Genomic DNA, 57,671 nt, shown 5'->3' on the forward strand with positions numbered 1-57,671 from the left:
GCGCTTGAGTTGCTCCGAGTCGGTAAAAAGCTCTTCCAATGAGCGTGTCTTTTTGGTTTTCTTTGCCATAATAATCGTATCTAACTGTAAAGTAATGTAGACACACTTAGATGAACAGTCTCTTAGTAGATAGGAACTTAAAAATAGGGATTAAGAACCAGAGAGCCAGGGGCTAGCGATTGTAAGGTAATTCCTAGTTCCTTTCTAGCTCCTAATTCCTGGTTCCCTTCTAGTTCCTAGTTCCCTAGCTCCTAGCTCCTAATAACTGGCTTCCGGCCGGTCTTTGCTCATCAGCAAGGTGGCCGATCGCTCGGTCCCGTTGTAAATCTTTACGATATTCTTCTGATCGGGGTAGACGCCGGTGATGAGCGTATTCGTGATGGTGACGTCTACTGGTGAAGCATCGGTAGGAGCAGAGAGATAAACCCAGAGGCCATGGAGGTCGTCGGCAAGCTCGTAGCCGATAATTTCCAGGGGGAGTTCTTCGCCGTTCCAGTTGATCCCGAAGTTCTTTTTCAGATAAGAAGTCAGGTAGCGCTCCGCGTCGTCGTGCTGACGCTTAGTGCCGATCTCCATGCTTTCCGGGGCGCCGGAGGCGACCATGTCTTTTTCAATATCGTCGACGAAGACGTGCATTTCAACCTGCACCTGTCCCTTCTCTGCCACGTACCGGACGTTGGTTTTGGAAACGTGGTAATCGTGGGCGGGAACCGGGCTGGTTAGAAGAGAAAGCAGGATGGTTATTAATAGCATAAGAAAGTTGTTGATTGGGTTGAGCGCCTCCGGCGCGATTCTGATCGCGCCGGAGGCGCTCAACTCAATATGGATGGGACAAAGGTAGCAACTAATGAAAAGTGGGATCGTTGAATCTTTAAGACAAACTTAAAAAGGATAACCTTACCCTCATCACCGACAACACCAAATATATGCCCCGCATCGAGGGCATTCAGCTGAAGAACTGGAAGGAAGCCAAAGAAAATGCATACCTCAAATAGCGAAGCCGACCTTCTGGATGGGAAGATCGGCTTCGGTGGTTTTGGAAATCCTTAATGCTACTCTTCAAGAAGAAAGTTGAACCGAACTGGTAGCTTAGTAGGTAAAGTCACATCCAAAATAGTAAGGGGTGCAGGCAATTGAAGACCGTTCAATGTTTTCAGGACTTCTTCAACCAGCAGATCCGAGCCCCCCATTTTTTCAGCGTTGGTTTTTCCAATACCAACTACCGTAATTTCCCCAACAGGATCCTTTTCGTTTCCATCCTTACTGTACGTAGCGCTGGTTATCTTTCCTGTTTCGTCTATATCGACCATGAAATCGAACTTACCTGTTTCACCAACTGAACGGGCAGCAACTGGATAAGTAATTTTTCGATAGACTGTTTCGGAAAACTCCCTGGCTATTTTTTCTAAAGCTTCTTCAGCAGCTTGTTTACCTTCCGCGTACCCTTTTCGATAGCTCTCAGAATCAACTCCCGCAGGCACCGTTACTTCTTCAGATTCAACCAATTCGCCGGGTATTTTCTCGGTAGTGTTATTCTCTTCTTGAGGAACAGCTACGTCTCCACGTATGCTGCTGCAGGTAAGCATTAAGCCCGCCATTAGCAAAGGAAGAATAAGTAAGGGAAGTAGGCGCAACTTCCGCGCCCGGGTTTTATCGGTAATCATGTTAATTCGCTTTTTAATAGGTGAAGAAAAAAGCCCCGGAAACCCCGCCGGGCCCAGCGTGGATTTAAGGAGCTGAAGGCCGTAAGTTCGCACCGGCACCCGTTGGATGACGGCCGCGTCGGCCTCGTATTCATGTACGGCGGCGAGCAGGCGGCAGAGCATCCAGAAAAGCGGATGGAACCAAAGCAACAGGCTGCCGAGGGTGAGTAATAAGGTATCGTAGTGGTGGCGCGCACGCAGGTGCGATGCTTCGTGAATAAGCGCAGTGTTTTCCAGGTCAGCATCGGACATCTCCGCGGGCAGGAAAATCAGCCCGAAGGCGACGAACGGACCGGTGATGCCCCGGTGGCGGATCACCCGGTAACCGTCGTAACGGTCTCTTTCGCCGGAGGAGGCCCAGTGCCGCAAAGCGTTCCATTGCACCAGCGTCCGCGCCGCAAAAAAGCCTACGCCCAAAAGGTACACCCACGGCAAAACAGTGAACCAGGACCAGTTGGAAACCACAGTCTCAGCCTCAGCACCTTCGGTGTAAAAGAAGGGCTCGGCCACGTAGGTTACCGACGGCAAAGCCGCCACCGGCAAGCCGCCGCCCAGCGCCGGCAACAGCGGCACCACCAGCCCGAAAGCCAGCGTACCAAGCAGGTAAAACCGCTGCGCCGCAAAGCTCCCCCGCCGCATGGTAAGGAAGTGGTAAGCGATCAGCACCGCCCAGATGACGGTGAGCCGCAACAGGTATTCCAGAATTTCAGGTGTCATTCTTTCAGGATAAAGTTGAAGTCTACTACCAGCGAAAGCGATGTACTGCTACTTCCCTTTACCAAAGGTGGGCTAAAGTCTTGCAACTCTCCGATAACCCTGCGAACCTCTGCCTTTAGAAGGTCTGTTCTTTTTGCTCCCTTAAGTTCCTTTCCAGGATGCCCCACAATGGTTAACTCTAAAGACCCCGGCCCTGCTTGCATTTGCTTTTCCGTAGGAAAATATAGCGCCTCCAATTTTGTGGAGCCTTCACTTGGTATTTTCACTACTGCCCGTACAACTCCTTCCGTTCCTGATTCGCGGGCAGCGGCGGGGTAACGAACTTCGGTGTAGGCCGCTTCAGTAAATGCAGGGTGCAGGTTTTTGGCGTATTCAGTTATTAACGTTAGTCGCTCATCATTCAGAGTTCCATTGAGTCTAAAGTCTACTGCCCCAGAGGCTTCCGCCTCTATTACCTCCGGCTCCTCCGTGTATTCAAGCGGATCAACCTTTATTTCTGTGGACGGACTTTCGAGAACAAGCGGAACGGCTATATCCTCGTTCAGGTCACTGCAGGCAACAACAAGGCCAGCTAGAAGCAAGCAAAGCGTGAACAAGGGCAACAAACGCAACTTCCGCGTCCGGGTTTTATTAGTAATCATGGTAATACGGTTTTTAATCGGTGAAGAAAAAAGCCCCGGAAACCCCGCCGGGCCCAGCGAAGATTTAAGGAGCTGAAGGCCGTAAGTTCGCACCGGCACCCGTTGGATGACGGCCGCGTCGGCCTCGTATTCGTGTACGGCGGCGAGCAGGCGGCGGAGCATCCAGAAAAGCGGATGGAACCAAAGCAGCAGGCTGCCGAGGGTGAGTAATAAGGTGTCGTAGTGGTGGCGCGCACGCAGGTGCGATGCTTCGTGAATAAGCGCAGTGTTTTCCAGGTCAGCATCGGACATCTCCGCCGGCAGGAAAATCAGCCCGAAGGCAACGAACGGACCGGTGATGCCCCGGTGGCGGATCACCCGGTAACCGTCGTAACGGTCTCTTTCGCCGGAGGAGGCCCAGTGCCGCAAAGCGTTCCATTGCACCAGCATCCGCGCCGCAAAAAAGCCTACGCCCAAAAGGTACACCCACGGCAAAACAGTGAACCAGGACCAGTTGGAAACCACAGTCTCAGCCGCAGCACCTTCGGTGTAAAAGAAGGGCTCGGCCACGTAGGTCACCGACGGCAAAGCCGCCACCGGCAAGCCGCCGCCCAGCGCCGGCAACAGCGGCACCACCAGCCCGAAAGCCAGTGTACCAAGCAGGTAAAACCGCTGCGCCGCAAAGCTCCCCCGCCGCATGGTAAGGAAGTAGTAAGCGATCAGCACCACCCAGATGACGGTGAGCCGCAGGAGGTATTCCAGAATTTCAGGTGTCATTCTTCTTCGAGTTTACGGACGAGCGCGTTGAGTTCCTCCAGGCTTAGATTTTCACTCTTCGCCAGTTGACTGACCGCCACGGCCGCCGATCCCCCGAAGAAGTTTTTGATCAGTTGGCCCAGGCTTTTCCGGCCGTATTCTTCCCGTGTGATTGCCGGAGTGTACACCCAGGTTCGTCCGTACTTCCGGTGCGTGACAAAGCCCCGCTCATCCAGCGCCAGCATGAGCGTGGAGATGGTACTGTGGGCCGGCTTCTTGCCGTCGCGCTTTTCGATCAGCTCCCGCAAATCGCCTACCGTACACTCACCCAGCTCCCAGACGAGGTGCATGATATCTTCTTGTGCTTTGGTTAATTTCTGCATACTAAGTTAATTAACGTAAAGATACGTTACAATTTTCACTTCTGCAAAATTCCTGCTTAGGCCCGATAAATCTGGCGCTGTCCAACACCCTTGGATGTTGACAGAGAAGACGTGGACTCTAAGGAAAACACCTATGCCCCAAATGAAATCTGACCAAAATGCTTCGCGCTTCGCTTGCTAGCCATCGGCTAAAGCCGAGGCTGCTAAAAATCCATCGCCACCCGCAAATTAATCCGTCGCCCGGTCAGCCGGTTAGGCACCGCATATTGCTGCGCCCCGATGGTTTTGATCCAGGTGTTGCCCGCCTGGTTGGCAACCTGCATGAGGTTAAAAACCTCCAGGCTGAGGTTGGTCGCCCGTGTCCAGTTAAATAGTTTGCGCTCCTTCGTTTCACCTTGTTCGTAGAGGCGGAGACTAAAACCGATATCGATACGGTGATAGGTGTCGAAGCGGAGGGTATTGCGGAATACCTCGTTGTCGTCGAGGATGCCGAAGGGCAGCCCGCCGCCGACGGTCAGGTTGACGTGGGTACGGAAGTTTTCGTTGCTGCGCAGGTAATCCTGAAAGAAAAGGCTGAGCCGCCAGTTTTGATCCGTTGGCCGGGGAACGTAGTCAACTTCCTCGCTGAGAACTTCTCCGTCTTCGCCGCGGCCGGTGACGTTGAGGTGCTGGACATCCGTCAGCGTCTCCTTGGCCTGAAGAATGCTGAGGTTGACCCAACTTTCAGCGCCGGGAACGAACTCGCCGTTGAGGCGAAGATCAAGCCCGGCCACGTAGCCGGTTGCATCGTTCTGGCCGGAATAGCTGATGCGAACGTTTTCGATCTCGTAGCTCACCAGATCCCAAAGGCTTTTGTAGTACGCCTCTGCGATGAAGCGGAACTTCTTCGGATTCTTCTTGCCGTAGTAAAAGTCTGACGTGATGCCACCGACGATGTGAGCCGATTTCTGGCTCTTCAGGTCGGTATTCACCTCTCCGTCCGGGCCGCGCATTTCACGGTAGAAGGGCGGCTGGGCGTAAAGGCCACCCGCCAGTTTGTAACTAATGTCGGCCGTTCCGCCGAGTGGTTTGTAAAGAATCTGGGCGCGGGGACTGAGGACAAACTCCTTGTTAAGGTCCCAGTACGTTCCGCGCAGGCCCGCGCTGATGCGTACGTCGGCCACATCTTCTTTGCGCCACGTCCATGTATCCTGCAGGAAGCCGGAGAAGCGGGTACTGTTCAATTCATTTTCTGTTTTCAGCACCTGAAAGAGTTCTACCGCGCCGGATTCCCGGTCGAAGGGCAAGCTGTAGCCCGCCGAGTCAAGCAGTTCCCACTCGTTGATGAAATCGTTGACGATTTCGTGCTGGGCTTTCACGCTCCACTGCAGGAAGTGGGCTTTGTTGACGTCCGCCGTACGGTTGTTGAGCTCAAGGCCTCCCCGCAGTTCGGCGTTGTAAACCTGAATGTCCAGAAAGTTACGAACATATTGTTGCTGCTCACCTGCTCCCAGTTCGTTTATCACCTCACCGAAAGTGCTGGAGCCAAGGTCGCTGTCCAGTTGTCCGAGGCTGTAATTTCCGCCGATAGAGATGGCTTCGTTTTCATCCGAACGGAAGGCCGAAGTCAGGAATTTGAGGAAGAAAGGGTTTTCCTTTTTTTCGGGAATGTAGGTGAGCGATAGCCCTCCCATTTGCGTCAGAAAATCATCGCGTTCTCCTCCGTCGAAGCGGGTGAAGAGCTGAAGGGTCTCGAAGAAACCGCCGAAGGCGGTACTCCGCTCCACCGGGTCGAAGTTGTAGACGCTGCGGTTGTAATCTGCGATCACGCCCAACTGGAGGGCAGGGTTGAAATCGTAGGTGAGATAGGTTTGAACGTCGACGAAGTTGGGCGTGTATTCGCCGCTGGTTTCCAGGCTTCCGAGCAGGTACTGGGTTGTTTTGTAGCGGGCACCGACGAGGTAGCGAAATTTCTTGAGGCCATCTTTATTCACCTTCGAGGAGCCCTCGAGGTAAGCCGACCCGCCGAGGAAGCTGGCCTGGAGGCCAGCCCGGAGACTATCCGGCCGTTTGTATTTAATGTCGAGAACAGAGCTAAGCTTGTCTCCGTACTGTGCTTCGAAACCACCCGAACTGAAGCTCAGGCTACGGACCATATCCATATTAGCGAAGGTGAGTCCTTCCTGCTGGCCGGCGCGGATAAGCTGGGGGCGATAAATCTCGAAGCCGTTGACATAAACGAGGTTTTCGTCGTAGTTGCCACCCCGCACGTTGTACTGGCTGGTGAGTTCGCCACCCGCACCGGAGCTTACCCCAAGTGCGAGGTGAGGCAGAATAGACTCCAGGTTGCCCGTAGTGGAAGGCAAAAGGCGGATCGCCTCGGGCGTCTCGCGGATCATGCCGCCTTCCTCGATCTTGCTCTCCCGGACAACGACCTCGAGGGTACTTTCGGTTGGTGCCAGGGCAACGTCGATCTGCTTGGTACTTCCTTCGGGTAAAACGCCCACGTTCACCTCCGTTTCGCGGTAGCCGAGGCGGCTGAAGACCAGAATGAAGTCTTCGCCTGCTGGCACCGTAGCCAGATAGCGGCCGGTGGTGCCGGACTCTACCGCAGTGGTGCTACCCTTCACGTAAATGGTAGCGTAATCTACCGGCTGATCGGTCAGCAGATCGGTTACTTTTCCGGTGATCGACGCAGTTTCTACCTGAGCGGCCAGGGGAAAAACACACAACAGCAGCAGCAGTACGCCCAGGCTTTTCAGGGCGCGGTCGCGGGTGCAGGGAATGTTGAAGGAAGCAGAGTAGGTAAAGCTTGGTCGCATACTGAAATCTTGGGGGCGGAGGGGATCGGACAAAAGATGGTCCTTGCTCTCCCGGTACGGAACGACAAAGGTAACTTTCGTGGTGTACTCTTACAGGACGGTTTTCCGTGGGCAGCCCGAACTATCCCGCATTCCTGCGTCAGTACTCCTCCCCTGCCCTCTTTGCCCGGAGCCTCCGGAAGACCTTACTGTGCACCTGCGACAGCGCCCTGTTCTTTTTCCTGCACCTCTCGCCCGTATACGACCATTGCCCACATAAATGCACTGTAGGCCAACAGGCCGAGCCCCAGCACCGCCAGCAGTACGGTTCGCAGACCGAAGGTTTTGAGGTATGTCAGTGAGTCTCCCACCCCCTTAAACTTCTCCGGGTCGACCGTCCATGCTGCCCGGTAGAGGAAGTACCCCATGATGAGGTAAACAACGGAGATGGTAATGATGCCGAAGCGGCCCAGATTCCGGTAAAATGCTCCTTCGTAATGACCAAAGCGACCATTCTCCAGTAAATCCATATGAGTCCCCTTTACTGCCAGGTACATCTGAAATAAGCCGACGCCAACAATTATAGCCCCCACGAAAGTAATGAGCAGGTAACCGTATTCCCACATGAGCACCAATCCGATTGCATCTTTGCGCGGATCGTCTCCAAGCCCGACACCAAACAGCAAACTGAAAGCAGTCCACGAAAGCCCTCCGTAAGCAATACCATTGATGAACCAGCCCAGACGATTGGCAATACCGTTTGCGTTGATGCCCTCATTTCTCGTATCCATCAGCCCCGAATAAACCTTGTACACCGAATATGCAGCCAGGCCGGTACCAAGAATGCCCAACAGAAAGTTCCCCAGGTGACTTTTATTCAGCCAGAGCATTATCTCCTCCGGCCCGCCAGGACCGTACGCTACACCGATAACGGTAGCCAGCGCGAAAGCCCCCATCAGGAAATAAACGACTCCCTTGGTACCGTAGCCGAAACGGTAGAGACGTTGCTGGTTAGCTTCGGATAAAGACATAGAGGAAGGTTAGTAATTGGCCGTGCACGCTAAAGCGTTCGTTTTCAGGTTAAAGTTCGCACCTCATAGTTCTTTCCCCGGACGAAAAGCCTCCGCCTGTGAAGGATTTTGTTCAGGTTTTTCGCCTGAAAACACATTTTTCACACATATACAATAAATTATATTCGTTTCCCGTCTACTCAATTAATCAATTAGCCCCCTCAAATAAGCCTCAAGGTGGCACATGACGTAAAAGAGGACTGCACAACTCCTTTTTTTCCGTTACCTTATGGTAGGCAATCAGTCGTAAGACCAGCGCACAAAATGGTATTTGTTTACGTAATGTTGTTCCATACCATTACTGATTCAAAAGTGTTTTCGCCCATCCAAATTAAGAAACAGTTGGCTTGCCCAACGGATCGAGAGAGACTTTGAACAACACTTTTGGGCGGCGCCGGCAATCTTGCCTGCGCCGCGTTTTTGGGGGTATAAGCCCTGCCGGAGCAATTACTCCCGGTGAACGCGGGCTACCCGCGGCGTGTTAAAGACATAAACCCCTTTTATGTCCCGAGGCTTCGTTAAAGAATCAGACCAGGAAGAACTTCCACTTATCCCCGAACGGGCACCGCTGCCTTCCGGAACGACCAATTACGTTACACCGGCAGGCCTTACCGCCCTCGAAAAAGAACGAGCCGAACTGGAAGCTGCGAAAGACACAACTCCCACTGAGAACGAAGATGAACACCGACGTGCCCTAACGGTACTGGACGGCAAACTGGCGCTCCTGCAAAAGCGCATTGCTACCGCCAGGGTCATAAACCCTGACAGCCAACCGGCAAACGAGGTCCGCTTCGGCGCTACCGTAAAAATGAGAATGGGCGGTCCTTCCGGCAGGATTCAGGAGTTCCAGATCGTTGGCGTAGACGAAGCCAACGTCAAAGCGAAGAAGATCGCCTTTACTGCGCCCATCGCCAAAGCGATTACCGGCCTTTGGGTCGGTGAATCCGCCGATTTTCGGTTGGGAGGCGAAAACCGCAAACTTGAAGTTCTGGAAATTCGGTACTAAACCGGTAGGAGACCAGAACGGGTCCATTCGATCGATTCCTTTCTTGTGCGGAACAAAAAAAAGGCCTGCAACCATTCACCGGTTGCAGACCTCACATAATATGAACATAAGCAAATTTCCTACCTGCCCTTGAAGTCGCGGCCATCAAGGCTGGTGTATTTAAAATCGGCGTCGTTGCCGAAGTCTGTACCGTCGAAATTGGCCGGAGAAGAGAACTTGGTGTACTTGAAGTCTGCATCTCTGCGGAAGCGCGTATTGGCGAGGTTTACACCTTGCGGAAATTCCGCGTATTTGAATACAGCGTCGTCTTCAAACACGACATCAGACAAGTCCACTCCCCGGGGGAACTTTGTGTACTTGAAGTCTGCTTCTTCCTTGAAGGTGGCCGCCGCGATGTTTACGTACCGGTCGAACTTGGTATACTTGAAATCGGCGTCTCCCTCAACTTCAATACCGCTGAAATCGGCAGGCTCGTTGAATTCGGTGTATTTAAATCCGACGGCCTCTTCGAAGTCTGCGCCCGGGAAATCCGCTTTCTCGTGGAACCGGGTGTACTTGAAGTTCACGTCTTCCTCGAACTTACAGTTCCTGAACAGCACATCTTCGTGAAAATCCGCAATGTGTACAGGTTCAGATTTCCAGTTCGAGCCTTTCCCCTCTACCCGGTACGCCCAAACGTTGCCCTCAAAGGTGCAGTCTACGAAGGAGAGAGAGTTGCGCACGTGGTACTTCCACTGCTGCTGACTTCCCCAACCTCCTTTCTGGGTTTCCTCCCGATCATCAAGGAGAGTAAAATCCAGATCGCCCGTGATGGTGACGCCCGTTAGTGCTACATCTGTTCCTGCATTGAGCTGAGCAATGATCTTTTCGGCAGAGATGGTTGACTGCGCGGATAAGCACAAGGAAAAACAGGAAAAAACAAGGAAGGAAAAAACGAATCTCATGGCTGTTGTTTTGTGGATGCACCGGTAATGACGAGGTGGAATAAACAGGGTTGCATCATTGTGTAGCATTCGGTGATCTGTCAACAAATGAATCGTTTCAGCAGGCTCCTGGCCTGGTCGTACTTTCCTGCTGGCGGGCCGTGCCGGTGACGCTCTACGGGTTAAGTACTACCCGAACTGCTTTGTGGTCGCTGAACCCTTTTTGCTCTCCGTAACCGATGTACCCAAGCTGATTGGTGAGTAGCCAGGTGTCGCCGATCTCGACATCGCCCACATTGCGATGGCTGTGGCCGTAGACCCAGGCTGCGATGTCGTTGTTTTCGATGAAGCGGGTTTTGTCCACACAAAACCCCTCGTTGAGCGCGCTTCCCTGAAAAGCGGGAGCATTGCATTGCTCCGAGGGCAGATGGTGCGTAACCACCACCTTCGGGCCCGGTTCGATGATCTCTTTTTCCAGAAAAGCCCAGCATTGTTCGTGTACTTCGTTGAAATCGTTGACCGTGAGGTTGCGGCCGCAGTACCGGATGACCCTGAAATCATACAGCCCTCTGAAAACATCCATCACCCTGTGGTCGATCCGGGACCACATGGTGGAAAACACCAGCCGGATACCGTTGTACTCCTCGGTGTGGTTGTTCAGCAGGATAACATTGCCGCGCAGTTCTTCCCGGAAAGAGAGAGCGTTATTGCCAAGGTCATATCCCCCGTAGTATTCGTGGTTGCCGGGGATGACGTACGTACGCTCGAAATTGGCGGCGCAGAAATCCCAAAAGTCCAGTTTTTTAAAAGCGGGTCCGAGGTGATGCGTATCGCCGGCAACAACGAGCACATCTCCGATTGGTGTAATCGGGTTTTGCCGCAGCCAGAGTCGGTTGTCAGGAAATTCGAGGTGCAGATCAGAAAGGTACTGGAGGTGCATGGAGTGGATGTTGAAACGCAATATCATTAATCTTGCGGTGCTGTTGATGCCTGTGCGGGGAAAACACCGATTATGACACCAAACAGTTTCGTTTACTGGGCGCGGCCGCGGGTGCCGGGAGAGGTTCAGAACAACGGATCCCGACTTAATGCCAGCCTCCTTCGGAGCCGGATTCCATCAACCTGCATTGCACCTGCGTCCCCGCACAAAAATCGCTGCCAGCACCAGAACCATTCCCCCAACAAAATCGTTGACAAAAGGCAATCTCCCAACACCTTCTGCATGTCATTTGAGCTCATTTCTCCTTTTTCGCCTACTGGCGACCAGCCGCAAGCCATCAAAGAAATCGTCAGCAACGTAGAAGCCGGAGAGCGCGGACAGGTTTTGTTGGGGGTAACCGGCTCGGGTAAAACCTTCACGATGGCCAACGCCATCGCCCAACTGAACCGCCCAACCCTTATTCTGACCCATAATAAAACCCTGACGGCCCAGCTGTACGGCGAGTTCAAGGAGTTTTTCCCAAATAATGCAGTCGAGTACTTCGTGAGCTACTACGATTACTACCAGCCGGAAGCCTACATCGCCTCTTCGGACACTTTCATCGAGAAAGACCTTGCGATCAACGAGGAAGTAGATAAGCTCCGCCTGCGGGCCACCTCAAACCTGCTCACCGGCCGCCGCGACATCATCATCGTTGCGTCCGTCAGTTGCATCTACGGTATGGGTAATCCCGACGATTACAAATCGGGCATCATCCGGCTGGAAGCCGGGCAGGAAAAGAGCCGCAACGGCCTGCTGTACGACCTCGTCGACAGCCTCTACAGTCGTACCGAAGAAGATTTCCGCAGGGCTACCTTCCGCGTCCGCGGAGACACCGTTGACATCAACCTGCCGTACGCTGAATTCGGCTTACGCATCATATTTTTCGGAGACGAAATCGAGACCATCGAGAAGATCGAGATCGAATCAGGGAAGCGGATTGAATCGCTTCGCACTGCGGCCATCTTCCCCGCCAATCTTTACGTTGCGCCTAAAGACCGGCTCAACGGCATCATCCATCAGATTGAAGACGAGCTCTACGATCAGGAGCGCTACTTCGAACGTGAGATGCGGCTGGCCGAAGCCAAGCGCATCCACGAGCGGACGCAGTTTGATCTTGAAATGATGAAAGAACTCGGTTACTGTAACGGTATCGAGAACTATTCGCGTTTCTTTGACCGGCGCAAGCCCGGTACCCGCCCGTTCTGCCTGCTCGATTACTTCCCCGATGATTACCTGATGATCATCGACGAGAGCCACGTGACCCTGCCCCAGGTGCGGGGAATGTTCGGGGGCGACCGCGCCCGAAAGCTGAGTCTGGTGAATTTCGGGTTCCGCCTTCCTTCCGCGATGGACAACCGGCCGTTGAACTTCACCGAATTCGAGAGCCTCATCAATCAGGTTGTATACGTTTCTGCTACGCCCGGAGACTTCGAACTTGAGCAAACCGGAGGAGAGATCGTCGAACAGCTCATCCGCCCTACCGGTCTGGTGGACCCACCCATCGAAGTGCGCCCCAGTAAAGGACAGATCGATGACTTACTTGAGGAGATCGACAATCGCGTAAAGGCAGATGAAAGAGTGCTCGTAACCACCCTCACCAAGCGGATGAGCGAAGAGCTGACGAAGTACCTCGAAAGCCTGAGCGTGAAGGTCCGCTACATCCACAGCGAGGTAGACACCATGGACCGGGTCGAGATCCTGCGGGACCTACGGCTGGGAGAGTTCGATGTACTTGTAGGGGTCAACCTCCTGCGGGAAGGTATCGACCTTCCGGAAGTTTCGCTCGTTGCCATCATCGATGCCGATAAAGAAGGTTTCCTGCGGAATGAACGCTCCCTCACGCAAACGGCCGGCCGTGCTGCCCGTAACGTAAACGGCAAAGTGATTTTTTACGCCGATAAGATCACGGACTCCATGCGGCGAACTATCGATGAAACCGATCGCCGCCGAAAGGTTCAGCTGGCCTACAACGAAGAGCACGGTATCACACCTACCGGCATGCGCAAAACGAAAGAGGAAATCCTTAAACGCGGATCGATTCTCGATATCCGGGGTAAAAAGGAAGCGAAGGCCTACACAGAACAGGTCGAAATCAGCAGTGCTGCGGACCCCGTGCTCAATTCCATGAGCCGGGAACAAATTGAAATCGCGATTGCAGAAGCTGAGCGCAAAATGAAGTCTGCGGCCAAAGATCTCGACTTTATGAGCGCCGCAAGTTTCCGGGATGAGGTCTTCGCGCTGAAAGCGCGCTTGAAGGGTAGAATGTAAAACAGGTTGCTCTGTCCTTCAACCGTTACAGCGTTGGATAATTTCTGGCTGAAGATCACAGCCCAAAAGAAATCGCCCCGCCTTTACGAAAAAGACGGGGCGACAACCTAAAAGGTAAAACTGATCGGTCTACAGACTGTCCAGCCAATCTTTAACTTGCTGTTTGGTCTTACCTGTCTTTTCCTGCAGGCGGCCAAACATTTCGTCTTCCTTACCTTCTTCGTAAAGAAAATCATCGTCGGTCAGGTCCGCATATTCTTGTTTCGCTTTTCCTTTGATCTGATTCCAGTTTCCTTTTACTTTATCACTAAATGCACTCATGATATCAATATTTTAGTTTCGCCGGATATTCGGCTTGCTACTATAACCTTGTCTTCCTGTCCAGGTGTTCGGCGGCATCGTTCATTTCAGCATTAAAACATTGTAAGTCACAGGATTGCCCCTACCAAATCCCACCTGAAAGCACTTATGGTTATTAGCACCTTCTGGGGTGAACCGCAGGCATACCCACGTGTTATATGCACCTAACAAAACTCAATACTATGCCAATCCGTTTGGGCGAAACTGCCCCCAACTTCAATGCCCAAACCACCATGGGCGATATCAATTTTCATGAATGGGCCGGAGACAGCTGGGTTATCCTTTACTCTCACCCTTCTGACTTTACCCCCGTCTGCACCACTGAACTGGGACGTACCGCTGCCCTCAAGGAGGAGTTCGAACGTCGCAACGCCAAGGCAATCGCACTGAGTGTGGATGACCTCGAAAGCCACATGAAATGGCTGGGAGACATCGAAGAAACCCAGAACGTAAAAATGAACTTCCCCATCATCGCCGATGAAGATAAGTCTGTCGCTATCGCGTACGATATGATGCACCCCGAGGCAGATGCGAAATTCACCGTTCGTTCCGTGTACATCATCGACCCGAACCGTAAGGTTCGTCTCACCCTGACTTACCCGCCTTCGACTGGTCGTAACTTCCAGGAAATCCTCCGTGTACTCGACAGCCTCCAGCTTACCGATGGTTACTCCGTAGCGACTCCTGTAGACTGGAAAGACGGCGAAGACGTAGTGGTTTCCCCTTCGATCGCGACCGAAGACATCCCCGACAAATTCCCCAAAGGACATAAGGTCATCAAGCCTTACCTCCGCACCACACCTCAGCCCAATCGCTAAAAAGCGAGTGCAGGGCAATTAGCCCTTCAGCCATAACCACAATGAAGCCCCGTCCGGACAATTCCGGGCGGGGCTTCTTGTATGTATACCGGAAACGAAGTGGTTTGGGACAATTAGCGCGCCGTTGGCGTGGTGGCTGGTAAGGCGCTGAAAGCCGCGCCTGGCCTGAGCCAGGTAAGGTTTTCAGCAACGCCGCCAGACGCCGCGATAACAAGCGATAAAGTCCCAAACCACTTTGGTTCCGGTATAGTGGATATTCTCTTCCCGGTGATGCCCGGGGCGGATTATTTCACCTCGTAGGTCATCTTCACCAGTCTCAGTCTGTTACGGTGTTCGCTGGGCAAGATCATCTCGTTAGCGGCCACCTGAACCCCATCCCTGAAACGGAGACGCAGGTTGAGGTCTCTGGTATGAAAAAGGCTGTTGCGGTCGAATTCTCCCCGTCCGTTTACGACGTATTCCGAGACGGTGTTCTCGAACCGGATTTCATCGTTGAATAAAAAGCGTAGGCTGCGCGGATTTTCCATCAGGAAGTAGCTGGAGAATACCCCTCCGTCGTCCTGGCTGTATTGCCGCTTATGCAGGATGTTACTCCAGTGTGGTTCCCCGTTCGGATGAACACTAAAAACGACCAACTCATCGTAGTGATAATCCACCAGCGGCCGGATGCCGTAGTTGTTAACGACCTGAGTTCGGCTGGCGTTGCTCCTACGCTCCAGCTGCCGGTTGCGTTCGGTTATGATCAGCCCTCCCCCGTCCTGGCGCAGGACGATGTTGCGGACGGACAATTCGTCGATCCCCGGATTCTTTTTGTTGTACTTCTTGCCCTCGATGTTGCGGATCAGCGCAAGGGGAAAGGGCGTAAAATCCGGTTTACCGGCAGTAGGATTCCCGGGATCAAGGTTGACCCAGAAATACCCATCGGCCCGGGTAAATTCTTTGGTGGTGTAAAGCCCTCCGGCCGTGAGGCGGTTATTGAGGTTGTCGTAGCGGAAAAAGATATCATACGTAAGGCTGTCTCCCATCGGGACCTCAAACAAGTCAAATTGCCTGTTGGGGCTGATCGTGTGTACTTCGTACTTATGCTCTTTCCGCTTGCTCCTGAAATTGTCACGTTCTATTACGAAGAACGCAGTTCCGTCGTTGGCGACTTCGGCCTGGAGAAAATCATCGTTGAAGAAGAATTTCTCCGGTTCCAATTCAAGGTCGTAGGTCAGTTCCATTTGGGTCAGATCAAGCCCCAGACAGCGTACTTTGCTCTGTTGTTCAGTAACGAGCAGCAGCAATTTCGTTTCGTCTTCGGAACTGTATATCTCGTCCTGAGGAGACGTACTGAATACACCGAAATCAACCAAAGTGGTACTATCCACCAGATTGCCGGCAGGGTTGTAAGCATCGAGTTGCAGGTAGTTACGGCTGCTCTTCCGAAAAATATAAAGCAGGTGAAACCCCGTGCCATCCTGCTTTGCCACCGAAGTCAGAAGCCGGATGTTTCGTCCGCGTAGTTCCAGTTCCTTTTCCCAGCTCTGGCGCATATTCCGGTCATAAGCTGTTAACAAGTGTTTGGTATCTCTGTCCTGCAACAGCAGGACCTGGCCGCCCAGTTTCCCGATCAGGTCATACTCGGTGTCGCTGCGCATCGTCATTTCATCGCTCACGGTGAGTACCTGGGCGCGGACGCTGGTGCAAAGAATGGTAAAAAGAGCAAAGGTCAGGAGAGTTCGCATGATTCGGAGAGCTTTGCTATATAGACGGAAAAGCAGGGCGATTAGTTGTGTTGAAGCGCCAGCTCACCGTCAGGAAAATATGCTATGAGCCTTGCTCTCTATGGTTGGTGCTTCTGAATTACGCCTGAAGGCTCGTGTGGGGCTTGCTTTGGTTTCGTGCCCTGTCGGCCAGCTATGATTTCCCAGATAAAAAAACCGAACACCAGCACGTACTCTCCGCCTACCAACCAGAGGTCCTCCTGATACGGCTCACCGATATAGCTAACGTACGTAAGCATTATCAGAAACGACCACACCAACGGGAACCGCCACCTCGTAAAGCAGCACAGCACGATAGGCACACTCAGGTACCACGGGTGAACCGTTGTGGCGCACAGCAGGTAGAGCACAAAGGCCCACAGCCAGCCTACCGGCAGTGATACCCAGTCGCGCCGCCGGTCCAGCAGCGCCAGCAGCAGGATACCTGCTGCGGCCGCCTTCGCCAATGAAGGGCCGATGGTCGCAATCTGGTTCCAGCCTACCTGCAGGTAACCAATGGCCCGTGCTACGTAGTAGATGCTGGCGTTAAATTCGAACTTCTTCTGGTACAACTCCAGGCTGCTCTGAAAGCCGTCCAGAAACCCCGGAGACAAAAGCAGGGGCGCGAAAAAAAGCAGGCAGGCAATGCCAAAGGCCAGAGAGAAAACGTAAAAGCGTTTACCTGATCTCCACCAGTTCCGGACGGGCCACTCCCACAGTCGGCGGATCAACAGCGGCAGCAGCATCAGTGGCAGCAGCTTACTCGCTACCGATGCAGCCATTGCCACCCCGGCCGCAATCCATTTGCTACGTTGCAAAAGGTAGTAAGCCAACAACAGAAAGAAAACCATCGCCCCTTCGAAGTGCAGGTTCCCCATTATCTCGACGATGATGAGCGGATTCAGGCAGTAGAACAGAAGATTGGTTGGGGATAGCCCCTTCTCCCCTCGGGAGAGTGGAGTCGGCTCAGCCGGCAAAGTATCCACATTTTTCAGCAAGCCGTGACTTGAAAAACCATTCTTTGCATCCTGCGTGCGCGCCGCTAAAAGCCGCCACAGCAACCACAAACTCCCTAGTTCGCACGCGAGCAGAAACAGTTTCATTACCACCGCTGCTCCGTACCAGCTGTCCGGGCTCACCCATACCGCCAAAGTAAATACGCCCTGCGCTACCGGAGGGTAAATGGTGTAATAATCCGGAGAATTCAGGAGGTCGAACAGCTCCTGGCTAAGGCCGGTCACCTCCTGCCCTTCCGTGAGGTAATGAGCGGGCAATTCAGCAAAGGGATTATGGCCCGCCGCAATCAGGTGCCCGTCCCAGATGAAGCGGTAAACGTCGTCGCTCAGCAAAGGAAAGCCGAAAACGAGCGCTACGCGCAAGACGATACCGAGGCCAACCAGCCAACGCAGGTGCGTTTCGTCCGGACGATAAACCAGCGCGAGATATCCGCCAAAAGCAAGAACGAAGGCACCGAATAAAGACCAAAAATCTGTCCGGTCCACCCCGTAGCCGAGATAAAACACTCCTACCGCCAACAGCAAACCACCAACTAAAGAAACCGACAACGGTTTTCCGCTTTTCCACATAAACCGCAAGTTAGTTCATTGGCACTTTCCCGTTGGCGACTTCCCCGATGGAGGCCTTGAAGCCGAGCACATAAGTCGTGAAACGACCATCACACATAATTACACAAAACAAACATTTTGCGTTAACTTTGCCATTTCATGGCAAAAAAGACCCTAACCGAACGTTTCATCCAAAACAGTGTAGCCGAAAGGCTGAACAAGGAGTATTACCGCCGTAAACCGGCCTGGGTAACTACCGAGGAGTACACTAAACTAAAACGGGCAGATGTTTTTCTGGCTTTTATGCGGGCGCGCAAACGCCCCTACGTGGTGGTTGTGGAGGCGAAGAGCCGAACAACGATCCACCAACTGAAACTAAAGGAAGCCCCCCGGCAAACCAGATGGGCGGGGCGGGCGATTACCATTGTATTCATCGTTGGCCTTTCGGCCGTTCTCGGTTACCAGTGGTATTTCAACGCCGTCAACACCCTCTTACTGCTGGGGCTATTTGTTTTGGGTTCCAGCCTTATTTCCGCCGTACTGAGCAAGTTGGAGCTGAGCGCTCTGGGTTCCATTTCGGCCATTGAGCAGCTTGGCCGTTACCCCGCCAACGAAAAATGGATTGCGGTGGGTGAAGACACCTTCGTCCGGCCCGAGGAGTACAAAACGCTCGTCGACCAGTGCAAGAAAAATGGCCTCGGCCTCATTGTGGTCGACGCGAAAGGCCGGTTGAAGCGTAAGCTCATTCCTTCTCCTCGCCACACGTTCAATAACTACCTCGGAAATTACAGCAAAGAAAGCAAGATCCTTAGTGCGATCGATAAGCCGGCAGATTACGGCCCTACCCCGCCGGAACGGGCCAAACAACGCCGGCAGTTGCTCAACGCAACGGCCTTGCTGGCCGTGATCGGGCTGTTGGGCCTGGTATCTTACGAAGAGAATTACCGACCGGTTATCCCCGATCCGTTCTCAGAGAGTTACGTCGATTTGGAAAACGCCGAAATTGACTCCGTAGCTGTGCCTAAGCCCGCAATGCCAGCAGATACGGGCGCGGCCGCAGGTGCATTGGAGGTTGAAGAACCCGGTCCGGATGCCGAAGACTGCTCCTCCTTGTCCGTAGAGCGCCGTTCGTTCATTGTTGTCGACGCGCTGCTTAATCCCCGTAATTCTTCAAAGCGCCTGGCCGAGCTTGAAGGAGCAGGTATTGCGGGTTTTACGGCCATTCCGACGGATTGCCTCAACAGCTGGCCCGAACCGGGCCGCCACGCGGTCTACCTCGATTCTGTTTTTTCTCACCGGCCCGCAGCCAAGCGCTACGCCAACGCCCACCGGGATCGGCTGAACAAAGCGGGGATAGACTTCCGTTACGGCAAGGTCGTCAAAATACGGCCGCGTTAGCAGGCCGGTTTTACGGATGTTTATCGGTAAAGTCTCTCACAGAGACACGCTCTAAAAAACTAATTCCTACCTTGCGCCCAAACTGAGCCTGAACCTTATGGCAACTGTAATAAGCTTACTGAATCACAAAGGCGGCGTCGGCAAAACGACGAGCGCCATCAATATTGGAGCCGGACTTGTCGAATTGGGCAAGCGCGTCCTCCTCGTCGATCTTGACCCGCAGGCAAACCTTTCGCTCTCGTTGGGGATTCCCCGGCAGCAGGTCACCATTTACGAAAGCCTGATGGGCGAGAGCGACCTCGCCCCCTTCTCCGTCCGGGAAGGTTTTGATGTAATCACCTCCAGCCTGGATCTTTCCAGCGCAGAGATGGAACTGGTCAACGAAGCCGGCCGGGAGTACATCCTGCGGGAACTCTTTGACGGAGTAGACGACGATTACGACTTCATCATCATCGACTGTCCGCCAAGCCTCGGCCTCCTCACGCTGAATGCCCTTACCAGCAGCCAGCAGGTAATCATTCCGCTTCAAACCGAATTCCTGGCACTGCAGGGTTTGGCCAAGATCAAGCAGGTGATCCAGAAGGTGAAGCTTCGTCTCAACAAAGAGCTCCACATCAGCGGCGTACTCGCTACGATGTACGACCACCGCAAGGTACTGAACCGCGATGTGGTGGAGACCATCCAGAAGTATTTCGGCCCGCTGTTGTTCGAGACCTACATCCGCGACAATGTCGCGCTGGCGGAGGCTCCGGCCAGCCGCCAGGACATCTTTGGGTACGCCCGCTCCAGTAACGGCGCAAAAGATTATCTTGCCGTGAGTAAAGAAATTCTCGAGCGTACGGCAAACCCAATTCACTTGCGGGAACGTTCCGATAAGAGCAAGACCACCAAATAAACCCGCTAGCTATGGCTAAAAAGCGCTTCACCGACGATCTATCCGGCCTTTTCGAAGAGCCCGACCACACTCCGGAAACAACCCGGGCTGAGGCCGCATCCGTCCGTGCATCCGAGCCTGCAGCACCCGATGAAAAAGAGGAACGTGTAGAAGTAGACGTACCGACAAAGACCTCTAAGGCCCGTCGTAAACTGTCCAGCAAAGGATTTACCGCCGACCTTGACGCCTTCCTGAGCGAAGGCTTTGAGCGGGAATCCACCGCCCCTTCAACTTCCTCTGCACCTGCGCCTGCGCCCCGAAAATCGCGCCGCCGCAAAACTGGCCTTGACCTCCTGATCCGCTCCACCGTGGAAGATGAAGACCGTACCCCTCGCGGCGCTAAAGCGCCCGACACCAAACGGGTAACCCTCATTTTCAACAAGGAACACCTCGCCACGCTGAAGGAACAAGCCCGAAAGCGAGGGATGTACCTCAAAGATGTGGTGCAGGAAATGGTAGAGGGCTATTTGGAAGAGTAATTCCCATGACCTACACTAAGCCTGACGATATTTTCCATCGGTGAGCCCCTCCCGCATGCTCTCTGCAAGCCCTGTCTTCAATTAGAAGATTGGTCGTTTCCGGTAAGCTGCCAGAACCGCCGGGCCGAGTGTCGCCCCAACAACATCCCGCACGATAAGCAAAAGAAAGTTTTAACTTTTGCGGACTCTCTTTACGCACCACATAACCTTCCCCGCATCTTTCCGTTATATTAGGACCGAAATCGTTGTTTTAGCCCTCAGAACAACGCCTTCCGGCTAAACTATCCCAAGATGCGTCTATCCCTTTACCTACTGATTTCTTTTTTCGGCGCCGGTTTATTTGCTCAGACCTCCCAGGTGGAGTTTGGCAAAAACCGCGTGCAGTACCACAAAGATTTTGATAGTTGGGAGCAATACGAATCGGACAACTTCATCACCTATTGGTACGGTGAAGGCCGCGATCTGGGCCAGTCAGTGGTGCAAATGGCCGAGTATGACTTCGGCTACATCCAGAAAATGCTGGAGCACCGGATGAACGAAAAGGTACAACTGATCGTGTACCGCGACGTGACGGACCTGAAGCAGAGCAATATTGGCAGCGAAGAAGTTTTCACCCTGCCGGGCAATCAAAACCTGGGCCGCAGTACGAGTTACATCTCAGCGACCCAAACCAAGTTCCTTGGCAACAAAGCCTTCGTTTATTTCAATGGTGATCATTCTGATCTCCGCCGGCAGGTCCGCGAGGCGATGGCCAGCGTTTACATTGAGCACATGCTTTACGGCTCTTCGGTGCAGGAGGTTGTTCAGAATGCCGTGTTGCTGAACCTTCCCCCATGGTTTAAGGACGGCCTGGTCGGCTACCTCGGGGAAGACTGGAATACGACCAACGACGACCAGCTGCGTCAGCTTATGAACAGCGGAGAGTTTGAAAACTTCAAAGAGCTCGCAGCCGTTTACCCCCGCCTGGCGGGTCATTCGTTTTGGAACTACGTAGCCGAGAATTTCGGCAAACCGACGGTTTCCAACCTGCTTTACCTTACCCGCATCAACCGGTCGGTGGAAAACGGTTTCCTGTACGTACTGGGCAGCAACTACGACAACATCCTGTTCAACTGGGGCGAATACTACCGGACCCGCTACGCCGAAGAGGCCGCCGGACGGGCGCTGCCGACGGGTGAAGAGGTTGCCATCAAGAACAAGCGTCGCCTGCCGGTAACACAGCTAAAAATCAGCCCCGACGGAACGCGCATTGCTTACGTCCTCAACGAGATTGGCCGTTACAAAGTCTACCTGCAAAACTTGCAAACCGGCGAACGTGAAGTGGTGGCCAAGGGAGGCCAACGCAACCTGCTGCAAGCGACAGACTACAATTACCCCCTTCTCGACTTTTCGCCCAGCAATCAGGAATTAGCTATCCTGTACGAATTCCGCGATAAGCCCAAACTCTTACTCAAAGACCTGAATTCAGGAGAAGAAGTGACAGAGGAGCTCACGACTGTTTTCGACCGGGTATTCAGTATGGCTTATCAGGACCCCGGCAATATGATTCTTTCAGCTTCGGCGAAGGGCCAAACCGACCTCTACTACTATACCCCTAACGTTCAGCAGGTCCGCCAAATCACCAATGACTTCTGGGATGACCTGGACGCCACGCCCGTGAATATCCGGGGAAGAAGAGGTGTCGTCTTTGCCAGTAACCGTATCGACACAAAGCTCTCTCCGGCACGGTTAGATACTATCCTCCCGATCCGTGATTATGATTTGTACTACTACGACCTGGAGGGCAAGCCCGGAGAGCTCGTCCAGATTTCTGATACTCCGCTCGGCAACGAGCGCCAGCCCGTACCAATCGACGGAGATCACTTCAGCTTCCTGTCCGATGTTAGCGGCGTAGTGAACCGCTACCAGGCACACCTCGAAAATTACCTGGACCATTACGAGCAAACCATTTACCTCTCTACGGGAGACGAGGTTACCCTCCATGCCGACAGTACGCTGGAAAGCCTGGACACCACTCTGATTGATTCGGTAGTCGTGTTTCCGGTCATCAAGGAACGCGCAGTGGTAGAAGCCGTGACTAATGGCAACAGCAACATCGACATGCAGGACGCCAGCGGTAAACTTCCCCTCGGGGTCTCGCTCTACCTGGCCGATGACAATTTGGCGGTAAGAACCTTTACTTTCGACACGACACTCAACGTTTCCGTAGTGCCCACAAATTTCCGGGTACGGAGTTATCAGATTACCGGGCAGAAGGTACCGGTGTTTACCCGTCCGGGTAGTACAGCAACCGGTGGTTTGATTGCTCCCAATAAAGCCAACCCCGCCGAACCCGTCAGCCCCGCCGACGAAGACGCCTATACTTTCCAGACCCGTTTTGAAGACTTCGTCGATCCGCCGCGGCCTGAGTTGGAAAACATTCTCCTGCGGGACCCTGATACCGAAGACACCGAGATCCGGCCAGCCGGACCGGATACTACCGGCACCCGCCCTAACCTGACGGTGGTAACAAAAGACCCCAGGATACGCCGGCGTACACCATCTAAAGGCATCCTCAGGGGGGAGAGACCTATTCCGGAACTGAACCGGACCTATAAATTCATCCGGGGCCGGATCAAGCCATACCGCCTGACCTTCCGGGTTAACTACGTAAAAACGGAAGCGGACAACGATCCGCTCTTTGCTGGCCTCAACAACTTCTCGGCCAACCCAACCGGTTACACCCGTCAGCCGCTGGGTATCCTGTTCAAAGGGAATATTCTGGACCTTTTTGAGGATTACACCATTGAGGGCGGCCTGCGCGTACCGACCAGTTTCAACGGCACCGAATACTTCCTGACCGCCGCAAACCGCAAAAACAGACTGGATAAGATTGTTTCGGTGTACCGCCGTAACCGGCGGCTGGAGTCCGGCTTTTACGATGTTCTGCGCCCAAACGCTCCGCGTTTGGTGGAAGAAAACACCCTGCTGGCCCAGTACGGGGTTCGTTACCCGCTCGACGTTTTCCGTTCCCTGCGGGCAACCGCTACCGTCCGCCGGGACCGGGTACAGACTCTCCCGACCGAACTAGCCGCCCTGCAGACCAGTCCGGAAAGTCAGGCGCGCGTAGGCGCGAAGTTGGAATACGTCTTCGACAACACCCTCAACCTGGCGACCAATTTACGGATGGGGACGCGGTATAAAGTGTACGCTGACTTCTACAAAAGCTTCAACATCAGTTTCAGTTCCGGAGGGGAAGAAACCGGTTTCGAACCGGGTTTTCTGGGTATAGCAGGCTTCGATGTCAGACATTACCAAAGGCTCGACAAGCGTAGCATTCTCGCTGTACGCCTGGCCGGCTCGACCAATTTCGGTCAGCAAAAGTTACTCTACTACCTCGGCGGAGCCGACAACAGCCTCCTCAACACCTTCAACGAAGGCATCCCCACACCAACCACAGGCAATTTCGTTTTCCAGGATCTGGCTAATCCCCTTCGTGGGTTCGACGTCAACATCCGTAACGGAGGCACTTATTTGCTGAGCAACGCCGAGCTCCGGATTCCGGTGTTCAACTACCTCTTCCGTAATCTCCGCTCTAAGTTGCTGCGCGACTTTCAGGTCGTCTCGTTTTTTGACATAGGGACTGCGTGGTCAGGCAACGATCCCTTCGATGAAGACAATCCCGTTAACATCACGACTTACCCGGACCCCAACACCATCGGTGCGGGTACAGTTCCCGTTACCGTACGGGTACGGCGCTTCCGCGACCCTATCATATACGGTTACGGTTTCGGAGCACGGACTACTGTCTTCGGTTACTTCGTCCGGGCAGACTACGCCTGGGGCGTAGAAACCGGCATCCGGGGAGAAGGGAAATTACACCTCAGTTTGGGGATGGATTTCTAAATGCTTCCGCACGTTCCACAGCATTCTCCCGTACGTTCACCCAGAAGAGATTGTAGTCGGCGATGTGGTAATTCTTTGTAGTAAAGAAGATATCGCCAAAAAACGAAGGTTTGTTGGTCACCAGTATGCCGCCTCGCCGTTGGGCCCAGACCAATTCCGGAATCGGCCCCTTATCGTAATTCTGCAGTACGCCTCCATTATTGAGGCTGGCGGGAGCACGGGTTTCTCCGGTCGTCCAGCTCAGCGGATTTACGACAGCGATGTTGCTTACCGTATCACGATAACCGGGCTTTGCTTCGATATCTTCACGGTAGGTGCGCCAGCTCACGAAACAGCCCGTTTGGACAGCATCTTCGCAGACGGGAATAGTAGCGTAAGCATCGGCCGAGACGGGCATCCCTACCAAGTAAGCAGCGACCAAACGACCCCCTAGCTTTTTTCCGTCGAACCGGTCAGACAAGAGCCTTTTGGCGTGGGTAGTTCCCTGACTATGGCTCGCGATGATGATGGGCCGGTCACCGTTCCACGTTTCGATGAAATAATCGAACGCGTTCAGGATATCGGCATAAGCGGTATCGAGGGCCCTCTTGCTAACGGATCGTCCTTCGGGGTAATACACCGCAAGGTTGGCCTGACGGTACCTCGGAGCGAAGACCCGGCCGGCGGCGTTGAAGATCGACGCCTGGTTCAGGATAGTCGATTCATCTACGGCCTCGTTCAGCTTTTCATCGGCGAGGTTAGCGTTCCAAAGATCGTTGCCGGTTACCGCTTTGCGGTAGATGGTGGGGTGAAGAAAGAAAACATCGGCTGTCGCCGTAGATTGCTTGTCGGCCAATTCATTCCCCGGGGTCCGGTCGGCTTCGTCCTGAGCGAAGGGAGTTGCGGCCCAGTTTTCGGGCAGGCTGTAATCCGGTGCCTCCGGCACCGGGAAGAGGTTTCCTTTGGGTAATGAAGGTTTGTTTCCGCATGCAACAAAGAGAAGCAGGGGAAGAACTAAAATTACGCTACGCATCGTGGGGCGGAGTTTTTACTGGCTGGCGCGGTCGGTCTGCAACAGGTAGACAATACCAAAGCATACCATACCTAAAATGAAGAGTGTCATGGGGATTTAATTAAGGTAAGGATGCAGCTACAACGGGAGCTGCATCCTGAAAGTTCCTTAATTATTTTCTTTAAACTTTGTTTAAGTCTCCAGACAAAACAAGCCCCGGAGCTCTCTGCTCCTCCAACCTTACTTTGCACCTGCGAGCGCGCCACGAACTGCTCAACATCGTAGTGTTGAGGGCTAACTTTTCCTGTTGCGGTATTATTTATCCGGTAAGCCGGACTTGAGCGAAACTTACTCTCCTTCCTGATTGGTCACCAGAGTTCCCACTTGCTCTCCGAACATGATCCTACGGAGATTGGTCGGTTCGTTGATGTCAAAAACGATGATTGGCATCTTGTTTTCGGCACAAAGAGCAAACGCTGCCTGGTCCATTATTTTGAGGCCTTTGTTCATTACTTCCCGGTAAGAAATCTGGTCGTACTTGGTGGCCGTTGGATCTTTTTCCGGGTCTGCCGAGTAAATACCGTCCACGCGGGTCGCCTTGAGAACGATGTCTGCTTTGATTTCATTGGCGCGCAGAGCTGCCGCACTGTCGGTCGTAAAATAAGGGTTGCCGGTGCCCGCGCTGAAGATCACCACCCGGCCTTTTTCGAGGTGACGGACGGCGCGGCGGCGAATGTACGGCTCGGCGATCTGTTCCATTTTGATGGCCGAGATCAGGCGGGTGAAAACGCCGTGGGTCTCCATCATGCTTTGCAAAGCCATGCCGTTGATGACCGTAGCGAGCATCCCCATGTAGTCACCCTGGGTGCGTTCAACACCAGACTCTGCAGCAGACAATCCCCTGAAAATATTACCTCCACCGATTACTACCGCCACTTCGACACCTATATCAATCAGTTCCTTAATTTGCTTGGTGTAGTAGGTAAGCATTTTGGAATCGATGCCGTACTGTTGGTCGCCCATAAGGGTTTCACCACTCAGTTTCAACATTACTCGACGGTACTTGAGGGCCATGTAGAAGGAGATTTTTTTGCCGTTACACTCCGGCGGCGCTAAGATAGGTGGATAGTTTCAATTGCGGGTGGTTGTGAGCCTTTCCATCCCGAATTCTCGCCCATACTGAAGTGCCGGAACTGACGTCAACGGGCAAATTTCAACTGGCAGTGAGCACGATGATTCCGGACCAATCAGGGCGCAATCGCAGGAGCAGAGCGGGTTTAACGGCAAAACCGTCGGACCGCTCTCCTTCCGAAAACCGGGCGGACCAACCAACAATACGAAGTTCCACCTTATTTATCGCGTAAAAGTTAGTCTTTCGTTCCCTATACCTTGCGCCCCGCAAGCAGCGTTATATCCGTCCAAACAAACTTCTCTGCCATCGTTCGTTTCCTCTACTTCGCCCTACCCTGCCTGTTTCTGATTTCCGCGTGTAAGCGAGACACAAACGGAGACCTCCTCTTCGAGGTCCCCTACCCCGTTGTAAACTTCGTCATCCCGGCCGGAGTACCCAGCTTCCAGACATTTGTTATTTCTCAGAACAGTGTTCCTACCGGCCTGGTGGAAGCCATGCGGGTAGCCAACGTTACGGCCGACGACATTGACGTCTACGGCGGTCTGCGCGCCCGGGTGGTATCACTCTCCGGCGAAGACTTCAGCGAAATCGAGCGCATCGAATTGCGCGCCTGCCCGGTAGGTACTGCATTCGGGTGCGACCAGGCTTCGATCGTGTTCAGCCAGAGCGACCTCTACCGCCGTCGCCAGCAATCGGTCGACCTAAGTCCTCAGCTTCTCAACTTCAAGAACCTCTTTCTTGGCAACGACAACGTAAGGATCGAGCTCGTTTTCCAACCCGGCATCACCACTTCGCAAACTATCGAAGCCCGCCTCGAATGGGCGGGCGCTGCCTTCGGGAACGTCGATTAGTCGTAAGTCTTTACGCCTGAGCTACCACCTAAAAATCAGCCTGCGCAGATCGCGCAGCGGTTACCCCGATTGTCTACGTCTTGCGCTTTTTCTTCTTAGCGGCCGGGAACAAAATGTTATTCAGGATCAACCGGTAGCCGGGGCTGTTGGGGTGCAGGCTCAGGTCTGTTTCAGGATCATTGACCAGGTGGCGGTAATCGGCAGGATCGTGACCAGCGTAGAAACTGAAAAAGCCTTCGCCGAAGTTCCCGTGCAGGTAGCGAGCTTCATCGGCAGCTTTGTTTTCGCCCAGAATCAGAGCGCTGGACTTGATATGTTCCTTCCGGAAGGCCGTCGTCTGGCCCATGAATCCTTTTACCGACCGGGTATGGTTTTGCGTCAGCATAGTAGGAACCGGATCCCACTTGGCACTGAATTCGAAGAGACTGAAGTAATCCTCGTTCTGCCGTACGGAGCGGGGGTTGTGGTCGATGGAACTGAACTCGTACTCGAGCGGATTACGCTGCAGCTTGAAGTTTTCGAAGACGAAGGTTTTGCTGAAGTCCAGTTTGCTCTGCGCTTGCGGGTCGATGGGGTCGCCGTCGTAATAATGGGCGCAGATGTCGACGCCGTCGGCAGCCAGAGCGATGTCGTAACTGTCGGTAGCGGAACACATCGCGAACATAAAGCCTCCGCCGCCAACGAATTCCCGAGTCTTTTTCACTACAGCAAGCTTAAGCTGACTGACCTTTTCGAAGCCGTTTTCGGCGGCCAGCTTTTCCTGGTAGGCCACCTGACGGCGGTACCAGTCGGCCGTATGGAAACTCCGGTAAAAACGGCCGAATTGCCCGGTAAAATCCTCGTGGTGCAGGTGAAGCCAGTCGTATTCGGCCAGTCTGTCGCCCAGCACTTCATTATCATAGACCGTTTCGTAGGGAATCTCGGCGTAGGAAAGCACGAGCGTTACGGCGTCGTCCCATGGCTGAACTTTTGTTCCTTCCCGGAAATTGAATTCCGGGGTATAAACCGCAATCTTGGGTGCTTTTTCCAGCTTCATCGCATCCATGTTCTTTTCAGGATTAGCGATCTCGGCCAGGATCGCGTTGAATTTTGCGTCGGGGATAACTTCGTACTTCACCCCGCGGGTAAGGCACTCCCGCTCGAAAGCGCGGCTGTGCTGAAAAGCAAAGCTGCCTCCACGGTAGTTCAACAGCCACCAGGCATCGATCTGGTTTTCGAGTACCCAGTAGCAAATTCCGTATGCTTTCAGGTGATCGGTTTGCTTGTCATCCATCGGGATGAGCATCGTGCTGGCTCTGAGGGCGCTGCCGCAGGTGCAGACGAAAAGGATTAGGAGCAGAGATAGTTTACGTAGACTCATTTCGTTTGGGGCTGTATTTATTCTTGGGAATAAAGATAACGCGCAGGGAAGGCTTTTAGGTGTACATACTCACGGGACAACCCTGGGTTAGCCCACAAACACCTTTTACGAGCCCGCCACAACGCAGTTGGGGCCAGACGAATCGCCTGGCCCCGTACCACTGATGATCATGAGTCGTATGAATACCTCCCTAAACAAGTCCCGGCACTACTGCTTCAGGAATTTACCCGAGTAGGATACGCCCTTCACTTCTGCCTGGAACAGAATCAGACCGGCCGATAAGCGACTCATTTGCTCTTCTGAGACTTCTATTTTACCGTTGTTCACGTAGGCGTTGAGTCTCGTCTTCTGGCCCCGAACATCGTAGATGCTTAGTGCACAGGTTTCGTTCAGGCTGCGGGCCTCGGCTGGCAGGAGTATGGCTACGTCCGAACTACTTGGGTTAGGGTACACCAGGCACGCTTCGGCAGGAGCGTTTGCCAGGTCCTCATGTGCTTCCACCTCTACCGCCGGAGTGCTAAAACTGTCCCCACTGTTTTTGAGCCCGGTTTCGTTGAAATAAACGATTTCACCGCTTACGATGATGTCGTGTTTCTTAGAAGTTCCCTTTGTAAGTTTTTCAACCTCGACATCGAACAGGTCTGCTCCTTTCGCCATCCCTGTACCTTTTGCTGGCAGCCAGATGATTTCGATCAGGGAGTCTGAGACCTGAGAGTAAACGTAATCGCCTTCGCTGGCGCCGTACTCGTTGGTCGGTTCAATTCCTTTCAGTTTGATATCGGCACCGGGCACTACTTCAATTTTGTACCGAACACCGCTGATGTCGCTCTCCGCGTCTTTTACGCCGAATTTCACCTGGGAAGTACCACCAAACTTCAGGCCGGTAAGTTTAAACGCTTCCGCAACAATCTCTTCTTCAACGAAAGCACCAGGAATGTCGGTCATCGACCGGTCGTAAGACATATCTACGTTGCCGTACTTGATCGCCAGGTAGCTCCACGTTTCGATGTCCGCTATCCGGGGGTCAGAGAGAGAGTAGTAAAGAGACGACCGGTTAGATTTCGAGGTGCTCTTGTTACCGATGTAAGTGTTGTTGTTCCCATCGGGCAGGTAAGATAAAAGCTCGCCGTTGTGCATCAATTCGGCGCTGAACGGATCTTCGTTGAACTGGTGATTAAAGGTACTGTCCTGCAATGCCGCCCGCGGGAAGAACAACCAGTTGTACACCAGATCATGGTTATGGCGATCTTCGAGGATTGCGCTTGACATATGCGTCAGGTCGGTCACAGTTACGCGCCCGTCGTAATTCATATCTGCAGCCAGGTGCTGGTAGGGAGAAGTGAAACCGTCCATACCAAGCACGTGTCGTAGCGTAAGGACGTGGTCCATGATCGAAATTCCGTGAGAAGCCTTTTTGTAGGGGAAATACTGGTTGGTATTTTCTTTCCCTTCGCAGTAGTTGCCAAGGCCGCTGAAACTGTAGAAACCGATAGAAACGCCTTCTTTCTCCTCATTGAAAAGATTGAGTTCATTGAGGTCAAAATCTATTTCGAATACGCCTTTGCCCAACGCTAAATCTCCGAAGGAGGTCACCGGGTGGTAAATGGTATTTACCCGGCCGTAGGGAAAAGGAATGGTCGTTTCGTTCCGCTTGTAGCTCGTGAGGATATCGATACGTCCGGTTGCAGCCATCAGTCTTGATTTTTGGTTCAGGTCCTGACAAACCGGAACGTCATTGTCTATGAGGAAAGACATATTCCCCAGGCTGCCACCATTGGCGTATGCGTATGGGTGGCTTCCTTCGGTCGTATCGGTCAGGGTTTGGTACACCCTTTCTTTTTGCCCGGGGGAGAGCGCTACCCGCGCCTGGTACTCCCAGGTGAAGTCCATCACGTTCGAGTAGTCTCTGAGGTAAACAACTTCTTCGCCGTTCACTTGCACGGGGCAGGAAACCGGACAGTTTGCGTCGAAGTAAGAGCCGTCGCCCTCGAAGAACTCCGTCCGGCATTCCTTCGTCATATAGTCTACGGGAGTGTCCGCGATTTTATCGCCGAAGCATTCTCCGGGGGTGAGGCCACCACAGTCCCGCTCCGGATCGGGATGGCTACCGGGAACAGGGGTATGGTCAGGGTACAAAGAAGGAGCATAGCGGCCCTGGGCATCTCTGCCAATGGTTCCGTGATTGGTATGCAGCAAGCCGAAGTAGTGGCCAAATTCATGCAGAATAAAAGGATGAATCCCGATACCTCCCGCGGGGATTTTAATCGCGTTGTCCGCAAACACACCGTAACCGGTAGACTCGCTGTTCACGAAAACACGAATAGAGTTGTTATCCTCCGCTTCGGGGTACCTCGCAAACAGATCGTCGATCATATTCGAGGGATTGGCCGTGAGGTTAGCAGCAGAATCCCGCAATACCGTGACGTTGCACAGGTACAGATCGATGTTGTCGTGCAACTCTTTGCTGACCGACTGCAGAGAGCTTTTAAAAATTTCCGTTATCTGCTCCGCGCTTTCGTAAGGAAAGGAGCTCGTTTGGGGCAGGTTGCCTGCCTCGTCTGCCAGGATGTACAGGTGCACGGGGAGGTTGTAGTTCCTGTAGCTTTTCACGGCAGCGACTCCTTTGGCTTTCCGGTTCTTCAGGACCGCAGTAAAGGCTTGCGCCTCGGCAGCGGAAAGGTCGGGAGTCGCACACGACACCCCCCGGTCCTGGCCGTAAAGCGGAACAGTGAAAACGAAGGTTAAAAAGAGCCATGCGAGGATGGCGAATTGGTTTGTTTTTTTTGAGAGAGATGAACACATAACACTTACGCTTGATAACAATCAGCCGTACCCAGCAGGAAGAGGGATCCCCCAACTACTGCTCATACTCCACTATCCGAAACAGATAGTGACAGTGTAGCGCGGCCTGCACAACCAACCGGAGGTGGTTGTGTAGCAATCCAATAAATCCGAAATACAAAATCTATACGTGCTAAGCAGAGCTTAGCATACACACATGATTGTGCCGCAAAAGAGCAGCAGGGGGAATACCCGTGTAGGAATGACTAATTGTAAGGTTTAAATTTGAGAGAGAGATAATACGCTTACAATATACGGCAAATAAGACATGTAAACAAAATCATATACTTGTCAGAGTATGATAACAGCCATCTGAATTTAACCTTTTCTACGGACTCTTAATAGCATCTACCCGGACTTTGGAACCGGTTATTGCACCTGCGTTCGCGCCTGAGCCCTTGGTCAGGCCGTGGCGCGACCGCAGGTGCAGAGCGGGTAGAACGCCAAGTTTCCTCCGCAAGCTTTTAAATTTCAATGACTAACGTCAAACCCACCTTTCTACGGGATGAGCAAAAACCTTCAGTTCAGCCACCCGAACGGCCGCCGGGCAAGCGGTTAACTAAAACCAACGGCAAACAGAGGAGGGCGGTATGATTTTCCTACGTACTTTTTTTAAAAAAAAGACTACGTGCTCCATGCAGAGATTCGTTAGGTGGGCTGCTGTTGCCCAACATTCTACCTCCGCAGAAGTAAACTCCGGTCCAAAATGAGTGCCAGTAACATCCCTTACACCTTTAGCACCTATCCCAAAATCACTGCACCACCCACTTCAAAGTCCGGAAGCTCCCGCTCCGATCAATGATCCGGACCAGGTAAACGCCCGGAGATAATTCTCCGGGCTGGAAGTTGACTTCCAGCTCCTGCAACTCTCCTCTCCGGCTTAGTTGGTCAAGTGATTTCACCTCCCTGCCGCTGGCATCGAGAATGACGATTTTCTTGAGGCTCCGGCCAGCACCATCAGGAAATGTGATTTTCAGGCTGCTTTGGGCGGCGGAGATAAAAGGGTTCGGGTATAATAAGAAGTGCTCCTTGATATAGTCATGCGCTACACTTGATACGACTTGGCATTCTCGGTAATCTTCGATGGACAGGCTGTCTAATGTAGAGATGTATTTTTGCTTAGTGTACCTTGATTCACAAGACAGATCGAAACAATCAAACCCAAGAAAAGGGTGTTGAATGTCGCCAATACTTTCTACCCATCTGCTTCTGTATGTCGTAGGAGATATCTCAAATGGAACTTTGAACTCAACAGTTAACCGAAGCAGGTTACGCCCACTACAGTCAATTGTATCCCGATCAGTTATTCGGTAGAGCACTTCATCTTCTTCAAAATTCTGCGGCCCTTTTATCAGCACGGAATCCCCAGCGTTCAGGCTAAAGTCGTATTGCAAATATTCTGGATAAAGGTCACCCAACCCTTCTCTCACAAATACTTTAGGGCCTTCAACTCTGTAGTAGCCAAGTTCTCTGGTCTCAAAATCATCTCCATCAACCGTTGTACTTTGCTCTACCTTATAGAGCCAGTTTTCATCGTGAAAAACTGAGTCTCTAGCGGTTATGGAATACAGTACCAATGGGCCATAAAATAGTTCTGACCGCGTCCATACAGGCTCGTGGGTTGGCGTAGGGAAGAACACCTGGGCTTTTGCTAAGGGGGAAAAGCAAAGAACCAATATGGGAAAAAAAGATAGTTTCATATCGAAAGAACGTCAGCCCCACCTCTCCACGAGATGAGCAATATAGCCACCCGAACGGCCGCCCGGCAAGCGGCCAACTAAAACCAACGGCAGGTGGAAGGTACGGTATGATTTTTTTTAAAAAATAGTTCTGGCGCAGAACTACTCCACCACCAACCTTTGCCCAAGCCCCAGAGCCCGCCCCCTGGCATCCAAACCCTGCACGAAGTAAAGCCCGGCCCGTAAACCGTTCACTGGCACCTGCGTCCGCGCCCCCGTACTTTTAGTCTGGCTCACTTCGCGGCCGGTGACGTCGTACAGGCGGTACGCCGCGGCGGCGCCCTCCACTGTAGTGCTTCCGGACGCCGGGTTCGGGTAGATTTTCAGCAACTGCTCACCGGCGAGCGCGTCGCGGGTGGATACCACCTCCTCCACCTGGAAATCCCAGATACCCCGGCCGTAGGTGCCAAAGCGCGCCAGGTTTTCCTCGTCGATGAACTCAACGGAGGTGTAACGCTGGGTGGGCGCGAACTGGCCCGAAAGATCGTACCAGCGCTCATCCGCCATCACGTATACGAAGGGGCCGGCCTCGGTGGCGGCAAACAGCAGCGTTTCCGCCTGGTTGGAGGCCAGGCCGATCACCGTCGTGGGCGGCAGACCGTCGCTCAGGGGCTCGAAGTTTTGGCCGCCGTCGGTCGAGCGCCAGACGGCGGGGTTGTTGTAGCCCGAGCCGGCCAGCCAGACGGTCTCCGGCTCCGTGCGGGAGGCGTGGATGGCCTGGCCGTAGAGGTACCAGCCCTCGGGCAGGAAGTTGAGGGTTTCCTCCCACGTTTCGCCCCGGTCGTCGGACGCAAAAAAGCGGCCGCGCTCGGTAGCGACGTAAAAGCGGTCCGGGTTGAGCGGAGAGTAGTTCATGGCGGAGATATTGCCCCCCGCTGATTCGAGGAAGTTGTAAGGCTTGTTCACGCCCGTCATTTCGCCGTAGCTGCTGCCCAAAATGTTACGGTCCATCGTTACCTCGATCAGGTAAGAGCCCGGCTCGTCGTCGACGGCGCTGCCGCCGCCAATGTAGAATTTCGTTCCTGATCCCGGCGGAGCCATCGAAGGCGCAATCCAGAGAAACTCATCTTCGCTCCTGATTTCGAAGCTCGACCACTGGTCCACTCCGTTGAGGAGGTTGTAGAAAGCGTAGGTGGTCCCGAAGGGGTAATGGCAAAAGACCACCTGTCCGTCGTCTCCGAATTCGAGGTGACCGTAGTCTCCGCTGATGTGCTGGTAGCCGCCCAGGATGTCCCGGTCACCGGTCCCGCTTTGCTCAAAAAACTGCATCCCCTGATCCTGCGATCCCGCAAAAATGAGCGCCGGGTCTTCCGGGTTTGTGCGTACATCGTAGTACTGCGACACGTTGAGGCCCTCGTTGGCGATATTGTACCAGAGGCTGTCCGATTCCTCAAGGCGGTTGAGGCCGCCGTGACTGCTGACCAGCACGCGCGGCGTACCGTCTGCCTCGGTAATCTGGGTTACGTTCATGATGTCGGCGTGGACGTACTTCGTGATGTCGTCGTAGTAATCATACCACCGATTGGGCTGCTTGAAGGTCTCGCCGCCGTTGTAGCTTACGAACAGTTCCACGGCGCCGAAGGCGACGAAGTCGGGGTCGGTTGGGCGAACGTAGATCGGCTGATTACTCCAGGGAACAACCTCAAGGTTGGGCATTTCTTCCCAGTCAAGACCATCGTTGTTGCTACGAAAGAGCTGATCATCGGCCTGCAGGTAGATTCGCAGGCTGTCGGTTCCCGGCTGAACGGCCGCCGCAACGCGGCTGCGGAAAAAGCCGTCGGTAACGATCGGCTGCTCCGCAATGAGTTCGTAAGCGTAGGTACCACTGTCGGCCTTTATTTCATAGAGTTTCACGTGCTGATTGGTGTGCATCTTCTTCATCAGCACGAAAGTCCGATCAGTGCCCGGCGCGTGGTGCAGGTGGGTAAGTTCCTGAATGAGGCTTCCGATCCGGGTAGGAGGCTGGTTTATTTGCTGGTAGCTCAGGCCGCCGTCGGTAGAATGGAAAATTCTGAACTGGCCGCCGCTGATGGCGAGCGAGGTCAGTATCGTACTGTCGGCGAGGGTGGCACTGAAGGCACTGGAGACATCATCGCCGTTCACCGGGCCGTCGTCGTTACTTACGGCGGCGTATTCCCAGCTTTGCCCGTTGTCGGTGGAGTACATCGGCCGGCTTCCGGAGTAAGCAATCAGGTTGCGGCCTTCCGGCGTAGGTACGAAGCCGAGGTAGGTTGCGTCGAACTCAATATCGTGGGTAACCAGTTTCCACTCCTCTTTTTCGTAGTCCATTTCCCAGATCGAGCCACCGTCGGCCAGGACAAAGAGGCGATTGGGGTCCAGCGGATCCTGAGCAACATCATGAACTGAGCCAGCGGTGTACTTACTTCCCCGCTCAAACCATTCCCCCAAAATGAGGCCGTTGGCAAAGGTTTCGGTACTTTTTTCGTGAGCTCCGTTCTTCCGTTTCTGGTGGCGGGCCATGGCGTTGCGGGCTTCCAGTTTGCGCCAGTTGGTACCTGGCGCCGTGGCGTGCAGGCGTTCCTCCCACACTTCGCGGGCCATTTCCTTGCGCTCGCCGTCGGCCTCACCGTTCAAACTGATGGCGGTGGGCAGAGGGTTGGGGACCGCTTTTTCGGGGGCGCGGTCGCAGGTGCAAAGGAGGAGTAAAAGAGCAAGGGAAATCAGGGAACGTCTCATTCTGAATAGGAGTAAATGGTGTCCTGCCAAGTTAGTCATTTTGGGTAAAACAAATAAACTCATGCACTTCGCCGAGAACTCGTTCTTTAGAAAAGTCTTCAGCGACAATTGAATTAAATTCATTTCAACACTTACGACATAAAACAATTGTATATTTGACTTACACCCCATTCTTTTAATTAAAAGAATATACATCCAATTCATTCAAAAACACCCTGTTTTATGCACCTAAACAAATAACTCATGAGATTTCAAAATATTTTCACACTATGCCTGGTGGCCTGCTGCATCTTACCAGCTGGCTGTATTGACGATGACCAGCCTGTGTCTGGCCCACTCCCCGAACCATTTACTTGTGCCTTAGGGTTCGACACAAACACCATGGATGAAACATGCGATTGCCCCGACCCTAAAGTCCGGATTGGAGACATGGAATGCCGTGAACTCGAACTAGGAGAATTTTACTCTGATATGAACGGCTGTCTGACCGATATAGGCATGATCTTTTATTTCGAGGCCGACACCGTTAGAAACGGCTGCTGTAGACGGATTCAGATGGAATTTCCAAGTTCCACTGCGTCAAGACCAATTTTCACCCCTGTATTTGGAAGGCAAACAAGGCTTGACAACGGAATGGATAGTTTGTCTTTTGAGGTTGGAGGAGGAGATTACTTCGTACCCGATCCCACCGGAGGAGAGTTTGATTTAGAAACCCGTTTCAGGGGGAAGTTTATCGATGAATTTACCATTGAAGGAACGTTTGAATGGGGGCCTGCATTCGATCAGCAAATTACAATTCAAACACACCCGGGAACTTTTCGCCGGCGAGCAGAATAATTCAATTATACGGTAAACCATTTTCTATTCGGAAACGGCACTGCGTAGGAGTTTTACTCCGATCAGAGAATCGGAGTAAAACTCCCCCACCATAAACAATTTGTGTTACCCGCTCAAAATCCCTACATTTGCAATAGTACCTGACTGATCCCAAGAATGAAGAAAAAGCAAAAGGTAAACCGTAAGTACAACTTCCCCGATGCCGATCTCTACCAGATGTGCATGGACGCCATTCGCCTGGCCAAGCGTGACCTGAAGCACTTCAAGGATTACGGCTACGACGGCAACCGCCTCAAGGGTTTTCACGCCCGCTGCCAGAAGTTCGTCAACGTCCCCGACGACGATGAGCTGCTCGGCGACCAGATGGTCGTAACCGATAAAAAATACGATGCCGCCGAAAAAGTCAAACACGCCATCCGGTCCGTCATGACCCGTGTGCGCATGAAGTTCAGCAACCGCACCGGGCGCTACCGTAAGTTCGGCACCTCCAAGATCGGAGACATGACCGACGCCCAACTCTTATTCTGTGGCCGCCGCGTCATTCGGGTTGCCCGCGCCCAGTGGGACTTCCTCGCCGAAACCGGCCTCAACGAGACCCACCTCAAAAAACTGGCCGATGCCTGCCAGGCTTTCGAAACAGCCATGAACATCCAGCAAGACAAGGTCGCTGACCGCGACATCGCCGTCGAAAACCGCATCGATGTCGGCAATATCCTCTACGATGAAATGATCAAGGTCTGCGACATCGGTAAAGACATCTGGGGCGAAACCGACCGGGCCAAATATGATGCTTACTGCATCTATGAGAGTAACAACGAACAGAAGATTATTGCTAAGAGCTAGAAGTAAGTAGTGGGTATTAGGTAGAATGTAGTAGGTAGTGCTCCGCACGCTGCAAATGCGACGGACACAACAGGCAGGACATGTAGATAAAAGGTAGTGAATAGAACTACCCACAGCTTTTTCTATGCGGGGAGACTACACACCATTAAGGTTCCGTTTTTCTTTACGGAGACCCATCGTTACCAGTCTTCATATCGAGATCAATACCGCATTTCCTCCCGCGCATCGATGAAGTAGACTACGTAAATATCCCGTTTTCCCAATCCGTCTTTGCGGTCGCTGGCTAAAAAGCCGGTGAAGGTATCTGAGGCCAGGCGGAAGTGTGTGTCGTCTCCGGCAGAGTTCAGCGGCATTCCCGCATTCTCGGGAACGGTAAACTGTCCTTCCACACCTGCCACCCGAAAAGTACGGACGACATCGAATCCGCCCACGCTGTGGGCGGGATCGTTGGTACTGAAGTAGATCGTGCGCCCGTCGTTGGCCACGAAGGGACAAACCTCATCGTAAGGTCCGTTCACGTTTGGCCCCAGGTTCTGGGGCGGCCCAAAGCCGCCGTTGGGGAGCCGTGGGAGCCGGTAAAGGTCCAGGCCTCCGTAGCCTCCGCTACGGTTACTGGCGAAGTAGACAGCATCGGCAGCTCCGTAGTAGGGCGTCATATCTCCCGTTCCCGCCGAGATGGGTACACCTGCATCCAAGGTCACCATCTGGTTGGTATTGGTCCGGAAAGTATCCATCAGGTAGCGACCGTCGGTACCGTTATTACCACGGTAGTAATAGAGTCGTTGCCCATCGGGGCTGATGTCGATAAGGCTTTCCTGAGCGGAGGTATTGATGAAATCGTTGAGGGAAGAAGGTGTCCCCCAGCCAGAGTCGGCGTTACGGCTCACGACGATGTCGCTCTGCACCCGCCCTGTGGCGATTTCCGGACGGACCAGGCTGAAGTACAAGCGTCCGCTTCCGACCGGGCTCGGAATGGGTCCGAATTCATCGTATTCCGAATTCACCCTTGGCCCCATATTTTCGGCCACCATTTGATCGGTGACGAAGCCGGCGCGCACACCGTTGTCTACATTTCTCAGCAGGTTAACGACCGTCCGCCGCTCGGGCCCGTCGTCTCCGAGCGTACGCAGATAGCGTTTGTACTCCGTAGCTGCCCTTACAAAGCGGTGCTGGGTATGATAAATCCGGCCGAGGTAAAACCAGACCAGGGGGTAGTTGTCTTTCTCCCGCTCGGCCAGCGCCAGCAGGCCAGCTTCGGCGGCCAGCAGATCATTGGCATGGAACTGGCTCACACTCAATAGCAGGCTCGCTTCAGCGTCGCCTTCAATCCCCTTAATGGTCTGCAGGGTACGGATAGCACCAGGGTAATCGCCCGTTGTAAATTCGCGGTTAGCGCGGTCCAGTTTATCCTTCCGCTGCGCGGTCAGAAAGAGCGGAAACACAACAAACAGGAGTAAAGGCAGCCAGCGCCACTTAATCGTAACGGTCTTTCTCAGCAGAAGTGATTTGTTCATATTCGCAGCCTTTACTCCTATTATATTTTACACGTCCGTTCTGCTATCGTCAAACGCTTCGAGGTAATCACCGATACGTTTGAGGAAGGAGCCGCCCATCATTCCGTCCACCACCCGGTGGTCGTAACTGAGCGACATGAACATCATCTGACGAACGGCAATCAGATCGCCGTACTCCGTCTCCACTACGGCTGGTTTCTTACGGATTGCGCCTACGGCGAGAATAGCCACCTGGGGCTGGTTAATGATGGGGGTTCCCATCACATTGCCAAAGGTACCAACATTCGTGAGGGTGAAGGTTCCGCCCTGAATGTCTTCGGGCTTAAGTTTGTTTTCGCGGGCGCGACTGGCCAGGTCATTTACCGACTTGGTCAGTCCCATCAGATTCAGTTGGTCCGCATTTTTAATGACGGGAACGATGAGGTTTCCGGTTGGCAGCGCAGCAGCCATACCGATGTTGATATTGCCTTTCTTGATGATATTCGTTCCATCCACCGACACATTCACACCCGGAAAATCACGGATGGCCTTCGCTACGGCCTCGATGAAGATCGGCGTAAAGGTGATGTTCTGGCCGTGCTTAGCTTTGAATGGGCCCTTCACTTTGTTGCGCCAGTTCACGATGTCGGTCACGTCCACTTCGATAAAGCTGGTTACGTGCGGGCTGGTCGCTTTGCTCATCACCATATGATCGGCGATGAGTTTACGCATCCGCCCCATTTCTACGATTTCGTCGGTGCCGGACAGTGTTGGTGCAGGCGTGTGGACTGGCTTGGCTGCCGGAGCCGACGTCGGAGCTGCGGCAGATTGTGGTTGGTTTGTTCCGTTCAGGAAGCTGTTGTCCCGCCGTTTCAGGTAAGCCATCATATCGGCTTTGTTTACACGGCCGTCTTTGCCCGAACCGGGGATCTGATCCAGTTCGGCCTGGCTGATGTGCTCGGCCTTCGCGATCGTCCGTACGAGTGGGCTGTAAAAGCGGCCTGCGGAATTAGCGACCGTTGCGGTAGCCGGCGTGCTTTTTGGCGCGGCCGCAGGTGCAGCAACCGGTTGAGGGGCAGGCGCCGCGGGAGCTGGCGGTGCCGGAGCGGGCTCGGGGGTTGCGGGAGCTGCCGATCCTCCGGTAGCCGGGCTGGCGGACACCTCAGCACCAGCTTCGGTTTCAATAAGTGCAATAACCTCGCCGACGGCAATGGTCGCATCGACATCGAACAAAATTTTGCTGATGGTACCATCTACAGGACTCGGAACTTCGCTGTCTACTTTATCCGTCGCGATTTCCAGAATGGTATCGTCCACTTCTACACTGTCTCCAACCTGCTTTACCCAGTTAAGGATGGTTGCTTCGATGATGCTTTCACCCATTTTGGGCATAATAAGTTCTACGAGAGCCATGGCTTTTCAGTTTTATTCAGTTTACGGCTGGTTAGGCCTTCATTTGGTTAGGTGAGGGCGAAATTACGGTTTTTCCCGTTGGCCCCGCATCCTGATAGCAGAAGTCCGTCGTGACTGGCCAAAGATTAGAATTTACGAGCACACGCCAACAGCGAGCACACGGCCGGGGGAGGTATCTGAACGCCCTAACATCCGAAACATTTATTCTTCCGCGAACCAATAAACAAGCATTCTCAACAATCCTTTATCCCCTAAAAAAACAATATTAAACGCAAGCCGCAGGCCGCATACGCCATATAATTTTCGTTTCCTATATTACCATTCCTAAAACGACCTAACCTAACCATTCATTCACTAAAAACCGTTTTCTATATGTATACTTCCCTTGGGAAAGCCGGCCTACTGCTGGTTTTCACCCTCCTAACCCATGCCACTATGTTGGCTCAATTCACCGTCTCAGGTAATGTTTCCGATTCGGACGGCTTCTCTCTTACCGGTGTTTCTGTCTTGGTAGTCGGCACTACTTCGGGTACAGTAACCGACATTGATGGCAATTTTTCGGTTCAGCTTCCCGCCAACAGCGAGCAACTGCGCTTCAGTTACACAGGTTTTGCTCCTCAGACGGTCAACGTCAGCCCCTCCACTAGTGAGCTCAGCATCATCATGAAAGAAGACATCGCTAATCTCGAACAGATCGTAGTTACCGGCCTGGCTTCTTCCATTAAACGCTCGAACCTTGCCAATGCTGTTTCTACCGTTTCGGCGGAGGAGCTAACCGGTGTAACCAGTCAGCAGACCGTAGACGGTGCACTATACGGCAAAATGACCGGCGTAAACATTACCCAGTCCTCCGGAGCTCCGGGCGGAGGCTATGCGATTCGCCTGCGGGGCGTTTCGTCTCTTTCCGGCAACAACCAGCCGCTGATCATTCTCGATGGTGTCTATATCTCCAACGTGGAGATACCCAGTGGCTCCAGAAATGCGTCAGGAGCAAACGCCGGCAATGAAGAAGGAGCATCGAACCGACTGGCAGACATAAACCCTGATGACATTGAGTCAATGGAGGTCCTGAAAGGTGCTTCTGCAGCAGCAATTTATGGTACCCGCGCCAACGCGGGGGTAATCATCATCACCACAAAACAGGGAACCTCTGGCCGCACGGATATCAGTTTCAATCAGGATTTTGGGTTTAATACCATCATCAAAAAAGTCGGCCGGCGCTCTTATACTGCAGACCAGGTAGAGGAAGCCTTTGGAGCCGATGAGCGTGCCATCTTCGAAGCAGCCGAAGCCCGGGGAGAAATCTTCGACTATGAAGATGAAATTTACGGAGAACAAGGTTTCATCTCAGATAGCCGCCTGCGCATCAGCGGCGGCAACGAAAAGACCAGCTTCTTCCTCAGTGGAAGCTACCGCGATGAAGATGGGATCGTTAAAGGAACCGGATACGAACGGCTCTCCACCCGCCTCAATGTTACCCATAAATTCAGCCAGCGGCTGAAAATACAATCCAACACCAGCTACATCCGCTCCAACTCCAACCGGAGTTTCTTCGGCAACGAAAACGATGGTGGTCTCAGTTATGGCTACACGCTTGCCTTCACCCGCGACTGGTACAACCTCTTCCCCGATGAAAACGGTAATTACCCCGACAACCCTACAGCGGCTGGTAACCCCATCCAAACCCGCGACCAAACACGGAACACCGAGAACATCGACCGGGTACTGCAGGGCGTAAACCTCCAGTACAACGTACTTCAGAAAGACAACCAGAACCTCAAGGTCGTTCTAAACGGAGGGGTAGACTTTTTTCTCAACCAAACGGAGGTGTATGTACCCGAAACTTTCCAGAGCCAGCGAGGCCTGCAGAATGGTTTCCTTGGCGTTGGTAAAAACAATGTTTTCAACGTCAATTACAGCGCCATCGCGGTACACAGCTATTACACCCCTAGCGACGTCAGCTTTACCACTCAGGCGGGAATCACCTACCTCAATTTCGAAAACGACTTCGTTTACAACCAAACGACTCAGCTCATCCCCGGCCAACAGAACCTGACCCAGGGTGGCGCTCAGTCTATCACTCAGACCCTCAGTTCTACCGAAGAGTTCGGCTTCCTGGCTCAGGAAGAGGTTAACATTCAGGACAAAATCATTGGTACGGTAGGCGTTCGCTTCGATAAGTCCAGCTTGAACGGCGACCCGAATAAGTATTACGCCTTTCCCCGGGCATCGCTCGCCCTTAACCTCACTGAGTTTGACTTTTGGGACCAAAGCTCGTTCGTCAACCAGTTTAAGCCCCGCATCGCATACGGCCAGACAGGAAACAGTGCTACCTTCGGGCGACTGTTCACTTCCCTTACGCCAGTCGGGATTGGAGGCCAATCCGGTTTCTCCGTATCCGGAGCCCAAGGCAACAGCGAACTGGAGCCGGAAACAAGTACGGAGTTAGAGTTCGGTGTTGATGTTGGGCTGGCCCAAAACAAGGTCAACCTTTCCGCTACCTACTACATTCGGGACGTAAAGAATCTCCTGTATGATCGCTCCCTGCCAACCTCCTCCGGTTTTGGCAATGAAATCAGAAACGACCTCGACCTGCGCAATACCGGCTTTGAATTTCAACTTGGCCTTAACCCGGTCAGGACGGCCAACCTCGATTACAGCACCACCCTCAACTTCTGGTTCAACAACAGCGAAATTACCCGCCTCGGAATTCCGGATGGTGAAAGCGGCGACGACATCCCGAGCTTCGTCCCTCCCGGCGCAGGCTTTGGCCTCGGTCTTGGTACTTTCTACATCGACGAAGGCAGCCCCATTACCGGCCTTTGGAGCAACGGGGAAAACGGACCGGAACAGATTGGAAATACCGAACCTGACTTCCAGTTTGGCTGGGGCAACAACCTCAGCATCGGCAAAAACCTGACCGTAAGCGCACTCTTCCACTGGCGTCAGGGCAGCGACATCCTTAACCTGACGCGCCTCCTGACGGACATCGGAGGAACAACACCCCGCTCAAGCGACGACCTTGAAGGCTTCATCGAAGATGGATCCTATTTCCGCCTCAGAGAAGCATCCGTTTACTACGACATTCCGCTTCAGAGCGACTTCATCCGCGGGCTGAAAGTAGGTGTTTCAGGACGTAACATTTTCACCCTGACCGACTACAGCAGCTACGATCCGGAAGTCAGTGTAAACGGCGGATCGGGCTTATCCTCCAACCTGGAGGTAGGACCATTCCCGTCTTCCAAGCAATTTTATTTCCACCTTGGTTTCAATTTCTAAACAACCATTCCTTCTCCCCACGAAAGTGGGGAAAAGTCAAAAATATCTTCACATGAAATTCACTCATGCTTTACGCGTCACTTTTCCGGCGCTCCTACTGCTTTTCTCACTTCTATCCTGTGAAATAGAAGAACAGTTTGACCCCAACGGACCAAGTATCAACAGTGTCCTCTCCAATGCCACTCCTTCTGAACTGAACCTGCTGGTAACCGGCATCGAGGCCAGAACGCGCGATGGTTTCTCCAACTACGTAACGGCATCCGGCACCATCGCCCGGGAACTGTATATTTTCGATGCCGACCCGCGGAACACTTCCGACCTGCTGGGAAAGGACGAGACCTTCATTGACGCCAATACTTTTTACCTCACCGCCCCCTTCAGCTCGCGGTACCGGGTCGTCAAAAACGCCAATGTCCTGCTGGAAGCAGTGAACAACACCACGCTAATCAGTGCCGACGAAGCCGACGGCTACCGTGGCTTTGCCAATACTATGAAGGCTCTGATGCTGAGCCAGGTTCTCGACCTTCTGAACGAAAACGGTATTCGTGTCGACGTTGCTGACCCTGAAAACCTGGGACCTTTCCTCAGCAAAGAAGCCAGCTATGACGCCATCCTTGCCCTTTATGATGAGGCTTTCACCCAGCTGCAGGGCAGCACCTTCAACTTCACCCTCTCCAGTGGCTTTACCGGTTTCGACACACCGGAAGAATTTGCGAAGGTCAACCGTGCACTTTCTGCCCGTACCGCAACCCATGCGGAGAGGTACCAGGAAGCCCTGACCAGGGTCAACGCCAGCTTTCTTGACCTGAACGGAGACCTCAGTTCCGGACCAGAGCATATCTTCGGTACCGGAAGCGGAGACATTCTCAACCCGCTCTTCAAGGCTCCCGGGCAGAGCGGAGACCAACTCATCGTTCATCCCCGGATCATCGCCAACGCAACCAGCGGAGACGCCCGCCTCGGCAAATTCCGAATGAGAGTGAGCTCCAGCTCGGTAGACGGACTGACCGGAGATTTCGAAACAGCATTGTACGAGTCTGTCACCTCCCCGATCGATATTATCCGCAATGAAGAACTCGTCCTTATCTGGGCCGAAGCAAGCATTAATACCGGTGAGTACGACGACGGCGTAACGGGCATCAACATAATCCGCAATGCCGCCGGCATTGGTGACTACAGCGGTGATGTATCCGAAGATGCTCTTATTGACGAGATGCTTTACCAGCGCACCTACTCCCTCTGGGGCGAAGGACATCAGATGTTTGACCTGCGCCGCTACGGCCTGCTCAACGCCGACTACCTGCCGATTGACCGGGTCGGAGATGACGTGTTTACCCAGTTTCCTATTCCGCTCTCCGAAGGGCAATAGCGAAAATCACCGGCGAGAACCGCCTGACTAAAAAACGGGTGCGTCTCCAGAATGGAGGCGCACCCGTTTTACGTTACCGGCAGGGAGAAAGCTCATCTGACCCTCGGAGCAGGAAAATAAGCATGGGAGCATACTCCCGAATAACTTTCTCTGCACCTGCGACCGCGCCTGATTTCCTTTACTGCTTCACAAACCGTACCACTTCGGTGCCGGAAGCCCGCGCTACGCGGAGCAGGTAAACGCCCGCAGACAAACCGCTCAGATCTGCCCGGTCGCTACCGGCGGGTAGCTCGCGGAGCACCCGGCCGTTGGCATCAAGAAGGCTGATGTGATCGCCAGCGGAGGTATTGCCCCCGAAGCGAATTTCGGAGCCCGCAGGGTTAGGCCAGACGCTGAATTGCGCCGCCGTAATGCTGACAAGAACAGGGCCGTAAACCGCCGCAGTCCCGTCCGTATCAATTTGCTGAAGGCGGTAGATATTTTCTCCCTGCGCAGGCGCTTCGTCGGTAAATTCGTAACGGTTGCTCCGGCCATTCAAAGCAGGAACCGTACCTAGAACCGACCAATGTGTACCGGACACGAGCCTTTCTACAACAAAGTACTGGTTGTCAATCTCGCTAGCGGTTTCCCAGTCCAGCAGCACCGTTTTACCGTCAGCCTGCCCCGTGAAAGACAAGAGTTCTACGGGGAGCGGGTCGTCGGCGTCTTCGTTGTTCATACAGGGCGAACTCGTTTCTCCCGAGGCAGAAACCGTGGAGTGCAGCTGGTAGCCACCGTCCAGGTTACCGTCGGGGCTAAGGGCAAGCGACTCCTGTACATCTGCTTCAACTCCGTAGGCATACTGCTGCAGAATCAGTCCGTTTTCATCGCGTAGAATAATGACGTCTCCGTCGTTGTTGAGGCCGATGAACGGTGCATTCACCAGCTGGCAGCCCGCTGGCATCGGGGTCATTCCCCCAACGATTACCAGACCTTCTCCCGGGTTCAGGAAAGTACCCGCAGGGATATCGATTGTCGTTCCGGCTCCTTCCTCGACGCTGTAATCCGAAACGTCCAGTACCGTCAGGCCACGGTTGTACAATTCAATATATTCGTACTCACCAGCACCTGTGTTTGGCGAGGCGTAAAATTCGTTGATTACGAGGTCTCCGACCGGCACACACAGATCTGCATCAACGGTAGCGTTGATGACGAACTCTTCAGTTCCGGTACAGGCTCCGCCGCTGATTGTGATCGTGTAGGTGCCTCCTTCCTGCAAACCACTAAGCAGTATTTTTCGGGTATTGGCTGCGCCCGTGCCTCCTTCTTCGGTTGCGGGATCGTTTCCGCTAACGGTAACACCGCCGGAGGCGGTGACCGTAACACCTGGCTCAGAACCAAAGTAGCGGATTTCGGCACTCACAGCATCGGTACCTGCAGTAAAGTCATCGCAGAAGAGACGGATGGGATCGAGGGTCAGGTCGCAGGTAGACACACAGGTTCCGGTGGCCACGCTGCCGGTAACGGAGTAAGCACAATCTCCGGCCATATCGGTAAACGTGATTTCGTAACTCGTGCCTTCCACCAGGTCGGGGCTGCTCAGGTCAATAGTTCCGCCGTTGGTTGTTGTGGGGTCGTCGCCATTGTTGGTGAATGCGCTGGCGGGGTTGCCATCCACCAGCAACGCCAGCGTTCCGTCGGCGTCGGAGCCCAGGTAATCAACGGCAAGTGTGTATTCGTTGGGCGTGCCGTTCGTAAACGCAACGCACGTCTCAGTAGCGGAGGGACCGAAGGAGCTTACGCCGCAGGGCAGGCCGGGGTTATCGGCCGTAACGATGAAGTTGTCGAAGGCAACGTAATCATCGCCCGCCTGGTCGACGTAAATAGTTACACCAACACTACCAGCGCCTCCAGGAACGATGTAAGAAACCGTTCCTGCGTAAATCTCGGTAGAAGCGCCATTGGCTCCATCAACGATCTGAACACGGCCCTGTGGCGTTCCGTCAACGCTGAATTCATAGAAAATATCATCGCCGCCATCAAAGTCATAAGCACGGTAGAAAAACTCAAAAACCACGTCTGACTGACCAGTAACGTCCACAGGCCCAATGGTGAGGGACGTTTCTGCACTGCCGGGACTGAAAGAGTTTTCGCTTACCAAGAAGAGAAAATCACCGCTAACGGGAGCTCCGCTAACGTTATCCGGCCGAGTAGTTGATTGCGTATCGCCGGTATCCGTAGGTGTCCCGTCGGTATCGTCACCGTTTGCGTCATAGATGCCAAAAAACTCAGCGGACCCATTGTCGGCGAATGGTACTGAACTAGAGACTGTCATCTCCGTCCCGTTCCCGTCAAAGTCCATAACAGCAACGGTAGTTTGGGCGCGGACGCTGGTGCAAAGTAGGGTGAGAAGCAAGATAAGCGCTCCGGTAAAACGGTAAAGTCTGTTCATAACTATCGTTGTTTGACTGATTTTGAGCCTGTTAGAGAGGGACTGGTAAAACTTAGACAAAGTTAATAACCCCAATGTTAGGTCAGGGTGAAGTTTTGTTGCGGCCCGGACTTCTTGCCCAATTGCTCCTTCGGGGTACGCTCGGTCACCGTGCTTTCAGCCGAAGATTTACTCTTGCCAAGAGTATGTTGAACCACAAAACATTCACATCTGCCCCCTAAAAACACCTCTTGGCACATTGCCAGGGAAGCCAAAAAAATGGAAAATATTATTTTAACTTTCACTTTACCAACACTTTCAATTTCCCGCCCTTCCTTGTGAATCAGGTTGTCGGCCCTTCGTAATTGCCCCAATAACAACAGCTATCTGGGGCAGTTTTGCCGCAAAAGCTGGGCTCCAATATCCTGGCCACACGCAGGGTCGGGGTCTTCACTTATTTCATCGAAGGGTCTCAGCAGGAAAGTAGTTCCCGCTCTCCGTATTATCTTCGCGCTCCAATATGATTTTCCAGATCCGCGACAACGAACGAAAAATTTTCGAAGTCATCAGTAAGGCCGCTGCCGAACTGGGCTTCCCTACCTACGTAGTGGGCGGTTACGTACGTGACCGCTTGCTCGCCCGGCCGAGTAAAGACCTCGACATCGTCTGTGTTGGCAGTGGTATCGAGTTGGCCAAGCGGGTAGGCAACAGCCTTCACCCCCGCAGCCGCGTAACGGTGTACAAGCGTTTCGGAACCGCGGCGTTGAAGCACCGCGATCTGGAAATTGAATTTGTCGGTGCCCGCAAAGAGTCTTACCGCTCCGACAGCCGCAAACCTACCGTAGAGTCCGGTTCGCTGGCCGACGACCAAAACCGCCGCGATTTCACGATCAACGCCCTGGCCATCAGCCTTAACGAACAGGATTACGGCACCATCATCGACCCCTTCAACGGCCTGGAAGACCTGGAAGCAAAGCGACTCATCACTCCGCTTGACCCCGCCAAGACTTTCACCGATGATCCGTTGCGGATGATGCGCGGCGTCCGCTTCGCCAGTCAGCTTGGGTTCCAGCTCGACCCCGGCACAAAAACAGCAATGCGCGAGCATTGCGACCGCCTCAAGATCATCAGCTGGGAACGTATCGCTACCGAGATGCACAAAATCATGCTCTCGCCCCGCCCCAGCGTAGGGCTTAAACTGATGGACGATACCGGCCTGCTCGATTACGTTCTACCTGAACTCGCCGCCCTTCGCGGCGTAGAGTCGCGCAACGGCCGTAAACACAAAGACAACTTCCTCCACACCATTCAGGTCGTGGATCAACTCGCAGAGCGAAGCCCCGAAATCTGGCTCCGCTGGGCGGCTTTACTCCACGACATCGGCAAGGCAAAAACAAAGCGCTGGGAAGCTTCGGCCGGCTGGACGTTTCATGCTCACGATGCTGTTGGGGCCAATATGGTTCCCCGCATTTTCCGCCGCCTCCGGTTACCCAACGACAAACTGAAGTACGTCCAGAAACTCGTCTCCCTTCACCAGCGGCCCATCAGCCTGACGCAGGAAGAGATTTCGGACTCCGCCATTCGTCGCATCCTTTTTGAAGCCGGCGAAGACATCGATGACCTGATGACGCTCTGCGCCAGCGACATCACGAGCAAGAACCCACATAAGGTCAAACGCTATCAGGAGAATTACGTCCTGCTCCGCAACCGTATGACCGAAATCGAGGAAAAAGACCAGCTCAAAAACTGGCAACCTCCAATTACGGGTGAGATGATCATGGAGACCTTCAACATCCCACCCAGTCGGCAGGTAGGCCTGATCAAAGATGCCGTCCGCGAAGCCATCCTCGACGGAGAAATTCCAAACGAACTGGAAGCCGCCCGGGAGAAAATGATGGCGGTAGCGAAGGAATTGGGCGTTTAGTTGGTAGTGGGTAGAATGTAGTAGGTAGTGCTCCGCGCGGCTCTAGTGGGTAGTGGGTAGAATGTAGTAGGTAGTGCTCCGCGCGGCTCTAGTGGGTAGTGGGTAGAATGTAGTAGGTAGTGCTCCGCGCGGCTCTAGTGGCTCTAGTGGGTAGTGGGTAGGATGTAGTAGGTAGTGCTCCGCGCGTTACAGGCAAAATAAGAACCTCACAGCAAGCTCCACAATTTATTGATAATCAATAAATTAATTTCAAATAGCCGCATACAAACGCATATATTCGTTTATATACGCGTAAAAGACGACTAATAAATGTTTGCCGGCTGATGTTTGGGGCAACCAATACTATTGCCATGTCCGGTTTCAGAACCCTTGCCGCTTACCAGAAGAGCTATCTGCTTGCAACTTCTATCAGAAGAATGACCGTGGATTTCCCAAAAGAGGAACGTTATAGCATGACAGATCAAATACGGCGGTCTTCCCGTTCCGTTTCTGCGAATCTGGCGGAGAGCTACGGTCGCAGAAGGTACCCAAAGCATTTCGTGGCGAAGCTGGCAGACGCCGTTTCTGAGAACTACGAAACCCAATGCTGGCTCGATTTCGCCCTGGAAGCAGAATACATAAAAGAAGAAACCTACGATAGATACATCGCTGCGTCCGAAGAAGTAGGAAAACTCCTAAGCTTTATGGAGAACCATCCCGGAAAGTATCTGCGGTGAAAACGAAGCCAACCTGCCCTGTCTGAGCCGTGCGGTAGCAGTTCAATACCTCCAACGTGCGGCAGCACTACAAACTACCCACTACATTCTACCCACTTACCTAGTCTTCGGCCGACGACGCTTGCCGCCGCGTCCCATCATCTGGTGTCCTTGAGAGCCCATCCGCTGAGCGGCTTTCATCTGTCCGGTTTGTTTCAGGGCTTTGTCCATCATATCGATCTGCTCACGAATCTGAGGGATTTTGATGTTAGCATCCTGAGCTTTTTTGAGGTACTTCTTGGCGGCTACGAAGTTCTTCTTCTGGTACTCGATCTGGGCGAGTTGGAAGTGCAGGGTAGCCTTTTCGGTTGGCGTCGGGATGTCGACCTCTTCCGCTTTGCGGAGCCATTCTTCGCCGGCTTTGATTTCTTTACGGCTCAGCGCGATGTTGCCGCGCATCATGTAGTAAAAGGCGCGGTTTGCGCTGTAAAGCCATTCCGGCTTCAGGGTAAGATTGAGGAGTTTCTCTGCACCATCGAAGTCCTGAACCTGGACCTTCTGGGCAGCGGGAGCGACAGTCCCCAAAAAGATGTAGCCCGCCAGAAGTGCCAAGCCGGCGATGACGAAGAAAATACCGTACCAGATGCCAAGCGTTGCCCAAAGGGCGATACCGCCCAGGATACCTGCAGCGATGAGGGCAAATCGGATGTACGGAGGGATGATGAACATAATAGACTTTGATTTAGGAAGACAAAGATAAGGGCTGACCGGAGCATTTAAGAAACATCACCCCGGCAGCGGAGCAGGAACGTGCTATTCCAGATCTGCCTGATACTTTTTCTCGGCACGTTTAGCCACAAAGACCGAGATCTCGTACAAGAAGTAAAGCGGCACCGCAATGAGGACCTGCGTGACTACATCCGGAGGTGTAAGAACACTTGCCAGCACCAGAATCCCGATAAAGCTGTGCTTCCGGTACTGGCGCATACTCTCGGCGGTAACGAGGCCAAAGCGGGCCAGGAAGTGAATCAGAACAGGTAATTCGAAAATGAGTGCAGCCGGCAGCGTAAACATTACCATGAAGCTGATGAGCGAGCCCATCGTTGGTTGGTTCACCGCACCACCAACCTCGAAGCCCATCAGGAAGTTGGTTCCGAAAGGAGCAATCACGAAGTAGCCGAAGGCGATCCCGATGAAGAACAACAAGGAACAAATAAAGATCACGCCGCGGGTAGCTTGCTGCTCTTCTTTGTACAGGCCTGGCCTTACGAAAGACCAAATCTGGTAAAAGACGTACGGGAAAGCAATCACAAAGCCACCAACAAACGACATTTTAACGGCCGTGATGAACTGCTCTCCAAACTGAGTTGCCTGAATTTTCACGTTCGGCCCCGTCATACACAATGCATCTCCGGTTCCCAGCTCACCGGAAAGCCAGCAGAAGAACTCGTAGCTGGGGAAATCGTCGTAATTGGTACCAAACAGGATATGACGAAAATACCATTCCTTGAAAATGAACAGTACCACACCCGCAAGAGCAACTGCGATAAGCGCCTTAAGAACGTGCCAGCGCAATTCCTCGAGGTGATCGATGAAAGACATTTCCTTGTCTTCCTCGGGGGGGCGGGGCTGTCCGTGCTCGTCCAGTTCCCAATCATCTACATTAATTTGGTCTAGTGCCATTGCGCGAAGGTAATTCGTTAATTGCTTAGTTCATTAACGCGCCGGCCGGATAGTCGTTGGCCTGGCCGAACATTTTAGTTTTCCGGGCGCGGCCGCAGGTGCAAACACCGTTAAGAGGCAACCGCTCCGCAGGAACTTAACCCCGGTTGGTAACCGAAGCCAAAAAACAAACCATGTACCTGCGTATGCGCCCAAAAAGATCAGGGAAGTAAAAAACTAACGAACTACCTTTGTGCCATGCTAAAAATCGGACTCCTCGGCACCGGCCACCTCGGTAAAATCCACCTCAAGTGTATTCGTCTCGCTAAAGCACGTTACGACCTCATCGGCTTTTACGACGCCGACCCCGATACGGCGCGCCACGTCGCTGAAGAATTTCACCTAAAAGCATACGACAGCCCCGAAGCCCTCATTGCGGCCAGTGAAGTTGTGGATGTAGTTACCCCTACCCCAACCCACCACGCGATGGTTAAGCTTGCTCTGGAAGGAGGCTGTCACGTTTTTGTCGAAAAACCGCTCACCCGCACCCTCGAAGAAGCCAAAGAACTCATCGAACTGAGCCGGAAGACGGGCAAAATCGTTCAGGTTGGTCACGTGGAGCGCTTCAACCCCGCGTTGCTCGCCCTCGGCGACCTGAAGGTAAAACCTTACTTCATCGAGGCGCACCGGTTGGCAATGTTCAACCCGCGCGGCGTGGACGTGAGCGTGGTGCTTGACCTAATGATCCACGACCTCGACATCATTTTGAAGCTTGCCGACGATGAAGTAACCGACGTTCGTGCCAGCGGCGTTGCTGTAGTGTCAGATACTCCCGACATCGTGAACGCCCGCATCGAATTTAAAGGCGGAGCAGTAGCTAACCTTACGGCTTCCCGCATCAGCCTGAAGAACATGCGCAAGGTCCGCCTCTTCCAGCCCGACGCTTACATCAGTCTCGACCTGCTGGAGAAAAAATCGGAGATTGTCCGCTTGTTTGAGATGGACGCCCAACTTCCCGAAGACGGTCAGCAGTTCCCGCTCGAGACACCAAAGGGGCCACGCATCATTCATGTTGACCAACCAGACAGTGGCCCGGTAAACGCCATCCAATTAGAGCTGGAAAGTCTTGCAGACAGCATAACGCAAGGAAAACCTGCTGCCGTAAGCATCGAAGACGGTTATCGTGCGTTAGACTTGGCACACCGTATTACCGAAGCAGTAGAGGCTAACCAGCAACGGTTGCCCGACGCAGAGGTATAACTACTTATGCTAATGCACTGAGCAAAACCACTTTTACCAACCGAAGCTTTACGAGGAAGGATAAAAGAATTTTTGGACAGTGCTACCTACCGAATATGATGACTATAGAAAAGATGAAACTGAAGTCTGATCGCCCCGCAGGATCATTCCTTACGCGCGTATTGAACACTTTAGGCCTTTTGTTGCCCCTGTTGGTATTTACCGGTTGCCCCGCCGATACCGATCTCGTACCCGCTTACGTAATGATGGAAGGGTTTGAGCTGCAAACACCCGGACAGGGAACCCCTACTTCAGACATTCCGGAGGTGTGGGTATTTGCCGACGCCGAATTCATCGGTGTGTTCGGTTTGCCGGCCCGTATCCCCGTTCCGCGGGCGGGGTCCTCGCAGATCCGCCTCGAGCCCGGGGTGCGGCAGAATGGTTCCAGCGCTACGCCTGAACCTTACGATTTCTACACCCCCGTAAACCTCACCCTCGAACTGACTCCGGGAGAAACCATTAACATAGGAACACAACCAATTACGTACAAGCCTGAAGTCCGTTTCTCTATTTTCGAAACCTTCGAACCCGGCGATGTGCGGGCCTTCAGCGAAGTGATAAACGGAATGGGAACTCTGGCTCCGACCCAGGAAATTGTCAGAACGGGTGATTACAGCGGGAAAATTCACCTGACGGCCGACAGCCCCGTTTTCGAAGTCGCCTCGGAGCAAAGCTTCCCCGACCTGACAGCAACAAGGCGCTACGTCTGGCTGGAGATGGACTTCCTGAGCGCGGCCGATGGCCGCATCGGCGTCAGCGGAAGTAATGGGCTGAACAGTTCCAGTTTGTTTGACCCCAGCTTCCGACCACAGGAACAATGGACAAAGATCTACTTCGACATTACGAACATCATCGTTGACCTCAACCTGGATCCGATTCAGATTAACCTTGCGGCTATCCTTCCACAAGATCTGGAAGAAGGCGACGTCTACCTCGACAACATTAAACTGATCCACTTTTAGGTTTGGCTTCAACTCCTGGCACATCCACCAAAGGCATCCGGCCCGATACGGCACTTCGCCGCCGGCGCGACCGGCGTGTGTACATCGTAGCAGACTTCGTTGCCGCGTGGCTGGCGTGGACCATCTTCTTCCTCATCCGCAGCGGTAAAGAAGGTCAGATTGTAACCATCGAGAGCCTGACGGGCGACGTCAACTACCTCTGGGGCAGCCTGCTCATCCCCCTCGGCTGGGTACTTGGCTACACCCTCTTCGATCAGTACCGCGACATCTACCGGCTGAGCCGGCTGAGGATCTTAGCTCAGACCTTACTGATTACCGCCGTTGGGGTAATCCTTTTGTTTTTCACCGTAATGCTGGACGACAAAGCACCGGACTACCACGATTACTATCAGAATGTACTCACACTCCTCGGTCTGCATTTTTCGTTGACGGCACTGGTTCGGATGATTCTGCTCACCCGCGCCAGCCGAAGATTAAAAAACGGAGAGATCACCTTCAACACGCTCATCATTGGAGGCAGTGAGGCTGCGCTCAATCTCTACAAAGACATCCAGTCTCAGCAAAAAGCACTGGGTTACCGGTTCGTCGGTTTCGTGGACTCCCGGCGCAAGGCGACGCCCCTGCTGGCAGAAGAGCTACCTCTGCTGGGCAGCCTACTCAAGCTCTCTTCGGTCATCGAAGAGCACAACATCGAGGAAGTGATTATTGCAATAGAAACCAGTCAGCATAATCGCCTGCGTGAGGTAATGACCGTCCTGTTCGATTATGAAGACCGTTTGCTGGTGAAGATCATCCCCGACATGTACGACATTATGTTAGGCTCGGTGAAAATGGACCACGTGTTCGGGGCGGTTCTCATCGAGATCCATCAAAAGATGATGCCGCGTTGGCAGCGCTTCGTAAAACGACTGATGGACCTCGGTGTTTCGGCGGTGATGCTGATCCTGCTGTCCCCTTTATTGCTGTACATAGCCATTCGGGTTCGCCTTTCGAGCAAAGGACCTATTTTTTACCAGCAGGAGCGCATCGGACTGAATGGGCAGCCCTTCAACATCATCAAATTCCGGAGTATGTACACCGACGCCGAAGCCGCCGGGCCTCAACTCAGCAGCGACACGGACGACCGCTGTACGCCCTGGGGAGGCCTTATGCGAAAATGGAGGCTCGATGAATTGCCACAGTTCTGGAACGTGCTGCGCGGCGATATGTCTTTGGTAGGTCCGCGCCCGGAACGACAGTACTATATCGACCTGATCAGCGCCCGTGCCCCCCACTACCGCCACCTGCTGAAAGTACGCCCCGGCATCACCAGTTGGGGCCAGGTGAAGTACGGTTACGCCAGCAACGTAGACGAAATGATCCAACGGCTGAAATTCGACATCCTGTACATCGAGAACCGTTCTTTGGGGCTGGATTTCAAAATCCTGTTCTACACGGTAGTGGTCCTGATACAGGGAAAAGGGAAATAGCGGGACTCCCTCCCCAACTCGACAGGCGAACTTTTTTGCGCCCAACCAGACTCAAGGGTTTTGAGCTCGTCCTGCTCCCTCCCCAACTCGACAGGCGAACTTTTTGCATCCAACCAACCTCAGGGGGGTGAGCGCGTCCTGCTATCTCCCCAACTCGACAGGCGAACTTTTTGCGCCCAACCAGACTTAGGGGTTTGAGCTCGTCCTGCTCCCTCCCCAACTCGACAGGCGAACTTTTTTGCGCCCAACCAGACTCAGGGGGTTGAGCGCGTCCTGCTCCCTCCTCAACTCGACAGGCGAACTTTTTTGCGCCCAACCAGACTCAGGGGGTTTGAGCTCGTCCTGCTCCCTCCTCAACTCGACAGGCCAACTTTTTTGCGCCCAACCAGACTAAGGGGGTTTGAGCTCGTCCTGCTCCCTCCCCAACTCGACAGGCGAACTTTTTTGCGCCCGATTTGGAGGCTTTGATCCAGAGGTTTGAAGTTCCCATAAAAGATGATGATTCTCATAAGACTTTGAGGCAAAAAAGAATTCGACTGGCGAGTTGGGAGGGGACTGGCAGATTTGGGGTTAATGGGGTTAGAGCTGGCTTGTCGGTACGTCAGGCGACTGACAACCTTACTTTGCACCTGCGGCCGCGCCCGAAAAAACCTCCTTACCTTGCCACAAGTAATTAAAGCAAAACATGATGAACTGGGGAATAGACCTGGGCGGAACAAAGATAGAAGGCGTAATTCTCGACCCTTCCGGCAACGTGATTGATCGCCGCCGCATTGCCACTGAACGAGAGCACGGTTACGAGCACATAGTTAGCCGCATTGCTTTGCTGGTAGAGCAGATGAAAGAAGCCACCGGTCTTGAGCCGGAAAAAATCGGCATCGGCACCCCCGGAACCATTGACCCGCCCACGGGGCTGATGAAAAACTCTAACACAACGGTGCTCAATGGCCAGCCGTTGGGCAAAGACCTCGAGGCAGCCATTGGGGTTCCCCTTACACTTGCCAACGACGCCAACTGCTTCGCTGTTGCGGAAACGCTCATGGGGTGCGTACCAAAAGAGATGCCTGACGCAAAGGTCGTCTTCGGCGTCATTCTTGGCACAGGAACCGGAGGAGGCCTGGTTATCAACGGAGAAATAATCGGCGGTGCTCAAGGCATCGGCGGAGAATGGGGGCATATGTTTCTCGACAATTCGGGGGGCTACTGCTACTGCGGACGTGTGGGTTGCGCTGAGCGCATCCTCTCCGGACCGTCGGTCGAGAAGTACTACGCCGCTATGTCTGGCCGTAGCCTGACCATGAAGGAGATCGTGCCGCGATACCGTGCCGGCGGCAACCCCGCGGCAACCGCGGCAATGGAGCGCTGGTTTCATTACTTCGCTAAGGGGATAAGCACCATCATCAATGTGATCGATCCGGACGTAGTCGTGCTCGGAGGAGGACTCAGCAACATCGAAGAGTTGTACACCAAAGCTGTCCCGCAGGTGGTAAACCATCTGTTCAACCCAAGGATGGATACGGTCTTCCTGAAGCCTGAACTGGGGGATTCAGCAGGAGTATTCGGAGCGGCACTGCTTTAAGGCAGAAAGCAGAAAAATGGTGAGGTCCGGAATTCCAAACGGAAACCAATTAGAGCTTGTTCGGGTTTTGCCTTCTGGCTCATCGTTCAGCATTGAATTTGGCGCAAGCAAGCCGAAGTGTCAAACCCGAACAAGCTCTTAGTTTTCTGTACGCTGGTACTTCCTACTTCTCCATGTCAGAGTAAAGCTGCCCGGCGTTGTATGCTTTCAGGACATGCCGTACCGTACCGGTAAGATTTTTGGGCAACTCTTTGAGCGGCCACCATTCTACGTTTTCGAACTTCTCCAGTTCCTTGCTCTCGGGAGAGCCCTTATAATGATAAGCACGGAAGTAGAGTACGATCCGGTGTTCTTTGCTGGAGCGCTTGTGCAGAACGTGCACCAGTTCGAGATCATTCTTTTCAAGTCGGATTCCGGCCTCTTCCCAGCTTTCC

The 57,671-nt window shown here is 53.4% G+C and carries 41 protein-coding genes (1 of these 41 running past the window's edge); 18 read left to right on the forward strand and 23 right to left on the reverse strand.

Translation table 11 applies throughout. The annotated features are described in order from the left end of the window. Positions 1-258: 258 nt before the first annotated feature. The 6 genes from FUA23_RS12945 to FUA23_RS12970 all read right to left on the reverse strand — a co-directional run bounded on the left by FUA23_RS12945 (position 259) and on the right by FUA23_RS12970 (position 7,990). Positions 259-753, reverse strand: coding sequence for a DUF6702 family protein (locus FUA23_RS12945; protein ID WP_147931169.1), 495 nt, complete (start codon positions 751-753; stop codon positions 259-261). Between the two features lie 299 nt (positions 754-1,052). After that, entirely contained in the window at positions 1,053-2,420 is a 1,368-nt protein-coding gene (locus FUA23_RS12950; RefSeq protein ID WP_147931170.1) for a M56 family metallopeptidase, read from the reverse strand. Then, complete coding sequence (locus tag FUA23_RS12955; protein WP_147931171.1) at positions 2,417-3,817, reverse strand: M56 family metallopeptidase; 1,401 nt, start codon at positions 3,815-3,817, stop codon at positions 2,417-2,419. The genes FUA23_RS12950 and FUA23_RS12955 overlap by 4 nt, the downstream gene beginning before the upstream one ends. Next, the gene (locus FUA23_RS12960) at positions 3,814-4,179 is read right to left on the reverse strand and encodes a BlaI/MecI/CopY family transcriptional regulator (protein ID WP_147931172.1); all 366 of its coding nucleotides are present in this window, start codon (positions 4,177-4,179) and stop codon (positions 3,814-3,816) included. Before FUA23_RS12960 ends, FUA23_RS12955 begins: the two co-directional genes overlap by 4 nt. Positions 4,180-4,382: 203 nt before the next feature. Continuing rightward, complete coding sequence (locus FUA23_RS12965; protein WP_147931173.1) at positions 4,383-6,980, reverse strand: TonB-dependent receptor; 2,598 nt, start codon at positions 6,978-6,980, stop codon at positions 4,383-4,385. A 185-nt stretch (positions 6,981-7,165) separates the two neighbouring features. Further along, positions 7,166-7,990 (reverse strand): DUF1206 domain-containing protein, encoded by an 825-nt coding sequence (locus tag FUA23_RS12970; RefSeq protein WP_147931174.1) that lies wholly within the window; start codon positions 7,988-7,990, stop codon positions 7,166-7,168. Between the two features lie 541 nt (positions 7,991-8,531). Between FUA23_RS12970 and FUA23_RS12975 the strand changes: the two genes are divergently transcribed. Then, positions 8,532-9,035, forward strand: coding sequence for a GreA/GreB family elongation factor (locus tag FUA23_RS12975; protein WP_147931175.1), 504 nt, complete (start codon positions 8,532-8,534; stop codon positions 9,033-9,035). Positions 9,036-9,154: 119 nt separating this feature from the next. Here the strand turns inward: FUA23_RS12975 and FUA23_RS12980 are convergent, their stop codons facing one another. After that, positions 9,155-9,979: a pentapeptide repeat-containing protein gene (locus FUA23_RS12980; protein ID WP_187271012.1), complete on the reverse strand. Its 825-nt coding sequence runs from the start codon at positions 9,977-9,979 to the stop codon at positions 9,155-9,157. A 154-nt stretch (positions 9,980-10,133) separates the two neighbouring features. After that, positions 10,134-10,898, reverse strand: coding sequence for a metallophosphoesterase (locus FUA23_RS12985; RefSeq protein WP_187271013.1), 765 nt, complete (start codon positions 10,896-10,898; stop codon positions 10,134-10,136). A 282-nt stretch (positions 10,899-11,180) separates the two neighbouring features. On the opposite strand from FUA23_RS12985, the gene uvrB reads away from it, so the two are divergent. Beyond that, complete coding sequence (gene uvrB, locus FUA23_RS12990; RefSeq protein WP_147931261.1) at positions 11,181-13,208, forward strand: excinuclease ABC subunit UvrB; 2,028 nt, start codon at positions 11,181-11,183, stop codon at positions 13,206-13,208. Positions 13,209-13,337: 129 nt separating this feature from the next. Here the strand turns inward: uvrB and FUA23_RS12995 are convergent, their stop codons facing one another. Further along, a complete protein-coding gene (locus tag FUA23_RS12995) occupies positions 13,338-13,529 on the reverse strand; it encodes a CsbD family protein (protein WP_147931178.1) in 192 nt (63 codons plus the stop codon). A gap of 221 nt (positions 13,530-13,750) precedes the next feature. On the opposite strand from FUA23_RS12995, the gene FUA23_RS13000 reads away from it, so the two are divergent. Then, positions 13,751-14,386, forward strand: a complete 636-nt coding sequence (locus FUA23_RS13000; RefSeq protein ID WP_147931179.1) for a peroxiredoxin — start codon at positions 13,751-13,753, stop codon at positions 14,384-14,386. Positions 14,387-14,670: 284 nt separating this feature from the next. Here the strand turns inward: FUA23_RS13000 and FUA23_RS13005 are convergent, their stop codons facing one another. Next, complete coding sequence (locus FUA23_RS13005; protein ID WP_147931180.1) at positions 14,671-16,113, reverse strand: hypothetical protein; 1,443 nt, start codon at positions 16,111-16,113, stop codon at positions 14,671-14,673. A gap of 98 nt (positions 16,114-16,211) precedes the next feature. Then, complete coding sequence (locus FUA23_RS13010) at positions 16,212-17,717, reverse strand: hypothetical protein (RefSeq protein ID WP_147931181.1); 1,506 nt, start codon at positions 17,715-17,717, stop codon at positions 16,212-16,214. Positions 17,718-17,855: 138 nt separating this feature from the next. On the opposite strand from FUA23_RS13010, the gene FUA23_RS13015 reads away from it, so the two are divergent. The 4 genes from FUA23_RS13015 (at position 17,856) to FUA23_RS13030 (ending at position 24,392) form a co-directional block, all read left to right on the forward strand. After that, complete coding sequence (locus FUA23_RS13015; protein ID WP_147931182.1) at positions 17,856-19,094, forward strand: hypothetical protein; 1,239 nt, start codon at positions 17,856-17,858, stop codon at positions 19,092-19,094. A gap of 97 nt (positions 19,095-19,191) precedes the next feature. Then, positions 19,192-19,989, forward strand: coding sequence for a ParA family protein (locus FUA23_RS13020; protein ID WP_147931183.1), 798 nt, complete (start codon positions 19,192-19,194; stop codon positions 19,987-19,989). 11 nt (positions 19,990-20,000) lie between these two features. Next, a complete protein-coding gene (locus tag FUA23_RS13025) occupies positions 20,001-20,507 on the forward strand; it encodes a hypothetical protein (RefSeq protein ID WP_147931184.1) in 507 nt (168 codons plus the stop codon). Between the two features lie 291 nt (positions 20,508-20,798). Next, positions 20,799-24,392 carry an LpqB family beta-propeller domain-containing protein gene (locus FUA23_RS13030; protein WP_147931185.1) on the forward strand — a complete coding sequence of 1,198 codons (3,594 nt, stop codon included), beginning with the start codon at positions 20,799-20,801 and terminating at the stop codon, positions 24,390-24,392. Here FUA23_RS13030 and FUA23_RS13035 read toward each other — a convergent pair. Together FUA23_RS13035 and pyrH are read right to left on the reverse strand one after the other, a co-directional pair. Beyond that, positions 24,370-25,404 (reverse strand): DUF3089 domain-containing protein, encoded by a 1,035-nt coding sequence (locus tag FUA23_RS13035; protein WP_147931186.1) that lies wholly within the window; start codon positions 25,402-25,404, stop codon positions 24,370-24,372. The two genes, FUA23_RS13030 and FUA23_RS13035, sit on opposite strands and share 23 nt — an antisense overlap. 327 nt (positions 25,405-25,731) lie before the next feature. Further along, entirely contained in the window at positions 25,732-26,457 is a 726-nt protein-coding gene (gene pyrH, locus FUA23_RS13040; RefSeq protein WP_147931187.1) for a UMP kinase, read from the reverse strand. Between the two features lie 315 nt (positions 26,458-26,772). Here pyrH and FUA23_RS13045 point away from each other — a divergent pair, with 315 nt between their 5' ends. After that, the gene (locus FUA23_RS13045) at positions 26,773-27,366 is read left to right on the forward strand and encodes a hypothetical protein (protein ID WP_147931188.1); all 594 of its coding nucleotides are present in this window, start codon (positions 26,773-26,775) and stop codon (positions 27,364-27,366) included. 73 nt (positions 27,367-27,439) lie between these two features. Here FUA23_RS13045 and FUA23_RS13050 read toward each other — a convergent pair whose 3' ends face one another. From FUA23_RS13050 to FUA23_RS13065, 4 genes are all read right to left on the reverse strand, one after another. Next, the gene (locus tag FUA23_RS13050) at positions 27,440-28,726 is read right to left on the reverse strand and encodes an asparagine synthetase B (RefSeq protein WP_147931189.1); all 1,287 of its coding nucleotides are present in this window, start codon (positions 28,724-28,726) and stop codon (positions 27,440-27,442) included. Between the two features lie 207 nt (positions 28,727-28,933). Continuing rightward, a complete protein-coding gene (locus FUA23_RS13055) occupies positions 28,934-31,528 on the reverse strand; it encodes a hypothetical protein (protein ID WP_147931190.1) in 2,595 nt (864 codons plus the stop codon). Between the two features lie 791 nt (positions 31,529-32,319). Then, a complete protein-coding gene (locus FUA23_RS13060; RefSeq protein ID WP_147931191.1) occupies positions 32,320-33,267 on the reverse strand; it encodes a T9SS type A sorting domain-containing protein in 948 nt (315 codons plus the stop codon). Between the two features lie 141 nt (positions 33,268-33,408). Next, entirely contained in the window at positions 33,409-36,003 is a 2,595-nt protein-coding gene (locus FUA23_RS13065; RefSeq protein WP_187271014.1) for a T9SS type A sorting domain-containing protein, read from the reverse strand. Positions 36,004-36,246: 243 nt separating this feature from the next. On the opposite strand from FUA23_RS13065, the gene FUA23_RS13070 reads away from it, so the two are divergent. Further along, positions 36,247-36,840: a hypothetical protein gene (locus FUA23_RS13070; protein ID WP_147931193.1), complete on the forward strand. Its 594-nt coding sequence runs from the start codon at positions 36,247-36,249 to the stop codon at positions 36,838-36,840. Positions 36,841-36,996: 156 nt separating this feature from the next. Beyond that, a complete protein-coding gene (locus FUA23_RS13075; protein WP_147931194.1) occupies positions 36,997-37,683 on the forward strand; it encodes a hypothetical protein in 687 nt (228 codons plus the stop codon). Positions 37,684-37,883: 200 nt separating this feature from the next. Here the strand turns inward: FUA23_RS13075 and FUA23_RS13080 are convergent, their stop codons facing one another. Both FUA23_RS13080 and FUA23_RS13085 read right to left on the reverse strand, forming a co-directional pair. Then, on the reverse strand, positions 37,884-39,197 hold the full coding sequence (locus FUA23_RS13080) for a TolB-like translocation protein (protein ID WP_147931195.1): 1,314 nt from the start codon (positions 39,195-39,197) through the stop codon (positions 37,884-37,886). Positions 39,198-39,224: 27 nt separating this feature from the next. Continuing rightward, entirely contained in the window at positions 39,225-40,589 is a 1,365-nt protein-coding gene (locus tag FUA23_RS13085) for a dihydrolipoamide acetyltransferase family protein (RefSeq protein WP_147931196.1), read from the reverse strand. A 372-nt stretch (positions 40,590-40,961) separates the two neighbouring features. On the opposite strand from FUA23_RS13085, the gene FUA23_RS13090 reads away from it, so the two are divergent. Together FUA23_RS13090 and FUA23_RS13095 are read left to right on the forward strand one after the other, a co-directional pair. Then, complete coding sequence (locus FUA23_RS13090; protein WP_147931197.1) at positions 40,962-43,868, forward strand: SusC/RagA family TonB-linked outer membrane protein; 2,907 nt, start codon at positions 40,962-40,964, stop codon at positions 43,866-43,868. 52 nt (positions 43,869-43,920) lie between these two features. Next, positions 43,921-45,237: a RagB/SusD family nutrient uptake outer membrane protein gene (locus FUA23_RS13095; protein ID WP_147931198.1), complete on the forward strand. Its 1,317-nt coding sequence runs from the start codon at positions 43,921-43,923 to the stop codon at positions 45,235-45,237. A 178-nt stretch (positions 45,238-45,415) separates the two neighbouring features. Here the strand turns inward: FUA23_RS13095 and FUA23_RS13100 are convergent, their stop codons facing one another. Further along, on the reverse strand, positions 45,416-47,668 hold the full coding sequence (locus FUA23_RS13100) for a lamin tail domain-containing protein (protein ID WP_147931199.1): 2,253 nt from the start codon (positions 47,666-47,668) through the stop codon (positions 45,416-45,418). A gap of 499 nt (positions 47,669-48,167) precedes the next feature. On the opposite strand from FUA23_RS13100, the gene FUA23_RS13105 reads away from it, so the two are divergent. Together FUA23_RS13105 and FUA23_RS13110 are read left to right on the forward strand one after the other, a co-directional pair. Next, positions 48,168-49,571, forward strand: coding sequence for a CCA tRNA nucleotidyltransferase (locus FUA23_RS13105; protein WP_147931200.1), 1,404 nt, complete (start codon positions 48,168-48,170; stop codon positions 49,569-49,571). Positions 49,572-49,921: 350 nt separating this feature from the next. Continuing rightward, positions 49,922-50,287 carry a four helix bundle protein gene (locus FUA23_RS13110; protein ID WP_147931201.1) on the forward strand — a complete coding sequence of 122 codons (366 nt, stop codon included), beginning with the start codon at positions 49,922-49,924 and terminating at the stop codon, positions 50,285-50,287. Positions 50,288-50,383: 96 nt separating this feature from the next. Here FUA23_RS13110 and FUA23_RS13115 read toward each other — a convergent pair whose 3' ends face one another. Beyond that, the gene (locus FUA23_RS13115) at positions 50,384-50,995 is read right to left on the reverse strand and encodes a tetratricopeptide repeat protein (RefSeq protein ID WP_147931202.1); all 612 of its coding nucleotides are present in this window, start codon (positions 50,993-50,995) and stop codon (positions 50,384-50,386) included. Positions 50,996-51,079: 84 nt separating this feature from the next. Continuing rightward, on the reverse strand, positions 51,080-51,949 hold the full coding sequence (tatC, locus tag FUA23_RS13120; RefSeq protein ID WP_147931203.1) for a twin-arginine translocase subunit TatC: 870 nt from the start codon (positions 51,947-51,949) through the stop codon (positions 51,080-51,082). A gap of 237 nt (positions 51,950-52,186) precedes the next feature. Here tatC and FUA23_RS13125 point away from each other — a divergent pair, with 237 nt between their 5' ends. The 4 genes from FUA23_RS13125 to FUA23_RS13140 all read left to right on the forward strand — a co-directional run bounded on the left by FUA23_RS13125 (position 52,187) and on the right by FUA23_RS13140 (position 57,237). Next, the gene (locus FUA23_RS13125) at positions 52,187-53,188 is read left to right on the forward strand and encodes a Gfo/Idh/MocA family protein (RefSeq protein ID WP_147931204.1); all 1,002 of its coding nucleotides are present in this window, start codon (positions 52,187-52,189) and stop codon (positions 53,186-53,188) included. A 95-nt stretch (positions 53,189-53,283) separates the two neighbouring features. Continuing rightward, on the forward strand, positions 53,284-54,189 hold the full coding sequence (locus tag FUA23_RS13130) for a hypothetical protein (RefSeq protein ID WP_147931205.1): 906 nt from the start codon (positions 53,284-53,286) through the stop codon (positions 54,187-54,189). A gap of 2 nt (positions 54,190-54,191) precedes the next feature. Further along, complete coding sequence (locus FUA23_RS13135; RefSeq protein WP_246144197.1) at positions 54,192-55,658, forward strand: sugar transferase; 1,467 nt, start codon at positions 54,192-54,194, stop codon at positions 55,656-55,658. Positions 55,659-56,343: 685 nt separating this feature from the next. Beyond that, positions 56,344-57,237 carry an ROK family protein gene (locus tag FUA23_RS13140; RefSeq protein ID WP_246144199.1) on the forward strand — a complete coding sequence of 298 codons (894 nt, stop codon included), beginning with the start codon at positions 56,344-56,346 and terminating at the stop codon, positions 57,235-57,237. Between the two features lie 163 nt (positions 57,238-57,400). Here FUA23_RS13140 and FUA23_RS13145 read toward each other — a convergent pair whose 3' ends face one another. Continuing rightward, on the reverse strand, positions 57,401-57,671 hold the 3' portion of the coding sequence (locus FUA23_RS13145; protein WP_147931206.1) for an NUDIX domain-containing protein. Its footprint extends 155 nt past the window's final position; 271 of the gene's 426 nt are visible here — the last part of the coding sequence; the start codon falls outside the window, past its right edge — the gene reads right to left on this strand; its stop codon occupies positions 57,401-57,403.

The organism is Neolewinella aurantiaca (genome assembly GCF_008014675.1).
Classification (GTDB): Bacteria; Bacteroidota; Bacteroidia; order Chitinophagales; family Saprospiraceae; genus Neolewinella; species Neolewinella aurantiaca.

Bases quoted from the DNA above. Each gene is read 5' to 3' on its own strand.
- FUA23_RS12995 (WP_147931178.1), bottom strand. From the start codon at position 13,529: ATGAGTGCATTTAGTGATAAAGTAAAAGGAAACTGGAATCAGATCAAA.
- FUA23_RS13005 (WP_147931180.1), bottom strand. From the start codon at position 16,113: ATGCGAACTCTCCTGACCTTTGCTCTTTTTACCATTCTTTGCACCAGC.
- FUA23_RS13070 (WP_147931193.1), top strand. From the start codon at position 36,247: ATGAGATTTCAAAATATTTTCACACTATGCCTGGTGGCCTGCTGCATC.
- FUA23_RS13050 (WP_147931189.1), bottom strand. From the start codon at position 28,726: ATGAGTCTACGTAAACTATCTCTGCTCCTAATCCTTTTCGTCTGCACC.
- FUA23_RS12985 (WP_187271013.1), bottom strand. From the start codon at position 10,898: ATGCACCTCCAGTACCTTTCTGATCTGCACCTCGAATTTCCTGACAAC.
- FUA23_RS13110 (WP_147931201.1), top strand. From the start codon at position 49,922: ATGTCCGGTTTCAGAACCCTTGCCGCTTACCAGAAGAGCTATCTGCTT.
- pyrH (WP_147931187.1), bottom strand. From the start codon at position 26,457: ATGGCCCTCAAGTACCGTCGAGTAATGTTGAAACTGAGTGGTGAAACC.
- FUA23_RS13090 (WP_147931197.1), top strand. From the start codon at position 40,962: ATGTATACTTCCCTTGGGAAAGCCGGCCTACTGCTGGTTTTCACCCTC.
- FUA23_RS13030 (WP_147931185.1), top strand. From the start codon at position 20,799: ATGCGTCTATCCCTTTACCTACTGATTTCTTTTTTCGGCGCCGGTTTA.
- FUA23_RS12955 (WP_147931171.1), bottom strand. From the start codon at position 3,817: ATGACACCTGAAATTCTGGAATACCTCCTGCGGCTCACCGTCATCTGG.
- FUA23_RS13115 (WP_147931202.1), bottom strand. From the start codon at position 50,995: ATGTTCATCATCCCTCCGTACATCCGATTTGCCCTCATCGCTGCAGGT.
- FUA23_RS13075 (WP_147931194.1), top strand. From the start codon at position 36,997: ATGAAGAAAAAGCAAAAGGTAAACCGTAAGTACAACTTCCCCGATGCC.
- FUA23_RS13095 (WP_147931198.1), top strand. From the start codon at position 43,921: ATGAAATTCACTCATGCTTTACGCGTCACTTTTCCGGCGCTCCTACTG.
- uvrB (WP_147931261.1), top strand. From the start codon at position 11,181: ATGTCATTTGAGCTCATTTCTCCTTTTTCGCCTACTGGCGACCAGCCG.
- FUA23_RS13035 (WP_147931186.1), bottom strand. From the start codon at position 25,404: ATGCGTAGCGTAATTTTAGTTCTTCCCCTGCTTCTCTTTGTTGCATGC.
- FUA23_RS12970 (WP_147931174.1), bottom strand. From the start codon at position 7,990: ATGTCTTTATCCGAAGCTAACCAGCAACGTCTCTACCGTTTCGGCTAC.
- FUA23_RS13125 (WP_147931204.1), top strand. From the start codon at position 52,187: ATGCTAAAAATCGGACTCCTCGGCACCGGCCACCTCGGTAAAATCCAC.
- tatC (WP_147931203.1), bottom strand. From the start codon at position 51,949: ATGGCACTAGACCAAATTAATGTAGATGATTGGGAACTGGACGAGCAC.
- FUA23_RS12965 (WP_147931173.1), bottom strand. From the start codon at position 6,980: ATGCGACCAAGCTTTACCTACTCTGCTTCCTTCAACATTCCCTGCACC.
- FUA23_RS13065 (WP_187271014.1), bottom strand. From the start codon at position 36,003: ATGAGACGTTCCCTGATTTCCCTTGCTCTTTTACTCCTCCTTTGCACC.
- FUA23_RS12975 (WP_147931175.1), top strand. From the start codon at position 8,532: ATGTCCCGAGGCTTCGTTAAAGAATCAGACCAGGAAGAACTTCCACTT.
- FUA23_RS13085 (WP_147931196.1), bottom strand. From the start codon at position 40,589: ATGGCTCTCGTAGAACTTATTATGCCCAAAATGGGTGAAAGCATCATC.
- FUA23_RS12960 (WP_147931172.1), bottom strand. From the start codon at position 4,179: ATGCAGAAATTAACCAAAGCACAAGAAGATATCATGCACCTCGTCTGG.
- FUA23_RS13010 (WP_147931181.1), bottom strand. From the start codon at position 17,717: ATGTGGAAAAGCGGAAAACCGTTGTCGGTTTCTTTAGTTGGTGGTTTG.
- FUA23_RS13015 (WP_147931182.1), top strand. From the start codon at position 17,856: ATGGCAAAAAAGACCCTAACCGAACGTTTCATCCAAAACAGTGTAGCC.
- FUA23_RS12980 (WP_187271012.1), bottom strand. From the start codon at position 9,979: ATGAGATTCGTTTTTTCCTTCCTTGTTTTTTCCTGTTTTTCCTTGTGC.
- FUA23_RS12950 (WP_147931170.1), bottom strand. From the start codon at position 2,420: ATGACACCTGAAATTCTGGAATACCTGTTGCGGCTCACCGTCATCTGG.
- FUA23_RS13080 (WP_147931195.1), bottom strand. From the start codon at position 39,197: ATGAACAAATCACTTCTGCTGAGAAAGACCGTTACGATTAAGTGGCGC.
- FUA23_RS13020 (WP_147931183.1), top strand. From the start codon at position 19,192: ATGGCAACTGTAATAAGCTTACTGAATCACAAAGGCGGCGTCGGCAAA.
- FUA23_RS13100 (WP_147931199.1), bottom strand. From the start codon at position 47,668: ATGAACAGACTTTACCGTTTTACCGGAGCGCTTATCTTGCTTCTCACC.
- FUA23_RS13055 (WP_147931190.1), bottom strand. From the start codon at position 31,528: ATGTGTTCATCTCTCTCAAAAAAAACAAACCAATTCGCCATCCTCGCA.
- FUA23_RS13025 (WP_147931184.1), top strand. From the start codon at position 20,001: ATGGCTAAAAAGCGCTTCACCGACGATCTATCCGGCCTTTTCGAAGAG.
- FUA23_RS13130 (WP_147931205.1), top strand. From the start codon at position 53,284: ATGATGACTATAGAAAAGATGAAACTGAAGTCTGATCGCCCCGCAGGA.
- FUA23_RS13105 (WP_147931200.1), top strand. From the start codon at position 48,168: ATGATTTTCCAGATCCGCGACAACGAACGAAAAATTTTCGAAGTCATC.
- FUA23_RS12945 (WP_147931169.1), bottom strand. From the start codon at position 753: ATGCTATTAATAACCATCCTGCTTTCTCTTCTAACCAGCCCGGTTCCC.
- FUA23_RS13060 (WP_147931191.1), bottom strand. From the start codon at position 33,267: ATGAAACTATCTTTTTTTCCCATATTGGTTCTTTGCTTTTCCCCCTTA.
- FUA23_RS13140 (WP_246144199.1), top strand. From the start codon at position 56,344: ATGATGAACTGGGGAATAGACCTGGGCGGAACAAAGATAGAAGGCGTA.
- FUA23_RS13000 (WP_147931179.1), top strand. From the start codon at position 13,751: ATGCCAATCCGTTTGGGCGAAACTGCCCCCAACTTCAATGCCCAAACC.